Raw genomic sequence first — 55,244 nt, 5'->3', positions numbered from 1 at the left:
CCACCGCAGGCGCCAGAACCATATCCATTAGCCCACGAAGATCCGGCCGGCGGCGTCGTGCAATAGCAGAAGCGTCGTCATGGACGTGGCCATCAAGACAGGTTCTCATAAAAGGGGGCTTTGCCGACTACGCCGCCCCTGTGTGGCAGTGAGTGCAGCGGCGCCGCCACGCGCTGAGGCAGCCCGCCATTGGCGCGGCTTTCAGCAGCGCATGCCGGTCAATGCCCTTCCTCGATATTGAGAATTTTCCCCAGGCCCAGGAAATAGTTCGCAAAGGCAAGCACGCTAGCCGTCACGGCTATATAGACAACTGACAGCGCGGCCAGCGTCGGATCGGCAAACTCCCGCACATAGTTGTACATGGAAACGGGCAGCGTCTGCGTGTCTTGCGTGGTGACGAAAAGCGATGCGGTGAATTCACTGAACGACATGATTGCCGCAAACAACCAGCCGCCAAACAGCCCCGGCGCGAGCAGCGGAATCGTAATCGTGAAAAGCACCTTCAGCGGCGACGCACCGAGGCTTGCTGCCGCCTGTTCCAGCCTTGCGTCCAGGTTTTCCATGGAAACATAGACGCTCTTCAGCACGAACGGCAGCACCAGCATCACGTGACACAGGATGACGACGCCATATGAGCGGTGTATGGAGGCCTGTGATACCAGGATGAGCAGGCCCAGCCCCAGCGTGAAGTGCGGCACCACGAGCGGGGAATGCAGGATGGCCAGCAGCGTCTGCTTGCCGGGGAATTCCAGCCGTTTGACGGCAATCGACAGGCAGGTCCCGATCACCAGCGCAATCAACGAGGACCATCCGGTGATGACCAGGCTGGCGCGGAATCCATCTCGAAAATCCGGATAACTGAAGACGCGTGCAAACCATGTCAGCGAATAGGATTCAGGCGGGAAAGTGATGATCGCCTTTTCGTTGAAGGCGGCGATCGTCACCACCACGACCGGCAGCAGCACGAATGCAAGCAGGATGGCGACGAGCAGCGGGCCCGCGACACGCAGCGGCAAAGGCAAAGCGCTTTTGATTCTCATTTCTTAGTGTCCTCCAACGACTTTCAGTCGCTTGGTGAACAGCCCCAGGGAAAAGAGCGCTGCGGCCGTCAGCAGCAAGCCCATCACACTCAGGCTGGCCGCCAGCGGGAAGTTCATGGAAGCGAAGCCAAGCTGGTACACCAGTGTCGAAACCGTCGGCACGCGGCCTCCGCCAATCATCTGAGGCGTCGCAAAGGCGCTGAAGGTCCAGGCGAACGCAGTTGTGATGCCAGCCAGAATACCCGGCATCGAAAGCGGCAGCGTGACCGTGAGGAAGGTCCTGACCGGGCCGGCACCCAGGCTCTGGGCGGCTTTTTCGTAGTCGCGGTCGATATGCGAAATTGCCGTGGCAAGCATCAGGACCACGACGGGAATCGTCACGTGCACCAGCGCGACCAGCACGCCCAGGTGTGTGAACATGAGTTCCAGTGGCCAGTCGATCAGGCCGAGCTTTCGCAGCGCGCCATTGATGAAGCCATTGCTGCCCAGGACGGCGATCCAGGAGTAGGTCCGCACGATTTCCCCCAGAAACAGGGGCGTGATGGACACCACGAGGATGAAGGACTTGAGCGCCCGGCTCCTGACGCGCACCAGGGCATAGGCCAGCGGGTACGCAACCAGCAGCGAAAACACGGTCGTCTCCACGCTCAGCCACAAGGTGTTGGAGAACGCGTCGAGATAAATCGACTTGGTCAGGTCGCTGAAGTTGGCGAACGTGAATCCGCCGACATCCAGGGAGCCGGGCACATACGCCCGGAAGCTGAACTGCAGGACCGCAATCAACGATACTGCGATGCACAGCGCGACAAGTACTGCCGGGGAGACCAACCAGGCTCGTGAATCGGGGCGCATTCTTAAACCTTATTCCAGATGCTCAATCGGCGAGGGAGGATCGGCGCGGTGCATGGCCGCGGCGACCCTCCCTCCACACTCTTGCTAGCGGGCTCAGTTCATGACGTTTTCAGTGAACCACTTGCGCCATTCCGCAGTCTTCTCGGCGCGCAGCTTGTGGTCCACGAGGATGGCCTTGTCCCACTGCTCCTTCGTCGTGAACACGCCGGGCAGCTTGGCGTCTTCAGGCGAAACCCTGGCGTCGTCGACGACGGGGCTGGCCTTCTTCAAGGCCACGATCTTCGACTGGACTTCCGGGGACAAGGCGATGTTCATGAACTTGTAAGCCAGATCGGCCTTGGTGGAGCCCTTCGTGATGGCCATGGTATCGATGCCGAGCACAGCGCCTTCCCTGGGCGTGACCAACTTGACGGGAACACCCTGGCTGATCATGTGATAGGCGTTGATCGACAGGATGACCTGCACGGGCGTTTCGCCGGTGGCGATCAGCTGCTGCGCATTGGCGTCATTGGTATAGAACGCCTTGAAGTTGGGCTTGAGCGCCTTGAGCTTGTCCTGCCCCTTTTCCCAGCTTTGCGCATCGCCACCCGACAGCATGGCGGAAACCGCGACCACATGGCTCGGATCGAAGTCAGGCACGCCAATCTTGCCTTTCAGGGCCGGGCTCCACAGGTCGTTCCAGCTCTCGAACTTGACGCTGGGCGGCACCAGGTCGGCGCGATAACCGATGGTATAGACATAGGCCCAGCTGCCGATGTGATACGGGCTGATCCTGGCGCGCTCGACAAGATGCTTGTAATTCGGAATCTTGCTCGTATCCAGCTTTTCAAAGAGATTGCCGTTGGCGTAGAGCCAGCCGACGTGGGAAGTCGTGAAGGTAACGTCGCTCTCGGGCTTGGAGGCAAGCTTCGCCTTGTTCAGGCGGTCGATGGTGCCGCCCGTGATGTACTTGACCGGTACGCCGGTTTGCCGCGTGAATTCCTTGCCGATGCTTTCATCGATGAGGTCGCGGAAACTGCCGCCCCAGGTGCTCACCACCAAGGCTTCCTGGGCCCATGCCGCCGTACTGCCAAGCGTGGCGGAGAGCGCGCAAAGTGCCAAAAGCTTGCGAATCGTCATTTACTAACCCCCAATCGAAAAGATAAACATCTGATAGAACTGGAAATACGCTTGAACGTGCCACCGGGAAATGCAATCACAAGCAGCGACGCGTTGCTGACGCAACGACGTTGACGCAATGACTTCGAATTACGGAGCCTATGATGTGAAAGTCGTACCAGGCGGCCAAGTCGGCTTTTTCGTAGGGGTGCCTCACATTTCCCGATGGGGTTGTGGATGGTTCCGCCGTCTGGAGCAGGTTAGCGGTCGTGTGAGGTTCGGTGGTATTCGGAAATTCCTAAACGGCCGGCAGGAAAATACAAATGGCGCCGCCAGCGGCTGCACATGACCATGCAGTCGGGTGCATCGCCCCCAATCTCCCGCCACCTGCCGAATCGATCCGAATCGACCATGAAGCATACCCGCATCCGCACCTTCAACACCAAAGTCACCTACCCGGAACAGAATCTGGACAACGACCTTTGCCAGGCCGTTGTCGCGCGAGGCCGTACCGTTTTTCTGCGAGGGCAGATCGGCCAGAACCTCGACACCTCGGAGAGCGTGTGCATCGGGGACGTCGCCGGACAGGCGGAGCAGGCCATGGCCAATATCGCGATGCTGCTCAAGGAAGCCGGCGGCGAGCTCGAGGACATCTGCAAGATCACGATCTACATCATCGACCCTCGCTACCGCGAGGCGGTGTATCGCGTCGTGGGCCGCTGGCTGAAGGGTGTCTTCCCGGTCTCGACCGGCATCGTCGTATCGGCCCTGGCCCGCCCCGAGTGGCTGGTAGAGATCGACGCCACCGCTGTCATCCCCGACTGAGCTGCCATGACCTTTTCCATCATTGCACGGTGCCCGGCCACCGGCCAGTTCGGCGCCGCCGTGGCGTCCTCGTCACCGGCGGTTGCCTCGCGCTGCATCCGCGGCCGCAAAGGGGTCGGCGCAGCCGCGAGCCAGAACATTACCGACCCGGATCTGGGGCCCCTCGCCCTGGACCTGATGGCCAGCGGCCTGACGCCGGAACGCGCCCTCGCGGAACTGCAGAAGCGCCCCCATATCGAGTATCGCCAGCTCATGGCCATCGACGCGCACAACCCGCCAGTGGTTTTCACGGGTGCCAAGGCGCTCGGCACCCTGGCAAGCGTGGTCGGCACCCATGCCGCATGCGCGGGCAACATGCTGGCGACGCGTGAAGTGCCCCAGGCCATGCTGTCGGCCTTCGAGCAGACCGAAGGCGCGCTCGCGGAACGGCTGATGCAGGCCATGCTCGCCGGCCAGGCCGCCGGCGGCGAGGAAGGTCCGGTGCACTCGGCAGGCCTGCTGGTGTACGATGCGCAAAACTGGCCTGTCGTGGATCTGCGCCTGGACTGGGTAGAAAACGACCCGGTCGAGGCCCTCCATGCCGCCTGGCAGGTTTACGCGCCGCAACTGAATGACTATGTCAAGCGAGCGCTCGATCCCCGCGCGGCGCCCAGCTTTGGCGTTCCCGGAAACCTGTGACCAGTCCGACGCATCGAATGAAGCGTGACAGCGCCGGTCAGGCAGCCGGCACTCGAAAGGGCAAACCTTCTCCAGTACACTGGATCGTTCCCCTTTTCCTGATCTCGACATGCTCAATCGCATTTCCCTGCGCCAGATGGAGTATTTCGTCGCAACGGCGAAGCATGGCAGCATCGCTGCTGCGTCGACGCAAATCCATATCTCCTCTCCCTCGATCTCCGCAGCGATCGCCCATATCGAGGCCGAACTGGGCGTGCAGCTGTTCGTGCGCCATTCTTCCAAGGGCATTGGCCTGACCACCATCGGCAAGCTGGTCCTGCATCACTGCGAAGATATGCTCGGACGGTCGTCCCGACTCTATGAAATCGCCTCCGATTCGAGCGACGTCATCCAGGGCACCTTGCGGGTGGGAAGCTTCCAGTCGCTCACGGCAATGATTGCGCCCGAGGTCATCTTCGGCTTTTCGCGCGCGTTCAAGAAAATCGAGCTGCAGATGGTCGAAGGCGATCAGGAAGTCTTGATGAACAAGCTCCATGCGCTTGAGATCGACGTGGCGATCACCTACGACCTGCACCTTGAGGACGACATCCAGTTCGAGAGCCTGGCGACGATGCCGCCCTATGTCCTGGTGAGCGAGGTCCATCCGCTGGCGCAGCAGAAAGTCGTCTCCTTCGAAGAGCTGGCGCCCGAACCCTACGTCCTGCTCGATATGCCGATGAGCCGGGACTATTTCACCTCCCTGTTTGAAAAGGCCGGCGTGACGCCGAACATCGCGGCGCGTTCGCAGTCCACGGAAGTGGTCCGGTCCATGGTCGCCAACGGCATTGGCTACGCACTCTTCAATGTGCGCCCCAAATCCGATCAGTCGCTCGACGGAAAGCGCATGGTGCGGGTCCGCCTTGCCGGTACCCATCGGCCCATGCTGCTCGGCCTGGCGACTTACAAGCCGATGAAACAGTCAAGATTGACGAGAATCTTCATGGAACGCTGCCGCGCTTATATCTCCGACCAATACATCCCCGGAATGAGCGCTCCAAGTTTCTTCGATCCCCATATAGCAGCGCCGCTGAAATCGGCGTCCTGAAGCGCCAGCCGCATCGGTCATGCCGTGTTTTGGCAATGCCCCCTCAAGAAGGGCCAGAGATGGAAAATCAAGCCTCCTCCGCAAGCGTCTCTCTCCTGGAAACGCTCATTTCTTTCGCATCGGTTTCCCTGACGCCAAACATCGCGCTCATCCACAAGGTCCAGGACATCCTGGCGGAAGCCGGCATCGAATCGATGCTCGCGCCCGACCCGCAAGACCCCAGCCGCTCCAATCTGTTTGCGACGGTCGGTCCGGTGGGCGTTCCGGGCGTCCTGCTCTCCGGCCATACCGATGTGGTGCCGGTGGAAGGCCAGCCCTGGACTTCACCCCCGTTTGAGGCAACGCACCGGGATGGCCGCATCTACGGACGCGGCACAGCCGACATGAAAGGCTTCGTGGCCTGCGCCGTCACCGCCATGGTGGCGGCCGCCCGGCAGCCGCTCCGGCGCCCCTTGCAGCTGGCGCTGTCCTTCGATGAGGAAATCGGCTGCGTTGGCGTGCGCCACCTGCTGCGCCGCCTGGAGCACAGCCTCCCCGCACCCTACCTGTGCATTGTCGGCGAGCCGACCCTGATGCGGATCGGCACCGGTCACAAGGGCAAGGCTGCCTACCGGGCGGTCTGCTGCGGCCAGGCCGGCCACTCAGGCCTGGCGCCCAGGTTCTTCAACGCCATCCACATGGCCAGCGACCTCGTCGCATCCCTGCGAGACGTGCAGCGTGAACTGGCGCAAAGCGGCCCGCGCGAGGAGGGCTACGGCGTGCCCTACAGCACGGTCCACGCCGGCGTCATCCACGGCGGCCGTGCCTTGAACATCGTGCCCAGCGAATGCGAAGTCAGCTTCGAGATTCGCAACGTCTCGGAAGATAAACCCGAGCAGATCCTGAAGCGCGTCCTGGAACGCCTGGCCGAGCGCGTCAAAAAAGAGGCGCTGGATCCTGCGGCGCCGTTGCCAGACATCCAGATGACGAACAGCTATCCCAGCCTGAACACCCGCGAGGATTCGCCTGCTGTCGGCCTGCTCGCCTCGCTGCTCCCCGCGGGCACCCCATGCGCCAGGGTGGACTATGGCAGCGAGGGTGGATTGTTCCAGCAGAGCTGGAATCAAACGCCAGTGCTGATCTGCGGGCCCGGGAGCATTGAAGTCGCACATAAGGCCGACGAGTATGTGGAGCTGGCGCAGATCGAAGCCTGCGACCGCATGCTGGCCGGCCTCGTCGAATTTCTCTGTCGATAAGCCTGGCATCCTGGCCAGCTTTGGCCCGGACGCCTCACGGACGCTGTCAAAATGAAGTCAGCAGGATGCTGCGATCGACCGACTGGATATCCGTCTTGCCGCAAAACGCCATGGAGAGATCGAGCTCGTTCTGAATGATGCTCAAGGCCGCGGTCACGCCTTGCTCGCCGAGGGCGCCCAGGCCATACATCATGGCGCGGCCGATATACGTGCCACGCGCCCCGAGCGCGATGGCCTTGAGCACATCCTGGCCCGAGCGGATGCCGCCATCCATATGGACTTCCACCCGATCCCCGACCGCTTCCACGATGCGCGGCAATGTGGAGATCGATGACGCGGCGCCGTCCAGCTGGCGCCCGCCATGGTTCGACACAATGATGGCATCGGCGCCGCTTGCCAGCGCCAGCCGTGCATCCTCGGGGTCCTGGATGCCCTTGACGATCAGCTTCCCATCCCACCGCTTCTTGATCCATTCAATATCATGCCAGGACAGACGCGGATCGAACTGCTCCTGAGTCCACTCCACCAGCGCCCCGATATTGTCGACGCCCCTGGCATGCCCGACGATATTGCCGAACTGACGGTGTCTGGTACCCAGCATGCCCATGCACCAGCGCGGCTTGCTCGCCATGTTCACAAGGTTGCGCAGGGTCGGCTTGGGCGGCGTGGACAGACCGTTCTTCTTGTCCTTGTGCCGCTGGCCGAAGACCTGCAGGTCCATCGTGACCACCAGCGCCGAACAATTGGCATTCCTGGCACGGTCGATCAGGCTTTCGACAAAGGTCCGGTCGCGCAGCACGTACAGCTGGAACCAGAACGGATGGCGCCCGGTCGCTTCCGCCACCGCCTCGATCGGGCAGATGCTCATGGTGGACAAGGTGAACGGGATGCCGTGCCGCTTCGCCGCGCGCGCGGCCAGGATTTCTCCATCGGCGTGCTGCATGCCGGTCAACCCGGTGGGCGCGATCGCCACCGGCATGCTGACCGGCTGGCCCACCATGGTGCTGGTGGTGCTGCGCTCGGTAATGTCCACCGCCACCCGCTGGCGGAATTCGATACGCTGAAAATCCGCCTCGTTGGCACGGTAGGTATATTCGGTCCACGAACCGCCGTCGACATAGTCATAGAACATGCGCGGCACGCGCTTTTTCGCCAGGCTGCGCAGGTCTTCAATGCACGTCATCTCGGCCATGGGGACTCCCTTGAAAAAAACAAAAAGCTGCCGGATCGCCCGATCCGGCAGCTCGTGCGTGCAACCTCGTTACCAATGACAGGTCACCGTGCAGCCTCAGGAACAGGCTCAAGACCGCTCATACGTCATATATCCGTTCTGGAGCACGATATGGTCAGCGATGTATTTCGCATCGTGCCAGACGCCATAGATGAAGGACGACGCCCGGTTGACCAGATTCGGCAGGCCCAGGAAATAGATGCCGCTTTCCGCGGAGATGCCGCGCTTGTGGAACGGATCGCCCTTCTCGTCGAAGGCATTCTTCACGTTCAGCCAGTTGAAATCAAACTTGAAACCGGTCGCCCAGAGGATCGTGGTGATGCCGGCTTCAGCCAGGTCGAGGTTGAGGATCGGGTGCTTGAGGCACTCCGGGTCCGGCAGCAGCTCCCAGGCGTCAGGTTCCGGCGGAAACGGCAGGCCATTCTCTTCGATATAGGCATCCGCTTCGCGCAGCACGTCGAAGTAGGCGCGGTCGCCTTCGGCGATGTTCTCGGGCAGGCCTGGCTCGAATGTCATGACGCCATCCTTGTAGGATTGGGTCAGGCCGACCAGGTTGATGCCCGCGTGCGCCAGGCGCCGGAAATCGACGGTCTTGCCGCCTTCATAGCCGCTCACGGCGAAAGCGACGTGCGCCTTCTTGGGCCGGATCCTCACTTCATCCCACAGGCCGAGGGCGCCCAGCCACCAGCAGTAGTCACGGCCACGGTACGCGCGCGGCGGGCGGTAATGCTCGCCGACCGAGAGATAAACCGTCTTGCCGGCCTGGCGCAGCTCTTCGGCAATCTGTGAGCCGGAAGCGCCCGCGCCCACCACGAGCACCCCGCCTTCCGCCAACTGGCCCGGATTCTTGTAGGCCGAGGAGTGCAGCTGCCGGATTTTTTCGCTCTCAGGCACGATCTTCGGATAGGCTGGCTTCTGGAACGGGCCGGTTGCGGCAACCACGTTGTCTGCCTCGATGATGCCGTCGGAAGTCGTCACCCTGAATCCGGGACGCCCTTGATGCCGTTCCACCTGCCTGACTTCCACGCCGGTACGGACCGGCGCCTTCAGCATGGCGGCATAGCTCTCGAAATACTGCGCCATGCGCTCTTTCGACGGAAAGGTCTCCGGCGAGATGCCCTCGAATTTCATCCCGGGAAAACGGTCATGCCAGGCCGGTCCATTCGCGACCAGAGAATCCCAACGTTCCGAGCGCCAGCGTTCTGCGATTCGGCTGCGTTCCAGCACGACATGCTGCACACCCATGTGCGCGAGATGCTCGCTCATCGCGATGCCCGCCTGGCCAGCACCGACCACCACGGTGTTGATTTTTTCCACTGACATTTGAATTTCCTAAGAATGATCGCCCCGGTCAGTCGCCCCGGCACGGAAGCTTCGACGGCAAGGCGTACTGGCGCCCTGGAGACATCGCTCATCGACGTTGGCCAGTTTGATGAAGCCGACCTCGTTTGAAAATCACGTTTTTCAAACTCAGCACTTAGGAAAAAGTAAAGCGCGGGCCGAAGGGCTCGGCACTGCCCCCCGCACCCGCGCACCACAAGGCGTTCCCGGCCATCGCATCCGCGCCGCCTGCGCCTGAAAACGGGCATTTCGTTTTTTCCGAGGGACCGCATCAGTTTCGGCAAAGTCCCGATACTGGCTGTTTGACTTATCCTGCTTGCCAGAACCAGCTCGGCCTCGATGTCATTGGGCCCAAGCCTGGAGCACGGCATACTCCTCAATCTCTGTACACCTATGAACGTAGCCAACTCCGAGCCTGCCGCACAGCAACCCCACGCACAGCCCGATACCGCAGTCAGCCTGGAACGGGTGGTCAAGAAGTATCACGACCACACCGTGCTGCACGAGCTCTCGCTGAAGATACGACGCGGGGAATTCCTCACCCTGCTGGGCCCGTCCGGCTGCGGCAAGACGACGCTCCTCAACCTCATCGCCGGCTTTGCGGAAGCCGACACCGGCGAGATTTTCATCGATGGCCAGCCGGTGACCTGCGAGCCGCCGCACAAGCGGCAGATCGGCATCGTCTTCCAGAACTACGCGCTCTTTCCCCACATGACCGTCGAGCGCAATATCGGCTATGGCCTGCGCATGCGGGGCGTGGGCAAGGACGAAATCGCACAGCGCGTGAAGCAGGTGATGGACCTGGTGAAGCTGGACGGCCTCGGGCACCGCAAGCCGCGCGAACTCTCGGGCGGCCAGCAGCAGCGCGTGGCGCTGGCGCGGGCGCTGGTGATCCAGCCCAAGGTACTGCTGCTGGACGAGCCCTTCTCGGCCCTGGACAAGAACCTGCGCGGCTCCATGCAGGTAGAGATCCGGGAAATCCAGCGCCGCTTGCGCCTGACCACAGTATTCGTCACCCACGACCAGGGCGAGGCGCTGGCCATGTCCGACCGGATCGCGGTGATGTCGAACGGCACCATTCGGCAGATCGCATCGCCGGCCGATCTGTATCAGAACCCGCAAGACCCGTTCGTGGCGTCCTTCCTGGGCGACGTGAACATACTGCCGGCGCATTATCACGGCCAGACGGCAACGGATGTGCAACTGCGCCTGGGCTCGGGGCTCATCAGCTTCCCGCATGCCCGCCTGGCCGACGCATCGCACGACGGGGAAAGGCTGGACGTGTACGTGCGCCCGGAGCACATCAAGCTTGAGCATCTGCATGCCGAATCGGTGTTGAGTGGCACGGTGATCAATCACGTCTACCAGGGCGATCACATCAATACGTTCATCGACGTGGACATTCCGATGACGGCCCGTCAGGTCGTCACGGTGCGCAGTGCAGGCCTGGGCGCCATGCAGCAATGGCCCATCGGCTCGGTCGCGGGACTTGCGCTGCCCGATGAGGGCGTCAGCATTTTCAGTCCGCAGAAGCGGACGTAAGAACAGATGCTAGCTCGCATCGCGAAGGCATGACACAACGCGTCAGACAACGCCGCCTGAGAGAACACACACATGACCAGTCTTCCCCGCTCCATGCAAGCCATCATCGCCCGTGAACCCGGCGACGCCGGTGTGCTAACGCTGGCCGAGCGCCCCATGCCCGAGCCCGGTGCTGGCGAAGTCCTGCTGCGCGTGCTTGCCGCCGGCGTCAACCGGCCCGACATCATGCAGCGTCAAGGTATCGCGAAGCCCGCGCCCGGAATCACCGACGTGCTCGGCCTGGAAGTCTGCGGCGAAGTGGTCGCCTGCGGTCCCGGTGTGGACAGTCAGCTGATGGGTCAGCGGCTGATGAGCCTGGTACCCGGCGGCGGCTATGCGCCGTGGTGTACGGCGCCGATCGATCAGTCCTTCATCGTTCCCGGCACGCTTTCCGATGTTGAGGCGGCCGCCTTGCCCGAGGGGCTGTTCACCGTGTGGCACAACCTGTTCGAGCTGGGCCGCCTGACCATGGGTGAAACCGTCCTGATCCACGGCGCAGCCGGCGGTATCGGCACGCTCGCGATCCGGATGGCGCATGCCGCCGGCGCAACCGTCATCGCCACGGACAACGACGAAAGCCGTTTTCCGGAACTGCGCGCCATGGGCGCCGATGCGACGATCTGCTGGCCTACCACCGATTTCACCAAGGCCTGCCTGGAGTACACCGATGGGCGCGGGGTCGACGTGGTCATCGACATCGTCGGCGGCGACTATGTCCGCCGCAATCTTGCCGCCATGGCCTTCGGCGGCCGCCATGTCAGCCTGTCCTTCATGCAAGGCTCGGCGGTCAATGTCGAACTGCTGACGCTGATGCAGCGCCAGGTGAGCCTGCACTCGTCCACCATGCGCCCCCAGAGCCATTACGAAAAGACCCGGATGGCCCAGAGCCTTGCCCGCCATGTCATCCCGCTGCTGAAAAACGGACGGGTCAAGCCGCGCATCCACGCCACCTTCCCGCTCGCGGAGGCGGTCGCGTCCCACCAGATGCTGGAAAGCGGCAAGGTCTTCGGCAAGCTGGTCCTGATCCCCTAGAGCCTGTCATCCAATCAAGCATGCTGAAACTTCTTTTCGCTCCGACCTCGCCATTCGTGCGCAAGGTCATGGTCTGCGCACACCTGACGGGGCAGGCCGGATCCATCGAGCTGTTGGACAGCGCCGCCCATCCGGTGCGGCGCGACCCGCGCATCGCGGCCCACAACCCCCTCGCCAAAGTCCCGACGCTGCTCCTCGAAAATGGCCAGGCCGTCTATGACAGCCGGGTGATTTGCGAGTACCTGGCCAGCCGGGCAGACGCCGCGGACATCTTTCCCGCCTCCGGCCCCGCGCGGTGGACGGCCCTGACCCGCCAGGCGCTCGGCGATGGCCTGCTCGACGCCGCGCTGCTCGCGCGCTACGAACGGACCGCGCGCCCCGAGGAAGTCCAGTGGCCCACGTGGCGCGAAGCGCTGCTGACGAAAGTCAGCGCCTGCCTCGAGTCAATCGACGCCATCGCACCGGACCTGGTGGAAGAACAGCCCACCATCGGTGAAATCACCATTGGCTGCGCGCTGGGATATCTGGACTTCCGCTTTCCCGAACTCGATTGGCGCGCCCGATACGGCAACGCGGCACGCTGGAATGAGGCTTTCCAAAGCCTGCCCGCCATGCTGGCCACGCGCCCCCACGAAGGTTGAGATAACAGAGGTCAGAACATGAGCGAGAAGATCACCATCTGGTTCCTGAACGGCCCCAACGCCAATCTTTATGGCCTGGACGCCAACAAGACCTACGGCAGCGACAGCTTTCCGGTGCTTCAGTCACGATGCGAGCAAAAGGCCGCGTCGCTGAATGCCGACCTGCGCTTTTTGCAGTCGAACTACGAGGGACAGCTGGTCGACTGGATCCAGGAAGCGCGCGGCGTGGCGGACGGCATCATCATCAATGCGGCCGGCCTGACCTACTCGTCGATTCCGATCCTCGATGCCTTGCTGTCTTTCCCCGGCAAGATCATCGAAACCCATATGAGCAACATCTGGAAGCGCGAGCCGTTCCGCCACCACTCCTACATCTCAAAGGTGGCGGATGGCGTGATCGCCGGGCTGGGCGGCGACGGCTACGAATTCGCCATCGAGGCCGTCACGCGGCTGGTGCAGAAGGGCAGAGCAGCGGTCTGATTTCCATGCGCACCCGGAACGGCAGCAGGATGTACTCTCGCTGCCGTCCTTGCCATTATTCTCAAGGCAGTTGCCAAGATGCCAATTTCTGAAGACACCCCCTCGGGCGCGCTGGCTTTCTACAGCGCCTTCGACGATTTCGACACGTGGAAGCGCGCGCTCCAGGCCCAGCTCCCGAACCTGAAAGTCATTCACTCCAGCGAAATCACCCGGCCAGCCGACATTCACTACGCGCTCGCCTGGAAACCGCCGGAGAATTTCTTTGCCGAAATGACGAACCTGCGCCTGATCGTCAATCTGGGAGCGGGGGTTGATTCACTGGTCCAGCGGCAGGATCTTCCCCAAGGCATTCCCATCACGCGGCTCACGGACCCGCAGATGGCGCGCATGATGGCGGGATACGTGCTGTTCTCCGTGCTGCGGCACGCCCGGGACATCCCGTACTTCGAGCAGGCGCAGCGGCGGGGTGAGTGGGCCTACCGTCATCCCCGTTCTCCGGAAGACATCCGCGTGGCGGTTCTGGGGCTCGGTCAACTGGGCGCAAAAGCGGCCCACGAACTGCAGCGCCAGGGGCTCAAGGTGATCGGCTGGTCGCGCAGCCCGGCGCAGATCGAAGGCGTGGAATGCTTTGCCGGACTGGAAACGCTCGACACCGTGCTCGGACAGGCGGACATCGTCGTCGTGATGCTGCCGCTCACGCCGCAGACAGCTGGCATCCTGGATCGCGCGCGACTCCAGCGGCTGCCGCGAGGCGCGGCCTTCATCAACGTTGCGCGGGGCGCACTGGTCGATCAGGCGGCGCTTACGGACCTGCTCCAAAGCGGCCACATCGGCGGGGCAACCCTGGACGTTTTCGAGCGCGAACCTTTGCCTGCCGGGGATCCGCTGTGGAGCATGCCCAATGTACTGATCACACCCCACCTGGCTTCGGTGGCGATTCCGTCGTCTGCGGCGAGGCAGATTGCGGAGAATATTGTTCGGGTTTCTGCCGGCGAATCGCCGGAGAACATCATTGATCCAGCACGCGGATATTGAGGTATAGGCTACGTCCGGTGCAATGCGCCGGACGCGTGGAAGGGATGAGAGACGCGATCAAAATGGAGCGAAGCGGTTCTGGCTAAGCGGCGAAGCAGGGAACTCGGATCGCGAGCCGAATTGTTCCAATGCGGCATGCCGCTGTGCCAGGGTGGCCGCAGACAGTAAAGGTAGTACGGCAAGGCCACGCAACGATGCCAGAATCACAGGTCGACGGAGAACGCCTCCGCGGCACCGGTCGCCAGGAAATGGCTGTGCGCGTCGACGAAGCCGGGAATCAGGGTTTTTCCTTTGAGATCGACCACCCTTGTGCCCGGCCCGGCCCGGCCCGGCCAGTGCCTTGATGCCCCTCCTGTGTCCTACCGCCTGGATGCGGCCGTTGCGTACGGCTACCGCTTGGTGCGGTTGTTGGCGTCCACCGTCAGTACCTTGCCGTTGAGATAAATCGCGTCTGCGTTCGCGGCCACATTCTCCACGGCTGCGCAGATCGACGTCCCTGCGAGCCTGCCCGCGGCAAGTGTCAGTGTCCGGGCGCAACTGATGGATCGCATCATTGTTGTTGCTCTCATATTCCGGGGTCTCATCCCTTATATTTGTGCTTGTCCTTGGTTCCGCCTGCGGTGCCCTCCCGGGAAGCAGGGGGGGCAGGCTAGCCTAGCTTAAGAGCAGGAAGCGCTGATAGATCCAGAAGACGATTCTATGGTGGCACGGTTCTCAATTTGCTCGATGCGACGGATGCTTCCGAGGCCACGACCAGACGTGCGACGTACGTCTTCAGAAGGGGAGGCAGAAGGCAATTGGCTCTGTGCGATTGACAATTCATACGGGACTGACCTTCTTGGGGTGGAATTGCTGTCGATGACCTGAATCGAAAGACGACCATCTGGCGGCTGATCGTCGGTTGCTGGCTAGCAGATGACCTCTGTCAGTCGCGAGCCGGTCGTCGCTTTTCGACTGCGGATTCAACCGGTCGATGCAACGGTTTGATGGAAGCGTTCAGCCGGGGTATCGAAGTTTAGAGTCTTGCGCGGACGTTCATTGAGCCGCCTCGCTACGGCTTTGAGCTTGGCTTGCGAATAGACCGAGAGATCGGTTCCCTTTGGGAAGTATTGTCTCAAGAGACCATTCGTGTTCTCGGAGTGGCCGGCGACTACCGCGCGCGAAATCTCCTCTCGTTCGGCAAGCGTCAACGCCAATCGGGAGCGGTGGCGCTGTACGGGCTGGATACCACCGGTCTCCGCCAGGATCCTCTGAATCGAAGAGTGACTCCGATCGAACAATTGTGCGATCTGATGGAGCGTTTCACCTTTGCGCCACCGTTCCCACATCAACGCCTTCTGGCTTTCCGTATAGTAGATCCGCCGTCTTTGTTTCATTTGCAACACTCCCGCTGCTTACGCAGTCTTCAGTGTGTTGCATCGATCGGTTGAATCCGCAACCCAAAGCAGACCTTTGCAGATTCCAAGACCGGTCTTCGCGTTTGTTGATTTGCTGAAGAGGGGCCTATCAGAGATTGGAACAGGGCCGTCGCGTAGAAACATCCGCCGCAAGAAGTGCGAAGAGTCAAGTGTAGAATGTCTTACATTAGATGCCGCGTGTCGGTTAAGCGGACCTGTTCTCCACTGAGCCATAGACATATGAAGATGCGACGCCGCCGGACGAGTTCAAATAAGTCTGTCATCGGGAGTCAACCGGTTATTACGCTCTATCGTCAGCGCATCCCAAAAGAGAAGTTCGACTCGTTGTCAGAGGTGGATCGCTATTGTTTCCTCTTACTTGGCCATGTACACGACGAGATTTCATGGCTCCAGCGGATGGCGTTGATTGCTTCCCAGTCTGGCCTTAGCGACGACGCAGCGCAGCAGTCCGGGGACATGATGCAGATGACTTTCCTGGCAAGGCTTTTATTGGGGAAATTATTCGAATTCAAGCGCGTACTGTCCACCGACAGCTCTCCGCTCCCCCAATTCATAGCGTCCAGTTTCGATCCTGAGGATGAAAAAGTAGGCCGATCAAGAGTGGACGAGATCCTTGCCTATTACAGGAAGGAAAAATGGATTAGAGTGGCTCGCAACAAGCACTTCCTCCACTATCCCGACTTTACCGACGTCATAGACACAATCAAAGATCCTGAGATCGACTGGCAGGTGGATATCTATCATGGGAAAAAATCTGCAAACACACTGTTTCCCACATCGGATGTAATGGCGAACTATGCCTGGTTTAGGCTTGCCAATCCAAAATCGCCTATGGAAGGCTTCACGGAAGCGCTCGATACCATTCGTGAACTTGCAAAACTTACACTGGGAACGCTGGAATATACGCTAGCTAACTTCGTTGATCGGAGGCTATTAGACCTGAGTGACAACGAGGAAATAAAACTGACAGTCCGAGATAATCTAAAGGACTTACGTTTGAGTTACTTCATCTGCGTTGGCAACGCATAGGGCCGCTTGAGTTGAGAAGGCCGGGTCCGCTAATGGCAGAATGGAAAGTAACCAAAGTAAAGCCGCTAGCCCGTTTAAATGTCCGATCGGAAGTAGGCGGTCTTCGGGATCGCAAGAATCGGCCGTTCAGCAGGTCAGTCTATTGGCCCGCGCCATAAAAAATCCACGATCGAACGACGCCTTGCCTGCAACCAATCGATACGCTTCAGCGCTCACCTTAGCGATCCTGGCGATCGAGGAAGCAGGGTAGATTCCAATCCTGCGACGGATTCACGTCGGCGAGACTCAAGTCGGCAGTGGTATATGCTTGCGCATCTTTTCATGTGCAACAATTGAGCATGGTTACTAAGCTATCACCCAGGCTGGCAAAGAAAATAGAACGGAGCGGGATGCTACGGGTCGTCCGACGTGTCCTATTCACTGGCATCAATCAGTCGACGAATGCTGGCTCATTCGACTTTACTCACTTCTATCAGTTTGGTTCCGGAGTTGTACTTATAAACTGCGGCACGGTCTATGTACTTACGCCAAGCCACGTCGTCCGAAACGCAACGAAGAACCGATACGACAACGATTCCCCATTTTGGGTTACGGCTAGTCACAGGCAGCCGACGGATCTTCAAGACTTCCTAATGCCCATGCGCTACTTCGACTGCTCGCCCGAGGGTGAACTGCCGTTGGACGTGGGCCTGCTCGAGATGAATCCGGTGATTTTTGGGCTTAGCGATTACCTGAACTGGAATCAGGAGGAACTATTTGTACAAGACCCGCTTGCCGCGCATGGCGCCACGGCCGTAGTGGCAGGCTATCCTGAAGAGATGAACGCCTATGACTTTCTCGACACTGAGGATGGAGTTCAGCAGGTGGCGAGGGTTAAGCAAGAACAATTTCGCGGCATCATCACGGCCGATGAGCACAGCCTGTGGTTCGAGAATCCCAGCCACACGCCGGGCTACGCGTATGCAGGGCTCAGCGGGGGTATAGTGGTGTGCGCTATTGATGAAAAGCTCATGTATCTTGGGATTGCAATCAGTAACGGGGGCGACGGAGCGCGGTTTAAGGTACAGTCCTTCGCGGAAATTCGAGCCAACTTAGGGAAGTTTTCCAGCCTCGCCTGGGAGGTTCTGGATGAAGCTTACTTCCTTTCCAGCATGACGCACGAGAGAATGAACTACGGCAGCTTTAGTCGTGCGTTCAAAATGGGAGAGGACCTCGTACCTAATCGGACCAACGAATATCTGGAGCAGCTTGAAAGGAGCAGGAACCACGGTAAGAAAGGCCATTGGAAAATTGACCTGGATCTAGCCCTTCGCGAGATGCAAATGAGACTTCGGGATGAATTCATTTGCGTCATCAAGAAGGTCGAGCAGCGCAGGAAGTTGGGAATCTGATTGCCTAGAAGACAGTGTCTGCGCAGCACCTATTGCTACGTAAACAAGGAAGCTGGTTCGCGGGAAGGGATGGGTAGCCGCGGCGGCGGATGGAAGCACGGGCATTCAATGAATGCTGTAAAGAGAGACGGAATGCGTAAACGCGCTTACCCCGACACATCGCTACGTGGGGCGATTGCCTAGGATGGCAGCTTTGATGGGGTCGATGGCTTCGACTCGTCCGATTTAGGTGTCCTTATTGGACCCAATACGGGCGCCATGGTGAGCTTGCGCGAGTAGAAGGGCGATTGCCGGTCAACGCCGACGCTCGGGTGTGTGCGCCAACCGGCAATCCTCTACCGGAACGCATACTTCTGCGCGATATACTTTGCGGAGTTTTCGATGTAGGGGAAAACGGTGCTCTCGTTAATGTTGAGCTGATCCAGTTGCGCGAGCACCTCAATCTTTGCGGTAACCTCGATTCGCTGGACTTCAATGTCGGGAGTGCCCGCCTCGTCCAGAATGGCGTCTTGCCCAAAAAGGAGAAACGCTCCCGATTGAAATGCGATTCGGTCGTTGGTGTGCTTGCCCTTGACGCAAATCACGCGTCGAAGGTCCTTTGGATCAATCTGCGGCTCGAAGAACGGCTTTTCCTCTTTCACGAAATGCAGAAGACGTTTGACCGAAAGTTGTTCATTGAACTGGTCGATGTTATCGATGCCGAAATTAATACTTTCCTTGTCGACCTTGGGAAGTCGCGCCAGGTTAGCCAAACAGCTTGCAGTATCCGAATCAAAATATTTGATCTGCTTGCTGTCCATGGCGAACACAATCACCTCGCCGGAATCCTCGGGATTACTCTTGCAGGCGAAGTAAAGCGCGATGAGGGGATTAGACGTGATGTCCAGCAGGCGTGTAGGCAATGAGTAGTGCTGCATGCGTACGAGGCGGTCGAGTGTGTAGATGTCGCCCTCAAAGTCGCCGGAATTCGAGACTAGGAGCTCCCGGTACATACGGTCTTCGGCATCGGTATACCTCGGGTTGCCCTTGTCGTCTTTCCGAAACAGTGATGGCTCTAGTCGATACCGGGTTCGGTGCGAGTGTCCGCGATAGAACGTTTCCTTATTGCCGTGGCGCAGGCCTAGAACCGTTTCGACAAACTGTGCAACTGATGCCACTGACAACGGTGCGGCCGGAGTTGGTGGCAGCCCTCCCTCCGGCGCGGGAGTCGCCCGCTCCCCCAACCCCACGCGGCGCAAGGCGCCAAGTAGATCCTCGTCCTTGATGGCCCAGTGCGTCCGATGCATCTCCCAAGAGCGGATGTCCAGCAGGGGGTGAATTGGCTCTATCTGTGCGAACGAGATCGGCCCAGTCACGCGGTCGATCTCAAACTCGATGAGCAACTGGCTCTCCCGGACGCGAACCGACAAAAGTTTTCCCAAAAAGAATGGGCTGTCCGTTCCTTCGTACGTGAAGAGGCAGGGAAATTTGAGAAGTGCCTGAAGCTGCGGGCTCTGCAGGTCCCGAAACCGCGCCGCAACCTCGTCGCTGGTGTATTCGAGGAAGCGACTGCGAGGCAGCTCGTAAAATGTTCGATCCCAAGCGCCATCCAGGGCGGTGACCAACAGATTGTACATAGCTTCTAGGACCCGAGAATGGCGCGCTGATCTCGTGCGCCGAGGAAATCTGCATAGCTGTATTGGAACTGCAGTACCGGCGTCAAGACGGTCGGCGGCTTCAGGGCAGAGCAAGCCCGATAACGCTTGGCAGCGGCTGTCGTTACGCAATGACAATAATACCTTGAAAGCGATTGCCAAAACGCTACCAGATGGCTCGTTGTTCAGGTGCACGAACTCGCACTCTTCTCGGCGCAAAGTAGGAGCCGCCATGCTGGCGTAGGGACTCAATGGTCAGGGGGGCTGTTCGCAGTGGGCGAAACTTCGACCTCAGGAAGCTATCACTTGCTACCGACCGCTCTTGTCCGACATGTGTCATGCCACCTGCAGGCCAGCCAGCCTCGTACTGTCCCCCAAAAAAATAACCGCAGCCGAAGCTGCGGTTATCCCATCCCGCCGGAGCAACACCCCCGGCCACATCAGCATCCCCACTCACTCCACCGGACAAATCTCCCCCGCCGTCCGGTCAAACTTCGCCTTAATCATCGCCACCAGACACCGGATACCAAAGCAAGCATCCGAACATTCGCTTTCCACTTCCAACAGCACTAGTACCCTGTCCAATCCAGCGCTGATGCAATTCAGCGATTCGCGACAATCTTCCGGATTGGCGATCAAGACGGTTTGTTGTTTCGATGCGGTTTGCTCTTCCATTGCGAGCTCCTATCAAAGTTGGAAGACCCGCCTGATGGATGAAAATGAAGGGTGGCGGGCCAGACAGCGGGGGTACCAAACCGGTCGTCAACGGAGTAATCCGGCCAGCCTTGCGGCTGCCCCGCCCGGCCCGCCATAAACTGAGGAGACGTGGACGCGCGAACTTGGCCGCATGACACGGCCGTCCGTAACACGATCCGGGTTGGTACGCCCGATCACCGTTGTCTCGGTGATGGCTCCAGTGTTCCCATCTCTGTCGTCTGTGGCGATCAGACGATTCGCAATCTTCCGGCGCTTCGCTGTCAGGCAGTTGCCTAGCGAATCCTGTCGAACCCACCAGCAGCCCAACGCTCTGCGCTGTCCCGCGTCAGCCGAAAGTCGGGCCGCACCTTCACAGTCGCCAGCACATCGCCGAAGGAATCCTCAGCCGTGAGCGTGCCAAAGGGCTCGAATTCATCCGGCGTAATGACGAGCTTCACAATCACAGTGCCGGATTCAGACTCGATACTGACCTGCTTGTTGAGCTGCGCATGCAATTGCTGCTCATGCCGCCGGATAACCTCTGAAGCCGTCTTGACCAGCGTCTGGTGCGCAGTGGCATCCAGCGGCTTGGGATCGACCTTGTTTCGCCCCATGGTCCAGGGACCGACCAGCGCGGGCTCGGCGCTGCCGTCGCGGATCATTTCGACTGCCCAGCCGTCGCCGTCCTCGTTCTTGATGACGCGGGCGGTCCAGCCCTTGTCGCGCCAGAGGCGGGGCTCGTGGATGGCGGTGGATTCGTGCTCGGGAAGGGCGTCGTCGGTGTGATGCATCAATCTCGTCGTACGGGTCGGGGAACCCGCGAGGATACTATAGGGGCCGACAGGCAGCATTCGGCCGCGCGTGTTGGCGCCTGGCAGGTTGCTGAAAGGCCGGCAGGCGGCGGGGTTGCTCCCTTCTTAAATGAGTTCCTTCATCAAGCGCTCGACGGTCATCGGTCGATTGGAATTCAGGAGCAATGCTCGCTTTGCGGACGCACCTTCAGGAACATGCCGGAAGGTCATGCTATCCCTGATCCTTCTCAGACAGCGCGCTTTCCAGTAGCTCACGTGCCTCCCTTCCATGAAGCCAAATGCAACGCTTCCATTCTTCGGTGGCTCCGTGCCTTCCTAAATATGCCTCGCGCTCTTCGGCGGTTAAGGATTCCCAGAATGGAGACCAATAGTTATCCCACCAATATTCAATGTCGCCTTGCAGGAATCCCAGCTTAAGCGGTTCGCTAATCTCCGGGAAGGCGACCCACGGAGGCGGTGGACTTGAGTCGGCTACTACTATGCGATCGAATACGGAAGTATCGTTGGTCATCATTGATACTATTGATCCAGAAAACTCATTACTGAACGCAATGGAGGTGAAAAAATCTCCAGCCTCATTGCCGCTGCGTCTTATATACAAGTGCTCATCAATTTTATCGAATCCGTTTTTAATGCCTTCGATAAACTCATGTACCTTATTCGACTCCAGTTGAAAGTGAGCGTAAAAAGCATTTATGCGCGCTCCGGGTAATAAGCTGGAAATCTCAGGGTACTTAGAAGGCCGCTTTTCAGTCGCTGCTATTTGCACCATATCTAGCGGGCGAACAAATAAACTTTGCAAATTCTTCCAGCGAGCGGCCGAAGCGTGCTCGGAGGGCTCGATTCCGCTTCTCGGCGATACGCCTGTGAGTCAACATGTCGCGCAATTTCTTGAGCACTTATCTCACTCCATTTGATCGACCACCCAGTCCGCGCCCCAATAACCTAGGCTTCCGCCGATGATGCCATGGCTAGCGCCGCGCCGGCAGTAGCCGGGGCGCTTGCGCTGTCGATCACGGGACAGCCCAGCAGGGTGCCGCTCGCGGCCAGCGTCGGAGACGCATATAGGTCTTGCGCCGAGCGACAGCCTGCTAGTTCCGGCTGAACATCGACTTCCTGATAATCGCATGCACACCCCAGTTGCCATTCACCACCTGCGTGATACCAAAATCCACCGCAACAGAGATCAGCGCGACCGCCTCGTCCTCACTCAGCCCCTTGACCGACATGAGGAAGCGGCGTGTCTTGCGGAAGGCGTCGCGCATGGCGTCGTCCAGGGTGGACTTCAGGTAGATGTGGCTCTGCGCCATCTGGCCCAGTTCAGCCAGGTGGTTGGGTGAGCTGAAGCCATGCAGGATCCATTCGTCGGCGGTTTCCACCAGCGGGTAGCTCAGGTCGGCGAAGGGAGCGTCGCGATCGATCATGGTGCTCTTGTGCAGGATGAGCTGGAAGTCACCGGTCAGCGAGCATTCGATGGCCGTGCCGCACAGCTCGGAGTCTCCCTGCGAGGCATGGGGATCGCCAATCGACAGCAGGGCGCCCGGCACGGCTACCCTGAGGTAGACGCTGGCGCCCCGGGTGACGCGCCAGTTGTCCAGGTTGCCGGCGAAGCTTGAGGGCGGGATGGAGTCGATGAGGCCGTCCTGCGCCGGCGCCACGGCGATGACGCCGAAGTGGGGGCGGACCGGTATCTCGATATCGCGCAGCACGTCGTGGTTCTTGACGATGGTGTCGTGGTCGACCGGCACGCCGGGATAGTCGATGGTCGGGTGCAGCACGCCGAACGGATCGCGCTGCGGCGTCCAGCGGAAGTTGTAGACCGCGCGCGCACGGCTGTCGGCGCGTTCGCAATCGATCTCGAAGACGGTGACCACTTCGCGCTCGCGCGGCTCGGTCAGCATGTCGCGGTAATGAAAGCCCCACCAGGTCGCGGCGTTGCTGCCGAAGGCCCTGCCGGCAAAGCGCGGGTTGCAGCACGGGCGCGGGCGCACGTCCAGGATGCGCACCTCCAGCACATCGCCGGGCATGGCGCCGCGCACCGCGACCGGGCCGGTGCAGATATGCACGCCAAAGCCTTCGCCGGCGCCGCGGCCGTAGACCGACGCATCGATGGGGCCCGCGCCGCGCCGGTTGACGTTCTTCTGCTCCGCGGTCCAGTGAAAGACGCTTTCGGCGCCGGCGTCGCCGTCGATCATGCGTTCCCGGTCGTCAGAGGCGTGCTGCGTCAGGGTTTCGATGGTGACGGTGTCGCCGGGCATGACCTCAAGCACGGGCGGCAGGTCGTGGCTGAGATAGCCCCAGTGCACGGTCTTGTCCGTGGCCTGCAGCCAGTGGTGCCGGCCTTCCGGGCGGGCGGCGTGCGAGCGCGCCTGGGTGATGGGGACGATGGTGGGCGCCGCTTGCAGGCGCGCAGCAGGGCCATCGTTCGCGGGCGCGCCATGGCTAGCGGGAGCCCGCTTCGCATTGGCCGGAAGCCCGCGGGAGACATTCTGCGGTGGGCGATGCTCGGGCGTGTTCGCGGTCTGCTCACGGTAGGCGCGGGGCGAGATCCCGAACTGTTCGCGAAACGCGTGGCTGAAGTGCGAAGGGTCGTTGAAGCCCCAGCGATAGCAGATGTCGGAGACCGAGAGCTTGTCGTACTGGTGGTTCGCCAGGTCGGCCCGGCATCGCTCGAGCCGGCTGGTGCGCAGGTAGGCGGAAAAGCTGCTGCCGGATTTCTCGAAGAGCTTCTGCAGGTAGCGGGCCGACATGCGCTCGTCCGCGGCAATGGCGGCGAGGCTGAGTTCCGGCTCGGCAAGGCGTGCGTCGATGCGGCTGCAGACGCGCGCAAAGACGGCCGCGCGCGAGGGCGTCATGTCCGGCGGTGCGCTGGGCTGGCTGTCGGCCAGCGCGGCGTCAAGGCAGGCGGTGATGGTGTTGTCGAAGGGCTGGATGGCCTTGGCGTTTGCGGACACGATGGTGTCGAAGCTGGCCGCCATGGACTGGAGCAGGCGGGCAAACAGTTCCGCGGCGTCGCCGCTCAGCACCAGCGCGGAGCGAGGCAAAGGGGCCGTGATGCGTGCGCTCAGCAATGCCTGGCCGATATGCACGATCAGCATGCGGAAGCTGGTGGCCAGGGCCAGCCTGCGGGCGGCGTGTTCCGGCACGCAGACCACCTGCCCCGGCCGCAGCGGTTCACGCAGTTCCGGCGCAGCGAGGTGCGCTTCGCCTTCGGTCAGCATCAGCAGCATCAGGCCGCGGCCGTCGCCGCTGGTGATGGCCAGCGTCTGGGGGACCGATGCAATGCAGGTCAGCTCGATGCCCGCGGGGGTGGTCCGCGACTCGATTGTGCCGTGCAGGGTGTGATCGGCGCACAGGCTTTCGCAATGCAGGCGTGCGGCGCGGAGTTCGTCACGCCAGGCTGCGCCGCGCCGGTTGTGTGGATAGGCTTCGGTGGAAAAACGCAAAAGGTGCAATTGAACCTCCCTGGCATCACGCTGCAACAGCGAAAACGGGCGGACATTGCTGTCCGCCGCGCATCCAAAGCATTTCCTGCGAAGGCCAGGCCCTCCGCTAGCCGAACAGCAACTGCCCCCGCATCGCGGCCACCAGTACGAATCCCGCAAACGTGCCAAAGATGGCGAAGATCCCGCCGAGCACGTTCGGGGCCGGTATCGGCGCACGTACCGCAGTGTAGATAACGCCAGTCACCAAGCCAACGGCTGCGGCCTGCAGCTCGGTGCTGCCCAATGCAATTTCCACCATGTCATTCCCCAATCTCATGAGTTGCGCGTGATTCAGCGGCTTTCCGGCGGCCGCCCGAAGGCGATGGTCCTGCGCCATGCGTGCACGATCAGATAGCCGATGTAGGTGAAGAGGATGGCGCAGATCCCGCCGGTGACGTTTGGCGCGGGGATCGGCAGGTTCAGCCAGGAATACAGCGTGCCGGTGACCAGGCCGACAATCAGTGCAACCAGCTCGTTGCGTCCTATGTAGACGTATTGCATGTGGCGCTCTCCCTTTGTATTGAGTCGACGGCTCAGCCCTTGTCCTTGGGCGGGAAGATCGAGCGCGGCATGGTGCAATGGATGCCCTGGGTGCCATCGACGACCTGCGTCACGCCGAAGTCGGCCGAGACGCTCATGAGCGAATAGGCATCGTCGCGCGAGAGTCCCTGTTGCTCGGTCAGCAGGTGGATCATGTCGCGGGCCGCGTTCTTGCCGGCTTCGTCCAGGTCCTCGTGGAAGCCATGGACGACCCAGCAATCCGGCGTTTCCAGCAGCGGCGACGGAAAGTGGAAGTCCTTGCGCAGGACCACCTGGAACAGGACGTTCAATGAGGCCTCGATGGCGGTGCCGCTGATCTCGCCGTCGCCTTGCGAGATATGCGGGTCGCCGATCGAGAACAGCGCGCCGTCGACCTGGACCGGGTAGTACATGGTGGCGCCCGCGCCGATGCGCCAGTTGTCGATATTGCCGCCATGCAGGCCGGGCTCGACGGTGGTGACGCGGCCGCGCGCGTCGGGGGCGACGCCAGCGGTGCCCAGGTGCGGGCGCACGGGAACGCGCACACCGGCCAGCGCGGGCTGCCGGCAGCATTCCCGCTCATCCACGAGCTTGCCGGGGATGGTCATCTTGCCGGGGTAGTCGAAGGCGTACAGGGCATGCGCGGTGTTGGAGCGCTGGTCCAGCTCATAGATGGTGACCCGCTCCTTCTCGAACTCTTTGTACAGCTGGCCCCAGTGCGCCGCGGCATTCGCCCCGAAACGGAAGCGCGGAATCATCTGCAGGTAGCGCACCTCCAGCACGTCGCCGGGCTTGGCGTCTTCGACATAGATAGGGCCGGTCATGATGTGCACGCCGGGGTTGCGGTCGTCGTGGGGAATCGCCCGGAAGATCTCGCGAATGGCGTCGTCCATCATCAGGTCGGGGGCATCGCCGGCATGGTGGGTCACCGCTTCGGCGCGGATGAGGTCGCCGCTTTTCACGGTCAGGGCGGGCGCCTTGGCGGCATCGAAGTAGCCCCAGTGGACGGTCTCGGGGCGGGCGGGCAGGTCGTGCAGCATGTTGTCTCCTATGTTTTCTTGCAGCCGTGTCCGCAGCCGTTCACCCGGTGAGCGGCTGGATTCGATGAGGTAATCAGGGACACTGGCTATGCGTGGCAGGCGGGGTATGCCTGGTACCGCGCGGCAGTCCTGCAGGCGCCGCGCGGTGAGTCAATACTAGGGACAGGGCGTTGCGGGGCAGTAGGGCGATTCACCCCAAACTCTTGTGTTGCTGCGTACTAAGGTAAACCCGCTGCACGATGCCGGGTCGCGGCGGGCTGTTAATTCCTGGTTGACATCGTGTCAACGATCTATGGAATTGTCGACAACGCCTTGACAGTGCGGAAGCCCGGCAGAGCCAGGGGCTGATGCTGAGGATGGCAGGGGCCCTGGGCATGGATGCCGCGCAGGTTGCGGGGCTGAAGGCCGCCGGGGGTGGTGTAAGTCGCTGTGCGGCGCCGGCGCAATGCCAGCGCCTGCTATTGCTATTGCGATGGCGCCTCGGGCCATTTCCCCTTGCGGGGAAAGCGCATATCGAACTCGGTGAACACGTGCTCCTCGGAGCGGCAGCTGATGCTTGCCCCCCAACTGTTCAGCACCTTCTGGCAAAACGCCAGTCCGATGCCGGTGCCGCGATGTGCCGGGTAAGAGAAGAAGGGCTGGAACATCCGGGCCAGCACTTGCGGCGGCACGCCAGTGGCGGTGTCGCGGAACACCACATGGACGGCGTCGGGCCGGACCTCGCAGCGGATATGGATGGTGCCCTTGCCGGCCCGCTTGGTCGCTTCCAGCGCGTTCTTCAGCAAGTTGGTCGTGACCAGCCCGAACAACTGGGCGTTGCCCATCACGTAGGCGGGGCCAGGCAGGTCGACGGTGACCAGATCCAGGTCGCTGTGCTCGAACGGAAACCGGCCGACAGCGTCGCGGATCACACCGCCCAGTTCGAACAGCTCCTGCGTGGCGTTGTCCGGGTTCTTGGAGTTGGCGACCAGCAGTTCAATGCTGTTGCTGATATGGGCCAGGTCTGATTCCATCCGGGCCACGGCCTGCATCAGGCCGTCGCGCTGCGGCGTGTCCTGGTCCAGGGCTGCCGGCAGCCGCGCCTTGAGGCCCCTGGCAGTCATGGCCAGGCTGGTCAGCGGCGTGCGCAGTTCGTGCGCGACGGTGGCCAGCGCGGCGGCCATCCCGCGCCGCTTCTGTTCGGCCAGCAGCTGGCGGTCCATCTTGATCACCACCAGCACCGCGATGACAAAGCCGATCACCGGCAGCTGCAGCAGTACCGGCTCCCACGGGATTCCGCCCATGGAGTTGCCCGCCAGCACGAACAGCGCAATGGCTGCCGCGGCCCCTGAGAACAAGGCAATGGTCGCGAACGCGGTGTTGAAGTGATACAGGATCACCACCGCGATGATGACCGATTCGGCCCACACCATGGAGCCGCCATTCTCCAGGTAGAAGAAGATAAAGGCGAACGGCAGGCCTATGGTAATGGCAAAGAGTGCATAGGGCGGCAGCCAGCGCCGGTCCGAGAAGGCGGAGGCGAACAGCAGCGGCACGAACAGCGCGGTGCAGACCAGGCGCAGCCAGAGGTTTTCATAGGGCTGCGGGAAGATGTAGGACCAGATCACGTAGTACAGCGGGTGTCCGATCACGCCCAGCGCCCCCACCATCTGGATCCGGCGCAGCCGGATGACGCTCTCCTCGTCCAGCAGGGTGGCCCGCGCGGCGGTCTCGAACACGGTCTGCCACGCATCGCGGGCGACGCCGGCAAGTGAGGTGCGGCCGTCTTCCGCTTGCGCTACCTTTGCATCCATCTCCAGGACTACTCCTCGCGGGAGCCTGCCAGCGGCCCGCTTGTGGGATTTTGAGACTTGCGCCGGGCCCGGCGCGTCGAGGACCATTCATCCAGCCGGACTTCGTCGCGGATGCTGGCGAGCACGCCGACCAGGCGGTCGATTTCATTGGCGGCAAGTTTCGCATGCAGCGTAAGTCGCATCAATGCCCGATTCTTGGGTGTTGCCGGCGCACAGAATACCGCGCCGAAGATCCCGCGGCTCTGCAGCGCATCGCGCAGCACCTTGACTTGCGGCTCGGTTCCCGCCTCCAGGCCGATGATCTGCTCGGAGCCTTCGCTGATGTTGTAGCCCAGTTCGGCAATCGCGGCCCGGGTGTCGCGAGTGATGGCATGCAGGCGCGCACGGCGCTCATCCGCCGTGGCGACGAAATCCGTCACGGCATCGAACCACGCAACCTCATGGCGCAGCAGCCCGGAACTGAAAATGGCCGGCCGGGACTCAACCGCGAAGAAGTCCTTGAAGTCGGTCGAACAGGCAACATAGCCGGCGCGGCCGGCAAACGCCTTGGCCAGCGAGGCCGTGCGGAAGTGTACGCGCTCGGACAGCCCGAGCGCGCGCACCAGGCCGCCGCCAGACGGCCCATGGGTGCCGAGCGAGTGCGACTCGTCCACCACCAGCACGCAGCCCGATGCCTCCGCCAGGTCGACATAGTCCTCCAGCGGCGCCACGCTGCCGGTGGTGCTGTAGACCGAGTCCACCATGATCACGCCCGGGCCGAAGCGCTCAAGCTGGCGGCGCACGTGCTCGCAATCGTTGTGGCGCACCGGCACGGCCTGCGCGCCCGCGGCGATGATGCCCTCCCACAGGGAGGCATGCCCGTTCATGTCGATATAGACCGGAATGCCGGGGCCGGCAATGCACTGCACCAGGCCGACGTTGGCGGCCCAGCCGGACTGGGCGATCAGCCCGTCCTCGGCCTGCATCAGGTCTGCGATCTTGCGCTCGACGCGCCGCTGCGGGGTGTCGCCGTGCTGGAACACGGACGACATCAGCAACTCCGGCTCTTCATTGAGGAAGGCCCGCGCCTGCGCCTGTACCAGAGAGGTCTCGCCGAGCAGGCAGAGATAGTCGTTGCTGCTCAGGTGCAGTGCATCGGGCCCGGGAGTGCGTCCGTGAAGCAGATGATCGCCGCCCCAGAGCTTGCCCATCCGCTCGTCGAAATGTTGTGCCATCCGCGCCGTGATCCATGGCGGCAGAGTGGGGGCTTTGGCGCGAGAGGCGTGGCGCATCGAGTGCGGAGGCTCGGCTTCGGAGAACATCGGCTTTCCTTCTACAGGTCGGGTAATCAGTGAGATCGGTGGCAAGGCTCTGCATGGCGGTTGCGGCAAAAAGCTGCCGTCCGCGCGCGACGCGGCCGCACCCAGCCCTTCCGGCGAGGTGCCATTGCTGACAAGTCGGGGGAGTCCTGTTGACGTAGCGACCACTGTGCCAGCCTTAATCAGCGATTGTGACCGGACTTCCACCAATCCAACGTCCGTTTGGAGTGGGGGGTGCCGGGTTGAGACAGCCGCGTCGTGGCCGCACCTTCGCCGGCCGATAGGCCGATTTCTCACTGTAAAATGCCTTTAGCATCACTTATGTGATGCTTGCGCTACCTGTTGCGCCGGTCCGTGAAGCCCGGACCGGGCGTGGCTCGCGCTTGGCGGGACCTTGTCAGGCCCGGGACTGCCGAATGCTCATCATCAGTTTTGGTGAAGAATGCCCTTTTTGCACGCCCTGTTTACAGGCGGGCGGCTGCGGCAGCGCGCCATAGCCAGGAAGCGGGCCAACATCGGACTTGGCACCAAGGGCGGGAGACAAGGGGACTGCCAGGTACGCAGGTTGCGGCCGGCGGCAATTGCCGCCAGCGTGACCTGGCTGGCGGCGTGTGGGGGAGGGGGGCTTCGGAGAGAGGGCGCTGCCCATGGCGCTTCCAGGCTGGTGCCTTTGGCGCAGGGGTACAGGGCAGCAGCGTGCTGCGACGCTTGTGTCGGGGGCGCCTTACGCCTGGCCTGCCTCGTCGATCAGCGCGGAAACGTCGACGATATACATCTGCCGCTCGGAGTCGTGGATCGAATCGATGCACACGTGCCGCCCGTCGCGGCTCCAGCGTGGATGCAGGTCGCAGCGGTTTTCCTTCTTCAGGACCGGGCTGGTGTAGTAACTGCCCAGGTCATGGCGCACGCCCTGCGCCATGTCGAAGAGAAACAGCACGCGCTCGTTGGTGTGCGCGTCGGGATAGGTGTCGCTGAGCAGCCAGCGCTTGTTGGTGGGCGAGAAGGTCATGTGACCGTTCTCGGTCAGGATGCCGTCGCCGATGACTTCAACCTTGCCGCCGGGGCTGTCGTGGTAGAGGTGGTAGTGGATGCTGCCCGCGTGCGGTCCCCACACGATGATATTGCTATCGTCTTGCCAGAGCGGATGGGAGATCTGGTACTCGGACTTCTCATAGTCGAAGGTGCCGACCGCGTTCGGATCGAAATCTTCGGCAAGCTGCGGCAGCGGATGGTCGGAGCATTCGAGCAAGCGCATGTCGCTGCCGTCCGGATTGACCGTGATCAGCCGGTGCAGGAAGCAGGTTTCGTCCTCGACCCGTTCGGTCCAGCGGTGCAGCAGCAGCACGCGCGATGAGGACGGGTTAATTTCGATGTGGCTGACCCAGTGGATGGCCTTGTCCATCGAGGCGCGCGGATTGAAGTTGCGCAGGTCAGCGTAGCTCACGACCAGGCGCGTCTGGCCGGTGCGCAGGTCCATGTAGTGGATGCCGTCGTCGGCGGGCGCATTGTCCAGCGCGGGCTGGGTGCCGTGGTCGCTGTAGCCGATGGTCTGGTGCGTGACGTAGAGGCGGCGGTAGTCCACGCACAGTGCATAGCGGCTGTCCGGCGCGACCACATAGACCGGCATCGGCAACTGGCGCGCTTCACCGGTGTCGAGGTTGAAGATGGTGGCGCCCAGGTTGGGATAGAAGGCCTTCGCGTCCTGGGTGCGGCAGTTGTAGACAAGCTGGCGCTGTGCTTCCCCATCCAGCCATTGCAGCTGCGAGCCCATCTGCCAGTTCCAGGCGGTAGTTACCCCCACGCGATGGAAGCGGTCGTTGTCCTGCAGGTCGAAGTAGCCGATCTCGGCAACCAGGTCGGGGGTCAGGTCGGCATCGGCCATCGGCACGCGCTGCGCCAGCAGGTAGCGGCCGCTGCGGTCCCAGTTGGTCTTGTTGTAGTAGCCGAAGAAGTGATGATGCTCGCCCGCGCCGACGCGGCGGCAGGGCAGCGGCTTGGCAATGATGCGTTCCGTTGACATGAAGCGTGTGTGTCCGTGTTGAAGCTGAAGTCTGGAAGGGGCAATGGCTGGCCGCGCGGCCAGCCATGAAGGGGGAGTGTCCGTGCGCGGATGGAAGCCGCTTATTCGGCGGTGATCCTGCCCTTCAGGATCACCTGGTCCCAGCGCACTTTCTCCGCGGCGACGAACTTCTGCGCGGCATCGCGCGTATTGGCCACCGGGGTCATGCCCTGCTCTTGCAGTCCCTGCCGGAACTCCGGCGTGGCCACGATCTGGCGGATATCGGCGTTGAGCTTGTCCGCGATCGCATCGGGCACCCTGGCGCCAACCGCAACCGTGGTCCAGGAAGTCGCCACGAACGACGGGTAGCCGGCTTCGCTGGCAGTGGGCACATCGGGCAGCGCGGCCGAGCGGGTCTTGCCGGTCACCGCCAGCGCCTTGAGCTTGCCGGAGCGGATATAGGCCAGCGTGGTGGGCGGATTCTCGAACATCATGTCGATCTGGCCGCCGAGAAGATCCGTCATGGCCGCGGAGCTGCCCTTGTATGGCACGTGCGTGATCGGGGCATTGGCATTAAGGCGGAACAGCTCACCCATCATGTGCACCGAGGAACCGACGCCGGCCGAGCCGAAGGTCCGCGTGTCTGGCTGCTGGCGCGCCAGGCTGGCCAGTTGCTGCAGGTTGTTCACCGCCAGCTTCGGGTTGACCACCACCACGTGCGGCATCTCGGCCAGCACCGTCACGACCTTGAGGTCGGTGGCGGGGTTGTAGTTCAGCTTCTTGAAGGTGGCATAGGTGGCGTGCAGGCCCAGCGAGCCCAGCAGCAGCGTGTAGCCGTCGGGCGCCGCATCGACCACGGCCTTGCCCCCGATATGGCCGCCGGCGCCGGGCCGGTTCTCGACCACCACCGATTGCTTGTAGAGCTTGCCCAGCCGGTCGGCCAGCATGCGTGCCTGCAGGTCCGAGCTGCCCCCGGCGCTGAACGGCACGATGATCCGGATCGTGTGGTCCGGATAGCCCGGCTGGGCGAGCGCGCTGCCCGTGCCGGCGATGGCCAGCACGGCCGCAACGATCGCGCGTTTCCAAACATTCCGGGGTGAATGCCGCTTCATCAACTTTCTCCTTGGGTTCTGGTCCTGCCGTCTTGGAAGCGGCAATGCGAAGCGAGTGTAGAGGAGGGGTTGGCATTCTGAATAATTCTTTGTTCAATGCACCCTATGCAGATTTGATATACATTGCCCGACGCGCCCGTCCCTTGCCGATGCCATGTCCCGTCCCCTGAATTTCCGCCAGATCGAGGCGTTCCGCGCGGTCATGCTGACCGGAACTACGACCGCGGCCGCTGCCATGCTGCATACGACCCAGCCGTCGGTGAGCCGATTGCTGGCCCAGATGCAGGCGGCGACTGAACTGAAGCTGTTCGATATCCAGAAGGGCCGGCTGCGGCCGACGCAGGAAGCGCGGCGCCTGTTCGACACGGTGCAGAACCACTTCCAGGGGCTGGCGCGGATCGAACAGGACGTGGCGGTGCTGCGCAAGTCCGGCACCGGCGTGCTGCGTATCGGTTGCACGCCTTCACTCGGGCTGGGGGTGATGCCCAAGGTGATCCGGCCGTTCACCGAGCGCCACCCGGACGTGCATATCAGCCTGCAAACGGTCGGCGGGCACCAGTTGCGCGAAGGGTTGCTGCATGGCCTCTACGACCTGGTGCTGACCACCAGCGAGATCGATCATCCGCACCTGGATGTCAACGTGGTGCATCAGTCGGGGGCGGTGTGCGTCATGCACCCGGAACACGCGCTGGCGGCGCGCGACACCCTTCGCGTGCGCGACTTGCGCGGGCAGTTCCTGATCCTGCTGAACGCAGACGATGCGTTGCACCTGGCGGTGCAGCGGCTCATGCAAAAAGCCGGCGCCGAGCCGTCGGCGACCATCGAGACCACTTACTCAGGCACGATCTGCACGATGGCGGCCGAAGGGGCGGGCATAGGGATCGTCAATCCCTATGTCGCGGCTGTATTCGGACACGGCTTGCGGGTGGTGCCGCTCGCACCGCGCTGCCCGGTGGAGGTGCGCATGGCGTTCTCCGGGCATTCCGCGCCATCGGAGATCGCGGAGGAATTCGCGGCGCTGCTGGCGGCGCATTTTCGCGTGCGCTCGCCGCTGGCGGAGAAGGCGGGGCGGGGGCGGGGCTGAAGGCCCCGGGCAGTCGCTCAGTCCAGCGACACGCCGAGCTTGCGGATCAGTTCGCCCCAGCGCGTACGCCCCGCGGCCAGCCATTGCGCTGCCGCCGCGCCGTTGCTCGTCTGCGGCCGCACGCCCTGTGCCAGCAGCTTCTTCTGGAAATCCGCGTCCGCGAAGACGGTCTTGAGCTGCTGCTCCCAGCGCGCACGGATGGCCGCGGGCGTGCCTGAGGGCAGGAACATGACGAAGGCGAACTCGGCATCGAAGTTGGCGATGCCGGTCTCTGCCACCGTCGGCACGTCCGGGAGCAAGGGGTCGCGCTTGAGGCCGGACACCGCAAGCGCGACCAGCTTGCCGCCCTTGATGTATTGCACGGCGGTCGGCGTGGCCAGGAATCCTGCCGGTACCTGACCCGCGAGCACGTCGCTCAGCGCTGGCGCATTGCCCTTGTATGGGACATGGGTGCCCCGGATCTGCGTGCGTGCCTTCAGCATCTCGAACACAATATGGCCCGGCGATGCTACGCCAGCAGATGCATAGGACAGGTCTTTGTCCTTGCCGGCAGCCAGGAACTGCTTCAGGTCGCGGATTTTCAGGCCGGGATGCGTGACCAGCACCTGATTGAAGGTGCCGGCCAGGCCAACCGGCTCCAGGTCGCGGACCGGGTCGAACGACATCTTGCGATAGGCGAACGGATTGACGGTGACAACGGTGTCAGTCGACATCAGCAACGTGTAGCCGTCCGGCGTCGCATGCGCGACGGCTTCGGCACCGATGTTGCCGCCGGCGCCGGAGCGGTTCTCCACCACGACCGGCTGCTTCAGGTCGCGCCCGGCACGCTCGGCAATGAGCCGTGCCACGGTGTCGAGCGGGCCACCTGCAGGAAAGTTGACGATCAGGCGGACCGGCTTGGCCGGGTAGGCATCCTGCGCGCAGGCGGGGACCGCGGCCGCCAGCATGGCTGCGGCGATCAGTATTCTGAAGGGACGGCGTGTCATGGTTGTCTCCGTGGATATTGTTGTCATGGGGTGCTGCCGCTGGTGGCGCGGGCGGACCCGATTCAGGCAAGCGCGGTCGGATTGGGGCTGGCGTCGCTGTGCGAGATCATCGTGACCAGCAGCTGGTGCAGCAGCGCCTGGCGCGTGCTTGCCAGCGCTGGCGCATCCCACAGGTTGTGCGATTCGGTTGGGTCGGTTTCAAGGTCGTAGAGTTCGCCCCACGGCGCGCCTTCGTACACACTGAGCCGATAGCGCGCGGTTTGCAGCGTCCGCATGCGCGTGCGCATGGGGAAGCCGAACATGGTGCGCTGGTTCTCTTCCTCGATCAGCAGGGCTTCCCGCGGCAATGCCTCGCCGGCGATGGCGGGCAGCAGCGACAGGCCTTGCATGCCGTTGTAGGGCGCGCAGCCCGCGCGCGCGAGGATCGACGGCGCGATATCGATGCTCGAGCACAGTGCCTGGCTGCGCGCGGCGCGGGCATCGGTGCCCGTGCGCGCTGCGGGTTCCGACCAGATCAGCGGCGTGCGGATCAGGCCCTGGTAGTGCAGCGGCCCTTTCCAGAGCAACTGGTGATCGCCGAAGAAGTCGCCATGGTCGCTGGTGAACAGGACCACAGTGTTGCGATCCAGGCCGAGCGCGGCCAGGTGCGCCATCACGCGGCCGATGGTGTCGTCGATATGCGCGATCGAGCCATAGTTCAGCGCCAGCGCTTCGCGGGCCTCGCGCGCCGTGCAGGCGAACATCGCCGGCGTATGCTTGACGGCGCGGCCGGCGTCGCGCTGCGCGTGCATCCAGCGCAGGTGCGGCGGCGCCAGCGCCGGATCGGCGTCGAACGAGGGCGGCAGGGTCATGTCCTCGGGCCGGTACATGTCCCAGAAGCGGCCGGGTGGCGTGAACGGGTGATGGGGATCCGGAAACGAACACTGGATCATGAAGGGGGCGTCTTCCTGCGCGTATTGCCCGAGCAGGTCAATGGTGCGATCGCCGATCCATGCCGTGGTCGACAGCGTTTCCGGTACGCGCGTGCGCCAGGCCTGCCGCGCTTCGGCCAACACATAGCCAGGCGTCGGGATGGCATGCTCCTGGCCGCAGGCACGCGCTACTTCGGGATGGCGCTGCTCCAGCCAGCGCCGGTAATGCCCGCCGGCCGTGTCGCCATGGTCGGTCACCAGCTGCACGTCGGCAAAGCCGTAATACGGCAGGGACATGGCGAAGTCAGGATCGTCGCGCCAGGCCGGTCCCCATTCCTGGTCGAAGCGCCCGCTTTCAGGCCGGCGCGCTTCGCCCTCCGTGCGCGGATCGCCGGGACGTGGCCAGACGGGCGCAAGGCCGGTCATGTTCTGCAGATGCGATTTGCCGACCAGCCCCGTGCGATAGCCGGCATCGCGCAACCGCTCGACAAACGTCGTCTGTGACAGCGGCAAGGGAATGCCATTGTGGCGCGCGCCGTGTACCGACGGCATGCGCCCGGTCATCAGCGATGCGCGGTTCGGCATGCAGATCGGCGAGGCCACATAGCAGCGCTCTGCCACCCAGCCGTGGCTGCCGAGCCGGTCGATATTGGGCGTCTGCACCACGGCGTTGCCATAGATGCCGAGATGGTCGGCGCGATGCTGGTCGGTGATGAACAGCAGGAAATTGGGGCGGGCGCTGGCGGGAATGCTGGACGGGGGCATGGCAATGGCGGCTTGCGGGGGATGGAAAAATTATTGCATCGTCCGCGATTCCATTGAAATGATTAATATGACCTCTGCTATAACCTGAAACTCATACCATGGACTGGACCCAACGGATGCGTATCCGCCAGCTGCATGTGCTGGTGGCGCTACATGAAACCCGCAATGTCAGCCGTACCGCTGCGCGCCTGAACATGACCCAGCCAGCCCTGTCGCGCTGGCTGGCCGAGCTGGAGAGTGAACTGGGGGTGGCGCTGTTCGAGCGGCATTCGCGCGGCCTGGTGCCGACCCGCTTCTGCGAAGCGCTGGTCGTACATGCCCGCACCATCCTCAATGAGATCGAACGCACCCAGGCCACCATTCGCGTGATGGCAGAAGGCGCGGCTGGGCAACTGGCGATCGGCGCGACGCCAACCGTATCGGTCGACCTGCTGCCGTCGGCGATCAGCCGGTTCCGCGAGCGCTTTCCCGATGCCCACCTGACGCTGGCAGAGGGCACCGTCGAAGACATGCTGCCGGCCCTGCGCGAAGGACGGCTGGACTTCGTCATGGGGCGTACCGAAGTGCAGGGCATCGACGGCGAGCTGCGCTGCGACCTGCTATATCCGGAGACCATCCGCGTGATCGCCGGCCCCACGCATCCGCTTGCGCGCAAGCGCAAGGTCGGGTGGGCGGATACGCGCGCCTATACCTGGGTGGGGCCGCCCGTGACCAGCCAGATCCGGCGCGAGCTGGACTACGAACTGGCACTGGCCGGCGAACCCGCCCCATGTGTGCGGATCGAGAGCGCGACGTTGCTTGCCAACGTGTCGCTGCTGCAGCAGGGAGAACTGCTGGCCGTGATGTCAGGCCGGATGGCAGCGTTCTTCAGTCGCCTGGGGCAGGTGGCGATATTGCGGCTGCCATACCGGCGCGAGGGCATGGTCGGCGTGCTCCGGCGCCGGGACACCGAGCAGACGCCGCTGCGGCAGGCGTTCATGGACGCGCTGGCTGCCAGCGCGCACGGATAGTCAGATAGTCAGCAAGGACGCAATCCGGCTACTGCGCCGGTTGCCTCGCATCTGGCTCAGGCCCACTCCCCTCCAGCGCCGCCCCACGCGCCTCCATCGTCCTGCGCGCAATATTGAGCTGGTGGATCTGCGTCGTGCCTTCATACAGCCGGAACAACCGCACATCGCGATAGAAGCGCTCGGCCACGGTGCGTGCCATATACCCGCTGCCGCCGAACACCTGCACCGCGCGGTCGGCCACGCGGCCGGACATTTCGGAGGCGAACAGCTTGCACATCGACGCCTCCATGGTCACGTCCTCGCCGGCGTCGCGCTTGCGCGCGGTGTCGAGCACCAGTGCGCGGGCGGCGTGCAGTTCCGTATTGCTGTCGGCGATCATCTGCTGCACCAGCTGGTAGTCCGCGATCGGCTTGCCGAACTGCCGGCGCTGCGCCGCGTAGCGGACCATCTCGTCGACCAGCCGGATGGCGGGCCCCACGCACAGGCCGGCCAGGTTGATGCGCTGCTTGTTGAGCGCCTTCATCGCCGTCTTGAAGCCGACATTGGGTTTGCCGCCGACGATGGCGCTGGCCGGCACGCGGCAGTCCTTCAGGTAGACATCGCCCACCGGCGAGCCGTGCTGTCCCATCTTGCGTTCCGGTTCGCTGGTGCTGAGGCCCGGGGTGCCGCGCTCGATCAGGAAGGCGCTGATGCCATGGGCTCCCGGTGTATCGGGATTGGTGCGGGCGAACACGGTGAACAGGTCGGCGATCGGCGCATTGGTGATAAAGCACTTGCTGCCGTTCAGCACGTAGTGATCGCCGTCTTGCTTTGCGGTGGTTTGCAGCGATGTCGCATCGGAGCCGGCTTCCGGTTCGGTCAGCGCAAAGCAGCCGGTCACCTTGCCGGAGGCCAGTTGCGGCAGGTAGCGCTGCCGCTGCGCTTCGGTGCCGTCGGCCACCAGCGATTCGGAGGCGATCCCGGTATTACCGCCGAAGCGGGCACGGAACACGGTGGCGGCCTGCGAGACCTCGATGTTCACCAACGCCAGCTCCTCGGTGGTCAGCCCTGCGCCACCGTACGCTTCGGGGATGCTGTGTCCGAACAGGCCGAGGCGGCGCATCTGTTCGACCACGGGCTCGGGGATGACATCGGTGCGGTCGATCTCCGCCTCTAGCGGGATGCAGGTTTCGAGCACGAAGCGGCGGATATCGGCAAGCAGCGCTTGCTGGCGGGCGGAGTCGCGGATCATGGAATGTTTCCGGTAGGTTGGATGAGCGTGTGCGGCTACTGTGCCGTGATGCCGGCGGTCTTCAGCACGCCGGTCCATTTCTTGGTTTCCGTGTCCAGGAAGCGGTCGAATGCGGCGGTGGATTGCGGTGCCAGGTCCATGCCGAGTTCGGCCAGGCGGCGTGCCGTGGCGGGGTCCGCGGTGGCCTGCGCGGCGGCCTCGGCCAGCTTGCGCACCACCGCGTCCGGCGTGCCCTGCGGCGCGACCAGGCCGAACCACCCGCCCACTTCATAGCCGGGCAGGCGCGCGGCCTCGGCCACGGTGGGCACGTCGGGCATCACGGCTGAGCGTTTTGCCGAAGTCACCGCCAGCGCGCGCAGCTTGCCGCTTTGCACCTGCTGGCGGGCAATGGCCGAGGTCAGCGCCATCATCGAGACGCGCGCGCCCAGCAGGTCGCTCATGGCCTCGGGCTGGCCCTTGTAGGGCACGTGGGTGAGCTTCACTTGCGTCATCTGCGCCAGCAGTTCGGCCGACAGATGGTTCGAGGTGCCGACGCCCGCGCTGGCGTAGGTCAGCGTGCCGGGCTTGCTGCGCGCGGCGTCGAGCAGTTCAGGCAGTGTGCGCAGCGGCGACGAAGCCGGCACCACGATCACGTTGGGTACGGCACCAATGCCCGCCACCGCGCGGAAGTCCTTGCCGCTCTTGCCCTGGATCGACGGGTTCAGCATCGGCCCGACCACATAGCTGGGGCTGACCGCCAGCAGCGTATAGCCGTCGGCGGGTGACCGGGCGACGAAGTCCGCGCCGATGGCGCCGCCGGCGCCGGTCTTGTTCTCGACGATGACGGGCTGCTTCAGTACCTTGGCCATGTTCTCCGCGGTGATGCGGGTGACGGAGTCGACCACACCGCCCGCCGAGAACGGCACGATGATCCGTATCGGGTGGTCCGGGAAGCGCGCCGCATTGTCAGGGGCGGCCAGCACTGGCAGCGGCATCAGCGCGGCGCAGGCCAGCATGCCGGCAGCGAGCCGGCGCAACGGTTGGATGGCATCCATCTTGTCTCCTTGGGTTGCCTGCGCCGGGGGATTTCCCGCGGCGCGGTTTCATGCGGGCCTCTGGCGGGCCGCTTGTCATGCCGGCGACATCGCCGGCAGAGTGCATTGCTGCGTCCTGCCGGCTAGCGCGCGCAGCTCAGTTCGATCTGCCGCACTGCCTCGCGCAGCCTTGGCGCCACCTCGCGCTCCAGCATGTTGTCGCGGTTGCGCGATGCGGCGATGGTGCAGTTCAGCGCAAACGGGTCTTCGTGCAGCGACTGGCGCACGGGTGCCGCGATCGCGTGGATCTCTGGCCGCCACTCGCCGCGGCTCAGGCAGTAGCCGTGGGTGCGGAAATGCTTCTGGTCGTCCGCCCACATCTGGCGCTCAACGTTGAAGCGCTCCGGATCGTCCACGCGCAGCCGGTTCAGCAGCGCCGTGCGCTCGTCTGCGCTGCAGGCCAGCAAGATCGCGCGGCCGATCGCGCTGGCCAGCAGCGGCCGGGTGCTGCCGATGTCCGGCTGGTAGAGGTTGCCGGGATCCAGCCGGCAACTGTCCACGTACACCACCGACAGCCGCTCGCGCATGCCCAGGTTCACCGTGCAGCCGGTTTCCCGTGCAATGGCCTCCATATAAGGCCGCGCCACCTGGCGGATCGCCAGCCCGGCCAGCATCGGGTAGGCCAGCGCCAGCACGCCGGCGCCCAGCCGGTACTTCTGGTTGCCGGGCACGCGGCTCAGGAAGCCAAGCAGCCCCAGCGTGTAGGTCAGCCGCGACACCGTCGCCTTGGGCAGCCCCGTGCGCGCCACGATGTCCTGGTTGCCCAGCACCGGGCTGGACGGCGTGAAGGCACGCAGCACCTCCAGCCCGCGCGCCAGGTTGGTGGCGAACTGGCGGTCGGTGGCCAGTGCATCCTCGCTGGCCAGGCCTGGCAGGGGCAGGTGTTCCGGGTTGCGGTCCATGCTGTGCGGTGGTTGCTTGGGTTCCATGCTGGGATCCGGAGATGGGGGCGTCAATGTTGTAGCACGACAGTTCCGCACAGCGAAACCGTGCTTGCATCCGGGCAAGCCGCCTGCCACCTTGCAGCAGACGCCAATGCCGCCGGAGGCCCGCCATGCAAGACCAGGACACACACGCTGTATCGCCAGACGCACACTGCACAGGCCCGCTGGCCGGACTGCGCATCCTGGACATGGCCACCGTGGTGGCCGGCCCGTTTTCCGCCACGCTGTGTGCCGACATGGGCGCCGATGTGGTCAAGCTGGAGCTGCCCGACGGCAGCGATCCGCTGCGCGGGCTTGAACCGGTTACCGAGGACCACGCCCTGTACTGGAAGGTGACCAACCGCGGCAAGCGCGGCATCTCGCTCGACGTGCGCACGCCGCGCGGCCGCGAGATCTTCCTGCGCTTGCTGCCCCAGTTCGATGTGCTGGTCGAGAACTTCCGCACCGGCACGCTCACGCGCTGGGGGCTGGATCTCGACACCCTGCACGCGGCCAACCCGAAGCTGATCGTGCTGCGGCTGACCGGCTTCGGCCAGACCGGGCCCGATGCGGCGCGGCCCGGCTTTGCCCGCATCTTTGAAGCCAGGAGCGGCTTCACCAACCTGGCGGGCACCGCGCAGAGCGGACCGATGCATATGAACTACCCGGTGGGGGACATGATCGCCGGGCTGTTCGGCGCGTTTGCGATTGCCACTGCGGTGGCAGAGCAGCGCGCCAGGCCCGGCCAGCGCGGCCGCGAGATCGACCTGGCCGCCACCGAGGCGTTGTTCCGCCTGCTGGATCCGCTGGCCATCGAATATGAACAGTTGGGGCATGTGCGCCAGCGCGCCGGCAACCGCACCACCTACGCGGCGCCGTCCAACATGTACCGCACCGCGGACGAGATCTGGGTCACGGTAGTGGCCTCCTCCGACGCCACCTTCCGCCGGCTGGCCGAGGCCATGGGCGCACCGCAACTGGCGCAGGCGCCGGAATACGCCACCAACGCCGGGCGCGTGCGCAATATCGAAGCGCTGGACGGCAGCATTGCCGAGTGGTTTGCCGCGCAGCCCTATGCCGCCGTGGCGGCCCGGCTGGAGCAGTGCCAGGTGCCATTCAGCAAGGTATTCAGCATCGCCGATATCGTCGACGACCCGCAGATGGCGGCGCGCCAGGCCATCGTGCGGCTGCCCGATCCGGACCTGGGCTCGGTGCCGGCGCCATGCGTGGTGCCGCGCTTCTCGGGCTATGCACCGCCGTCACCGCGTACCGGGCCGGATGTGGGCGAACACAATGCCGAGGTCTATGGGCGGCTTGGTATCGGGGATGAGGAGCTGGTCCGGCTGCGGGCGGAGGGCGTGGTCTGACACACCGGGCGCGAAGGCTCACTCCCCAGTCATCAGCGCCGAGAAGTCCCCCACGATCTGCCGCAACAGCCGTGCCGCCGGCGGCGACAACACCCGGCCCTGGCGCGACACGGTCTGGATTTCCCCCTGGTAAAGCAGGGGGTTTTTCATTGGCAGCGACACCACGGGCGCCTCGTTAAGCTGGTTCCACAAGGCCAGGCGCGTACACAGGACGTAGCCAAGCCCCGCCGCCGCGAAGTGCCCCAGCGCATTGAATGACGAGGTGGTCAGCAGCGACTGCAGGCGCACGCCCTCGCTGATCTCTGCGGCCTCGATGTGCTGGCGCACGCCGAAGGTCCGGTGCAGGGTGGCGCCAGGGTAGGGCAGCAGGTCCTGCAGGTCCAGCGGCCGGCCCAGCTGCGCCAGCGGGTGCGAGGCCAGCACCTGGGTCTGGATCGGCATCGGATGGGCGTGGTGGCAGCGCAGCCGCGCGTCCTTGGGGGGCTGGAACACCAGCCCGATATGGGCGCTGCCATCGACAATGCGCTGCACGATCTCGTCGGTGCTGCCCACCGACAGGTCCACCGTAATGCCCGGGTGGGCCAGCATGAAGGTGCGCAGGCTATGGCGCATCAGCCATTCGACGAAACCTTCGCCCGCCACGATGTCGATATGGCCGCGCGCCACCTTCTGGATGCTGTCGAGTTCGGCCAGCAACTGCTGCTTCTGGTTGTTCTGGTTGCGCACGTAGGCGGCCAGCAGATCGCCCGCCTCGGTGGCAACCACGCCGCGGCCGTGCCGCTCCAGCAGGCGCGTGCCGCAGTCCTTCTCCAGCACGGCGATGGCCCGGCTGACGGCTGAGGGGTCCATGTCGAGGACTTCGGCGGCGCCGCGGACCGAGCCGCTGTCGAGCACCTGCATGAAGTAGCGCACGCGCCGCGTGTCCAGTTTGTCGTCCATCGAAAGCACGTGTCACTCCGCTGAGCGTTGCATTGAATGCAACGAGTTTCCCATATCACGATCATTGATGAAACGCTTAGGGGCCGGAATACTAGCCCGATCCTCTCGGTAAGCGGTCAACATCGAACCGGAATGCCGAAGAAAGCACTTTTGTGCAGCATAAGCAGCCTTCCCGCGGAGACACGTGATGACCAACCCCATTGCCCAGCCGGCGCTTGCGCCCGCTTCCCCGATTGCCGCCGTCACCGGCAGTGGCAAGGTACGACTGGCCGTTGTCATGCTGGTCGTGGTGGCGATTGCCGAAACCATTGGCGCGGTGCAGTTCAAGCTGGGGCCCGGCAAGGTCGTGCTGATGCCGATGCTGTGGGCGCTGCTGATGGCCGCGGCGTGGGGCATCGCCGCCAGGAACGTGCCGCGCGCCGTGCGCATCGACGCGCCGCTGCAATCGCTGGCGACCGGGCTGCTCAATGCCGGGCTGCTGCTGTTCGTGGTGAAGCTTGGGCTGACCGTGGGCGGCGCTCTGCCGCAGCTCAAGGGCGCGGGCTGGGCGCTGCTGTTCCAGGAGTTCGGGCACGCGCTCGGGACACTGGCGCTGGGCCTGCCGCTGGCCTTGCTGCTGGGCATCAAGCGCGAGGCCGTCGGCGCGACCTTCTCGGTCGGGCGCGAGGGCAATATCGTCATCATCGGCGAGAAATACGGCATGGCGTCGCCGGAAGGCCGCGGCGTGCTGGCCGAGTACATCACCGGCACCGTGCTGGGCGCGCTCTTCATCGCGGTGCTGTCGGGGTTTGTCAGCAGCCTGGGCATCTTCGATCCGCGTTCGCTGGCCATGGGTGCCGGCGTGGGCTCGGGCAGCCTGATGGCGGCGGCCGTCGGCGCCATCGTCGCGCAGCACCCCGGGCAGGCTTCCGAGATCATGGCGATTGCCGCGGCGTCGAACCTGCTGACCTCGGTGGCCGGCTTCTACTTCACGCTGTTCCTGTCGCTGCCGCTGTGCTCATGGCTGTACGGCAAGCTGGAGCCGGTACTGGGCCGCTTCTCGCGCCGTGACGCCATGCGCGAGGTGCGGGACGTCAAGCTCGATGGCGCGCTGGCGCACGGCACCTCGGCGCGGGATGCCGCCCTGGGCTGGTTCCTGGTTGGTGCCGGCGTGCTGATCGGCAACAAGCTGTCATACAACGTGCCGGTGTCGGTATCGCTCAAGGGCATCCTGGTAGCCATTGCCATCGTGGTGGCCTGCGACCTGCTCAAGCGCGTGTTCCCGCGCGTGCCGCTGCTGCTGACGATGTCGGTGGTGGTCACGCTGATCGGCGTGCCGGGGATGTTCCCGTTCTCCGACGCCGTCATCGCCATGACGGAAAAACTCAACTTCATGACCTTCACCACGCCGGTGCTGGCGCTGGCGGGCTTCTCGGTGGCCAAGGACCTGCCGGTGTTCCGGCTGCTCGGCTGGCGCATCGTGGTGGTGTCGCTGACGGCCACGGCCGGCACCTTCCTCGGCGCCACGCTGATTGCCGAGTTCTTCCACTGAATCCCACCCGTAGCAGAGATTACCCATGTACCGCGACCCCGATATTGCCGACGACATCCGCCAGGACATGCTGGCCTGGCGCCGCGACATCCACGCTGTTCCGGAAACCGCATTCGAAGAACACCGCACCGCTGGCATCGTGGCGCAGGCGCTGGGTTTGATGGACATCGAAGTGCAGCGGGGACTGGCGACGACGGGCGTGGTCGGCACGCTGCGCAACGGCGATGGCCCCAGCATCGCGCTGCGCGCGGACCTGGATGCGCTGAACATGCAGGAGCTGGGCAAGGCCGCCCACGCTTCCACCTGCGCGGGCAAGATGCACGCCTGTGGCCACGACGGCCATACCGCCATGCTGCTGGGTGCGGCCGCGCACCTGTCGCGCAACCGCGATGCCTTCCGCGGCACGGTGCATTTCGTGTTCCAGCCTGCCGAAGAGAATGAAGGCGGCGGCCGCGTGATGGTGGAAGATGGCCTGTTCGACCAGTTCCCGGCCGATGCCGTCTATGGCATGCACAACTTCCCCCAGTTGCCACGCGGCAAGTTCGCCATCCGCGCCGGCACCATGACCGCGTTCCTGGACAACTTCGAGATCGTCATCACCGGCAAGGGCGCGCATGGCGCCCAGCCGCACCACGGCATCGATTCCGTGGTCGTGTCCGCGCACCTGATCACCGCGCTGCAGACCATTGCCAGCCGCCGCACCGATCCCACCGATTCGGTCGTGGTCAGCATCACGCAGATCCACGGCGGCGATACCTGGAACGTGCTGCCTGAGTCGGTGGTGCTGCGCGGCACCATCCGCACGCTGAACCCCGCCGTGCGGGATCGCACGCAGACGGCGATGCGGCAGATCTGCGAGGGCGTGGGCACGACCCACGAGGCGCGGATCGCGATTGACTACCGCCCCGGCTACCCCGGCGTGGTCAACACCCCCGCCGAGACCGACGCCGCCATTGCCGCCGCCGCGCAACTGGTGGGCGCCGACAACGTGAAGACCGATATCAAGCCGGCAATGGGATCGGAGGACTTCGCCTTCATGCTGGAAAAGCGCCCCGGCGCTTATATCGGCATCGGCGCCGGCGAGAGCGCGGAAGACCCGCCCCTGCACAATCCCTACTATGACTTCAACGACAGGATCCTGCCGCTGGGCGCGGCGTATTGGGTGGCGCTGGTCGCGCAGCAATTGCCGGCCAGATGATCCGCGCCCGTCAGGACCTGCGGGCTGCTTGCGCGAACACGTTCAGGAAGCCCGGCGCGGGCTGCGCGCCGGTGTGCGCTTCGATGGCGGCAGCCAGCACCGGCGCCGGCAGCCAGGGATAGGGCAGCGCCGCCTGCAGGGCCGCCAGCGTGACCGCGCCGGGATCGGCGATCGTGTCCATCCGTTCGATATGGATATGCAGGCTGGCGATACGGTACGTGCCGTCATCGCCGGCGGCAAAGCCCCAGCGGTAATGGCCCTTGCCGACGCGCAAGGCGCTGGCCGCGGTTTCCCGCATCACCACCAGCCAGGGGATCGTCATGGCGTTGCCGTCCAGCGCGGCCGCAACGTCGCCGATGTAGTAGGTCCGGCAGCGGTCGAACGTCTTCGCAAACTCGCTGACCAGCGTAGAGGCAATGGCATCCGCGCCTTCGGCCTTGGGCGGAAAGCTGATGGAGTCGGTATCGATCGAGAAGGTCAGCGACGCATCCGGAGCGAAGGCTTCGTGGATCAGCGCCGGACGATTGTTGTCCTTGGCCTCGACGTATTGGGCCAGCCGGGCTTTGGCGGTGGCGAGCGGGATTGTGTTCATGCTGGACTCGGGGGTATGGGTTGAAAGGCGGGGCGGCCAGGGTGTTGCGGCGAGTTTGTTAGAATTTGGCACAAAGCTTGTATCAAAAGCTAAGTGGACATACCGCCGATGGCAACGACTCCTGCAAATAAGAACCTGACCGTAACGCATCCGGCGTGCCTGGTCGACGGCTCGGACCGTGAATTCCGGCACCTGGTGAATGGCCTGCTGCCGTTTGCCGCGCGCCTGCTGTCCGTGCGCGACGGCTTTGGCAGCCTGATCGGCCTGACGGGGGTCCAGTATTCGCTGATCCGCTCGATCCTGCACCTGTCGCAGCAAGGCGAGGTGACGGTCAACCAGCTCGCCGACCATCTGCACCTGAGCGGCCCGTTCATCACCATCGAGACCGGCAAGCTCAAGAAGCTGGGGCTGATCGACAAGAAGGCCCATCCCGAAGACAAGCGCAAGATGCGTCTGACCATCACCGCCGCCGGGACCCGTCTGCTCAATGAACTGCTGCCGGTGCAGCAGCAGATCAACGACGTATTGTTCGACGGCGTTTCCCGCACCGAATTCAAGGTGCTGTGTTCGGTGGTCGACCGGCTGGTCGCCAACGGCGATCGCGCCGCGCTGGATCTCGAACACCTGCAGGCGCGCCGGCAGAAAGGCTAGTGCGCGGCCCACTGCACCGTGCCGACATCGATGCCCTCCTGGTGCATCTCCCATAGCGGGCTCAGTTCACGCAGGCGGGTAACGGTCTCGCTGACCTGCCGGATGACCTCGTCCACCTCTGCCTCGGTGGTGTAGCGCCCAAGCGTAAAGCGGATCGAGCTATGTGCCAGCTCGTCGCTGCGGCCCAGCGCCCGCAGCACGAACGAGGGCTCCAGTGAAGCCGAGGTGCAGGCCGAGCCCGACGACACCGCCACGTCCTTGATGCCCATGATCAGGGACTCGCCTTCGACATAGTTGAAGCTGATGTTCAGGTTGTGCGGGATACGGTGCGCCAGGCTGCCGTTGACGTAGACCTCGTCCAGCCGCGACAGCCCCGCCAGCAACCGGTCGCGCAACGCGCCCACGCGGCGCGCTTCCTCCGCAAGTTCCAGCTTTGCCAGCCTGAAGGCTTCGCCCATGCCCACGATCTGGTGCGTTGGCAGGGTGCCTGAGCGCATGCCGCGCTCATGCCCGCCGCCGTGGATCTGCGCCTCGATGCGGATGCGCGGCTTGCGCCGCACGTAGAGCGCGCCGATGCCTTTCGGGCCATAGACCTTGTGCGCCGTCACGGTGAGCAGGTCGATCTTCAGGGTATCCAGGTCGATGGCGATCTTGCCGGCGGCCTGCACCGCATCGCAATGGAACACCACCCCCGTCGCGCGGCATAGCTCGCCGATCTGCGCAACTGGCTGGATCACGCCGATCTCATTGTTGACCATCATCACCGAAACCAGGATGGTGTCCGGCCGCATGGCCGCGCGCAGCGCGTCAAGGTCGACCAGGCCGTCGGTGCCGACGTCGAGATAGGTCACCTCAAAGCCCTGCCGCTCCAGTTCGCGGCAGGTATCGAGCACCGCCTTGTGCTCGGTCTTGACCGTGATGATGTGGTTGCCCTTGCCGCGATAGAAATGCGCCGCGCCCTTGATCGCCAGGTTGTTGCCCTCGGTCGCGCCGGAGGTCCAGATGATCTCGCGCGGGTCCGCATTCAGCAGCGCCGCCACATGCGCGCGTGCGGTCTCGACCGCCTCTTCCGCCTGCCAGCCGTAGTAGTGGCTGCGCGATGCGGGGTTGCCGAACTGCTGGTGCAGGTAGGGAACCATCTTCTCGACGACCCGGGTGTCGACCGGTGTCGTCGCGCTGTAGTCCATGTAGATCGGAAGGGTGTTCGGCTCGGATTGCATGGCGCTCATTCCTGGAGGCGGATGTGGGGACGACCGTGGGCAAAGCGTACCCGCTGGTCAAGGAAAGTGGGGCCGAGTCTAGCACCGGGTAGCGGCCGTTCGCGGCAGCGCCATGCTGCCGGTAGGGTTGCTTGACGCGCGGACAGCTGCAGTTCAGGCCGCGTGGCGCCACCTGTCCGCTAGCCGGAAAAACTTGTCTAGCAACGGTTTCCGGATTTCATTGAGTCGCCTCGGGAGCTGTCCGGCTCCGCACTCTAGGGTTTCCACCAGCTTGAATGCCGTTGTTTTATAGCATTCAATAAAACCTAAGTTACAAAGGTAAATAAACAAAATAACAGGTTTGGTGACAACACTTGCGTAGGAGTCGTGATGGCTGAGTCATCTGTCGGTCAGGGCGTCAATGTGGACGCCGAAGCGCAGCGCCGCTTCAGAAATGCGTTGGCGATGTTTGCAACAGGCGTCGCCGTGATTACCGCGCCGCGCGAAGAAGGGCTGCCGGTCGGCATCACGGTGGCGTCGTTCAACTCGGTATCGCTGGATCCGCCGCTGGTGCTGTTCTCGGTGGACCGCCGCTGCCTGAGCCTTGGCGACCTGCGCAGCGCGCGGCGCTATGCCGTCAACGTGCTGGGCGAGGCGCAGCAGGATATCTCGAACCGCTTCGCCAGGGCCAATTCCGGCAAGTGGGAAGGCATCGGTTTCAGCAAGCGCAACGAGGACAGCCACGTGCTGCTGCCGGACGCGCTGGCCACCTTCGAGTGCGAGCCCTATGCCATGCACGACGGCGGCGACCACGTGATCTTTATCGGGCGGGTGGTCCGTCACCAGGCCCGCCAGGACGGCCGGCCCCTCATCTTCTTTGGCGGCAAGTACCGGGCACTGGAAGACAGCCCGGCCGCCGCCTGAATCCACAAGAACAGACAGTCAGCACAGGAGAACGACATGATCAAGACCGGTAACCAGCACATCGCCATGCTGCGCGATGGCCGCGAGGTGTACCTGGACGGCAAGCGGGTGACAGATGTCACCAGCCACCCGGCCTTCCGCAATTCGATCCGCAGCTACGCCAACCTCTACGACTTCCAGGCGCAGCCGGGCAATATCGACAAGATGACCTTCCAGCCGGCGGGCACCGACCGGCGCGTCAGCCGGATCTGGGAGCTGCCGGCCAGCTACAACGAACTGGTCGAACGCCGCCAGATGCTGGAAGCCTGGACCGAACTGCACTACGGCTTCATGGGCCGCTCGCCCGACCACGTGGCTTCCTGCATCTCGGGCATGTACATGGGCATCGATGTCTTCGAGCAGGCCGATCCGGCACGTGCCGGCGCGCTGCGCGACTACTACCGCTATGCCCGCGACAACGACCTGTTCCTCACCTATGTGATCGTCAACCCGCAGGCCAACCAGTCCAAGTCCGCGCACGAGCAGGAAGACAAGTACCTGGCGGTGGGCATCGTCGACCAGGACGCGGAGGGCATCACCGTGCGCGGCGCCAAGATGCTGGCGACCAGCGGCATCATGGCCAACGAGGTCTTCTGCAGCTGCATCCAGCCGCTGCGCGAGGGCGACGAGATGTATGCGCTGTCCTTCGCGGTGCCGATGAACACCAAGGGCCTGAAGGTGATGTCGCGCAAGTCGTATGAAGCCAATGCCACCTCGGTGTTCGACAACCCGCTGGCCAGCCGCTTTGACGAGAACGACGCGGTGCTCTATTTCGACGACGTCAAGGTGCCGTGGGAGCGCATCTTCGTCGCGGGCGACGTGGGCTTGTGCGCCAGGCAATTCCACGCCACGCCGGCGCACGTCTACCAGAACTACCAGTGCCAGGTGCGGCTGATGGTGAAGCTGCGTTTCCTGGTGGGCCTGGCGCACCGCATCACCGAGATCAACGGCACCAACAGCTTCCCGCAGGTCAGGGAAATGCTGGGCCAGCTCGCCGCCGAAGCAGGCATGGTCGAGGCCTGGGTCTACGGCATGGAGGCCAAGGGCCAGGTCGGCAAGCATGGCTACTTCGTGCCGGACCGCAGCATGCTGTACGGCTCGCAGGTGGTGACCCAGCAGCTCTACGGCAAGGTGCTGGCCACGCTGCGCGAGCTGGCCGGCGGCGGCATGATCATGCTGCCGTCGAGCATCGAGGATTTCGCCAATCCGTCGCTCGCCGGGATCATCGCCAAGACGCAGAAGTCGCCGGTGTGCAGCCCGGAAGAGCGCGTCAAGTTCTTCAAGCTCGCCTGGGACGCGGTCGGCTCCGAGTTTGCGTCGCGCCACAACCAGTACGAGATGTTCTATGCCGGCGCCACCTTTGTCACCAAGGGGCATGCCTATCGCACCTACGACTGGCAGAACGCATCCGGCCTGGTCGACAACATGCTCGGCAGCTATTCCCTTGAAAGCGAACTGGCCAAGCTGCCGCAGGCCGCCTGACTTTCCGCACCTTTCCCAATTCCCGCATCGAACACTGAGATCGACATGGCAATCACCAAACTTCACGACGAGTTCCACACCCTGGACCTGGAGTCCGGCTGGGAGGTCCCCCACGGCTATCCGTCGGGTATCCAGCAGAAGATCCTGTCCGGCTCGCTGGACGAGAACGGCCGCAGCGGCAGCCGTACGCGCCTGCTGCGTTTCCAGCCCGGCGTGTTCACCACCTCGCCCTTCGTGCATGAGTACTGGGAAGAGGTCTACCTGCTCAGCGGCGACCTGACCGTCGGCAACGACGCCAATGGCAAGGGCGGCGAGGCCTTCGTCCCCAACACCTACGCCTGCCGCCCGCCCGGCGCCTTCCATGGCCCGTTCAAGTCAGACGGCGGCTGCATGCTGCTGGAGATCCACTACTACGACCCGGCCTGATCATGGAAGCGACTATCGTAACCGCGCAGCGCCAGCTTGCCGCGGGCAGCGCCAACGCGCTGTCCCTGCTGGCGTCATGCGTCGAACGTATCTGCAATCCAGGCGGCGAGGGCGCGCGCGTATTCCCGCATGGCGTGAGCATGGCGGCGCGCAAGCAGGCCCAGGCCAGCGACATGCTGCGCGAGCAGGGCGTGGCCGGCCCGCTGGCGGGCGTGCCGGTGTCCGTGAAGGACCTGTTCGACGTGCAGGGCGACGTGACTCGCGCCGGCGCACGTGTGCTGCCGGAGCGTGCGGCCAGTGCCGACGCGCCGGTCATTGCGCGCTTGCGTGCGGCGGGGGCGGTGTTTGTCGGGCGTACCAATATGACCGAGTTCGCCTACTCGGGCGTCGGCATCAATCCGCACTACGGCACGCCACGCAATCCCTACGACCGGCAGGCGGGCCGCATTCCCGGTGGCTCGTCGTCGGGGGCTGCGGTGTCGGTGACCGACGGCATGGCCCTGGCCGCGATCGGCTCCGACACCGGCGGTTCGTGCCGGATCCCGGCCGCGTTGTGCGGCATCGCCGGCTTCAAGCCCACGGCGCGGCGCGTGCCGCTGCAGGGCACGGTGCCGTTGTCGCCCAGCTATGACTCGGTGGGCTGCCTGGCCAACACTGTGGCGTGCTGCGCCGCAGTTGATGCCGTGATGGCGGGCGAGGTGCCGCCCGCGGGGCCGGCGCCGCTGGCAGGGCTGCGCCTGGCGGTGCCCACCGGCCTGGTGCTGGAAGGCATGTCGGACGAGGTGGCCGAGGTCTTCAGCCGCACGCTGCGCCGGCTGTCCGCGGCGGGCGCGCTGCTGCAGGACGTGAGCTTCGACAGCTGGGACCAGCTGGCCGGCATCGGCGCGAACGGCGGCCTGGTCGCAGCGGAAGCCAGTGCCTGGCACGGCAGCCTGCTGGCTGAGCAGGCCGATCGCTATGACCCGCGCGTGCTGTCGCGCATCCGGCTGGCTGACGGGCAGCGTGCCGCCGACTACCTGCGCATGCTGCAGCGCCGGGGCGAGCTGTGCCGGCAGGCCGATGCCGAGCTGGCGGGATTCGATGCCGTGGTCCTGCCCACCGTGCCGGTCGTGGCGCCGCGCCTCGCGGACCTGGACGACGACGAAGCCTTCTTCAGCACCAACCGGCTGCTGCTGCGCAACCCGGCCATCGCCAACATGCTCGACCTGTGCGCGCTGTCGGTCCCGTGCCATCGCCCGGGCGACGCACCGGTGGGGCTGATGCTGTTCGGGCGCCACCTGTCCGACCGCAGGCTGCTGGCCATCGGCATGGGCATCGAGGGGGCATTGCGGCACGAGCGGGGTTGAGCCCCCGCAGCAGTACAGAAGTACCCATAACTACAGTGGAGACAACAATGCCTGATATCCGTACCGGCGCCGCCGTACTGGCCTGCGCCACCCTGTTCGCGGCGACTGCTTCCGCAGCCGACCCGGCCCCCATCAGCGACGGCGTGGTCAAGATCGGTGTGCTGACCGACATGTCGTCGATCTTTTCCGATATCGGCGGCAAGGGCTCGGTGGTGGCCGCGCAGATGGCCGTGGACGATTTCGGCGGCAAGGTGCTGGGCGCCCCCATCCAGGTGGTCAGCGCCGACCACCAGAACAAGACCGACGTCGCCGCCACGCTGGCGCGCGGCTGGTTCGACAACCAGAAGGTCGACGTGATCCAGGACGCCCTGCCGTCCTCGGTCGCGCTGGCGGTATCCAACCTGGGCAAGCTCAAGCACAAGATCGTCATCGCCAGCGGTGCCGGCACCACGCGCCTGAGCAATGAAGACTGCTCGCCCTACACCATCCAGTATTCGTACGACACCTACGCCTTTGCCGCCAACACGGTCAAGGCGCTGGCCCGGCGCGGCGACCACAGCTGGTACTTCCTGACGGTCGACTACGCCCTGGGCGCGTCGCTGGAGAAGGACGGCACCGAGGCGCTGTCCAGTGTCGGCGGTACCCTGAAGGGCAAGGCCAGGCATCCGATCAACTCCGCCGACCTGTCGTCCTACCTGCTGCAGGGACAGTCCTCGGGTGCGAAGGTGATCGGTTTGGCCAACGCTGGCGCCGACACGGTCAATGCGATCAAGACCGCCGCGGATTTCGGCATCAACACCGCGGGCAAGCAGAAGCTGGCCGGGCTGCACATGTTTATCAGCGATATCCACAGCCTGGGGCTGCAAGCCGCGCAGGGCATGACGCTGACCACATCGTTCTACTGGGATCGCGACGACGCCACGCGCGCCTGGTCGCAACGCTTCTTCGACAAGACCGGGCGCATGCCGACCCTGGTGCATGCCGGCGTGTATTCGTCGACCACGCATTACCTGAAGGCGATCCAGGCCGCGCGAACCGACGACAGCGATGCCGTGCTGGCCCGCATGCGCGAGACCCCGGTCAATGACTTCTTTGCGAAGAACGGCACGATCCGTGCCGACGGCCTGATGGTGCACGACATGTACCTGGTCGAAGTGAAGCGGCCGCAGGAGTCCAAGCGCCCTTGGGACTACTACAAGATCAAGAGCGTGATTCCCGCGAGCGAAGCGTTCCGCCCGCTCAGCGCAAGCACTTGCCCGCTGGTCAGGAAGTAAGCCCACATCCCTCATCGAGGCCGGCATTCCAGCCAGCACTCCACCCCATTGCAGAGAGCAACCGATCATGCAGACCCTTACCTTTGAACTCGACAGCTGCCAGGGCAAGTCGCAGCGCACCGTCACCATCCATCAGCTCATCGTGGCGGGATGGACCGGGCGCGACGTCGAAGCCATGGAAGCCCATATCCGCGAACTGGAGGAGTTGGGCGTGAAGCGCCCGCCCTATACGCCGGTGTTCTATCGCGTCGCTGCGCAACGCCTGGGGCCGGCCCCGGAGATCCAGGTCAGTGGCGAGGCCAGCAGCGGGGAAGCCGAGTTCCTGCTGGTCCGGGACGGCGATGAAATCCTGGTGGGCATTGCCTCGGACCATACCGACCGCGAAGCCGAGACCTACGGCATCACCGTGTCCAAGCAGATGTGCGAGAAGCCCTGCGCCCCGGCCTTGTGGCGCCTTGCCGAGGTGGAAGGCCACTGGGACCGGCTGATGCTGCGCTCCTACGCCACCATCGACGGCGAGCGCGTGCTGTACCAGGAAGGTCCGGTGACCGCCATGCGCTCTCCTGCGGACCTGCTGCAGCGCTTCAGCGGCCATGGCGGCGACTTTGGCGAAGGCTCGGCCATGCTGTGCGGCACGCTGCCCGCGATCGGCGGCATCCGCCCGGCCGAGCGCTTCGAGATCGAGCTGGAAGACCCGGTGCTGGGGCGCATGCTGCGCCACGCCTACGCGGTCGCGGCGCTGCCCGTGGCGGGCTAAGCATGCCGCGCGATTCCAACCGAAACGGCAGCGCCACGGAGTCAAGGCCATGCACCACGACCTGATACTAGAGACCCGCAACCTCGGCAAGGCCTTCCGCGGCTTTACCGCGGTGAGCGATGTCAACCTGCAAGTCCGCCGCGGGTCGATCCATGCATTGATCGGCCCCAACGGCGCAGGCAAGACGACTTGCTTCAACCTGCTCACCAAGTTCCTGGAGCCGACCACCGGCACCATTCTTTTCAACGGCATCGACATCACCCGCGAAAAACCCGCGCAAATCGCGCGGCGGGGCATGATCCGCTCGTTCCAGATCTCGGCGGTGTTCCCGCACCTGACGGTGATGGAGAACGTGCGCATCGGGCTGCAGCGGCAGCTGGGCACGGCCTACCAGTTCTGGCGCAGCGAGCGCTCGCTCGATGTGCTCAACGACCGCGCCATGGAGCTGCTCGAGCAGGTCGGTCTGACCGAGTTCGCGCAAACGCTGACGGTGAACCTGCCGTACGGGCGCAAGCGCGCGCTGGAGATCGCCACCACGCTGGCGATGGAGCCCGAGCTGATGCTGCTCGATGAACCCACCCAGGGCATGGGCCACGAGGACGTGGACCGCGTCACGCAGCTGATCAAGAAGGTCTCGGCGGGCCGCACCATCCTGATGGTGGAGCACAACATGAGCGTGGTCTCGTCGATCGCGGACAAGATCACGGTGCTGCAGCGTGGCGCGATCCTGGCCGAAGGCCCGTATGCGGAAGTGTCCAGGGACCCGCGCGTGATGGAGGCCTACATGGGCACCGCCGACGCGGAACTGCAGGGCGCGCACTGAGCCGGGAGACCAACGAGATGACCTCATTGAACACACGCGCCAATACACCCGCGCTCGAGCTCAAGGACCTGCACGCCTGGTACGGCGAATCGCACATCCTGCACGGCGTTGACCTGACCGTGAACCGCGGCGAAGTGGTCACGCTGCTGGGCCGCAACGGCGCCGGACGCACCACCACGCTGCGCGCGATCATGGGCCTGACCGGGGCGCGCAAGGGCTCGATCAAGGTCGACGGCCACGAGACCATCAGCCTGCCGACGCACAAGATCGCGCACTACGGCATTGGCTATTGCCCCGAAGAGCGGGCGATCTTCTCCAGCCTCTCATGCGAAGA

Annotated in this window: 53 protein-coding genes and 2 pseudogenes (1 of these 55 running past the window's edge); 26 read left to right on the top strand and 29 right to left on the bottom strand. The window is 63.8% G+C overall.

Annotated features, from left to right (window positions below; genetic code table 11):
• Positions 1-66, top strand: the end of a protein-coding gene (locus tag AC3WQZ_RS22765; protein ID WP_439672413.1) for a winged helix-turn-helix transcriptional regulator. It extends 318 nt beyond the left edge of the window; the window shows 66 of its 384 coding nt (coding positions 319-384); its start codon lies beyond the left edge, outside the window; it ends in the stop codon at positions 64-66.
• Between the two features lie 152 nt (positions 67-218).
• Here AC3WQZ_RS22765 and AC3WQZ_RS22760 read toward each other — a convergent pair whose 3' ends face one another.
• The 3 genes from AC3WQZ_RS22760 to AC3WQZ_RS22750 form a co-directional block, all read right to left on the bottom strand.
• Positions 219-1,040: an ABC transporter permease gene (locus AC3WQZ_RS22760; protein ID WP_011616606.1), complete on the bottom strand. Its 822-nt coding sequence runs from the start codon at positions 1,038-1,040 to the stop codon at positions 219-221.
• Between the two features lie 3 nt (positions 1,041-1,043).
• Positions 1,044-1,892, bottom strand: coding sequence for an ABC transporter permease (locus AC3WQZ_RS22755; RefSeq protein WP_011616607.1), 849 nt, complete (start codon positions 1,890-1,892; stop codon positions 1,044-1,046).
• A 93-nt stretch (positions 1,893-1,985) separates the two neighbouring features.
• Positions 1,986-3,011 carry an ABC transporter substrate-binding protein gene (locus AC3WQZ_RS22750; RefSeq protein WP_037025618.1) on the bottom strand — a complete coding sequence of 342 codons (1,026 nt, stop codon included), beginning with the start codon at positions 3,009-3,011 and terminating at the stop codon, positions 1,986-1,988.
• Between the two features lie 390 nt (positions 3,012-3,401).
• Between AC3WQZ_RS22750 and AC3WQZ_RS22745 the strand changes: the two genes are divergently transcribed.
• The 4 genes from AC3WQZ_RS22745 (at position 3,402) to argE (ending at position 6,812) form a co-directional block, all read left to right on the top strand.
• The gene (locus AC3WQZ_RS22745) at positions 3,402-3,815 is read left to right on the top strand and encodes a RidA family protein (protein WP_010812548.1); all 414 of its coding nucleotides are present in this window, start codon (positions 3,402-3,404) and stop codon (positions 3,813-3,815) included.
• A 6-nt stretch (positions 3,816-3,821) separates the two neighbouring features.
• The gene (locus AC3WQZ_RS22740; protein WP_492301311.1) at positions 3,822-4,493 is read left to right on the top strand and encodes a DUF1028 domain-containing protein; all 672 of its coding nucleotides are present in this window, start codon (positions 3,822-3,824) and stop codon (positions 4,491-4,493) included.
• A 109-nt stretch (positions 4,494-4,602) separates the two neighbouring features.
• Positions 4,603-5,577, top strand: a complete 975-nt coding sequence (locus AC3WQZ_RS22735) for a LysR family transcriptional regulator (RefSeq protein ID WP_010812546.1) — start codon at positions 4,603-4,605, stop codon at positions 5,575-5,577.
• A gap of 59 nt (positions 5,578-5,636) precedes the next feature.
• A complete protein-coding gene (argE, locus tag AC3WQZ_RS22730) occupies positions 5,637-6,812 on the top strand; it encodes an acetylornithine deacetylase (protein ID WP_439672415.1) in 1,176 nt (391 codons plus the stop codon).
• Between the two features lie 46 nt (positions 6,813-6,858).
• Here argE and AC3WQZ_RS22725 read toward each other — a convergent pair whose 3' ends face one another.
• Both AC3WQZ_RS22725 and AC3WQZ_RS22720 read right to left on the bottom strand, forming a co-directional pair.
• Positions 6,859-8,004: an alpha-hydroxy acid oxidase gene (locus AC3WQZ_RS22725; RefSeq protein WP_492301309.1), complete on the bottom strand. Its 1,146-nt coding sequence runs from the start codon at positions 8,002-8,004 to the stop codon at positions 6,859-6,861.
• Positions 8,005-8,112: 108 nt separating this feature from the next.
• A complete protein-coding gene (locus tag AC3WQZ_RS22720; RefSeq protein ID WP_439669669.1) occupies positions 8,113-9,366 on the bottom strand; it encodes a flavin-containing monooxygenase in 1,254 nt (417 codons plus the stop codon).
• A gap of 411 nt (positions 9,367-9,777) precedes the next feature.
• Here AC3WQZ_RS22720 and AC3WQZ_RS22715 point away from each other — a divergent pair, with 411 nt between their 5' ends.
• The 5 genes from AC3WQZ_RS22715 (at position 9,778) to AC3WQZ_RS22695 (ending at position 14,153) form a co-directional block, all read left to right on the top strand.
• Complete coding sequence (locus AC3WQZ_RS22715; protein ID WP_492293988.1) at positions 9,778-10,926, top strand: ABC transporter ATP-binding protein; 1,149 nt, start codon at positions 9,778-9,780, stop codon at positions 10,924-10,926.
• Between the two features lie 72 nt (positions 10,927-10,998).
• Positions 10,999-11,997 (top strand): NAD(P)H-quinone oxidoreductase, encoded by a 999-nt coding sequence (locus tag AC3WQZ_RS22710; protein ID WP_492301308.1) that lies wholly within the window; start codon positions 10,999-11,001, stop codon positions 11,995-11,997.
• A gap of 20 nt (positions 11,998-12,017) precedes the next feature.
• Complete coding sequence (locus AC3WQZ_RS22705; protein ID WP_492301307.1) at positions 12,018-12,638, top strand: glutathione S-transferase; 621 nt, start codon at positions 12,018-12,020, stop codon at positions 12,636-12,638.
• Positions 12,639-12,656: 18 nt separating this feature from the next.
• The gene (locus AC3WQZ_RS22700) at positions 12,657-13,118 is read left to right on the top strand and encodes a type II 3-dehydroquinate dehydratase (RefSeq protein ID WP_010812539.1); all 462 of its coding nucleotides are present in this window, start codon (positions 12,657-12,659) and stop codon (positions 13,116-13,118) included.
• A gap of 78 nt (positions 13,119-13,196) precedes the next feature.
• A complete protein-coding gene (locus AC3WQZ_RS22695) occupies positions 13,197-14,153 on the top strand; it encodes a 2-hydroxyacid dehydrogenase (RefSeq protein WP_492301306.1) in 957 nt (318 codons plus the stop codon).
• 203 nt (positions 14,154-14,356) lie between these two features.
• Here AC3WQZ_RS22695 and AC3WQZ_RS22690 read toward each other — a convergent pair whose 3' ends face one another.
• The 4 genes and pseudogenes from AC3WQZ_RS22690 to AC3WQZ_RS22675 form a co-directional block, all read right to left on the bottom strand.
• Entirely contained in the window at positions 14,357-14,458 is a 102-nt protein-coding gene (locus AC3WQZ_RS22690) for an amidohydrolase family protein (protein WP_492301304.1), read from the bottom strand.
• Between the two features lie 84 nt (positions 14,459-14,542).
• Complete coding sequence (locus tag AC3WQZ_RS22685) at positions 14,543-14,707, bottom strand: hypothetical protein (protein ID WP_492301303.1); 165 nt, start codon at positions 14,705-14,707, stop codon at positions 14,543-14,545.
• Between the two features lie 408 nt (positions 14,708-15,115).
• A pseudogene (locus tag AC3WQZ_RS22680) lies at positions 15,116-15,298 on the bottom strand (transposase); the annotation flags it as partial.
• Positions 15,290-15,529: pseudogene (locus tag AC3WQZ_RS22675) on the bottom strand (IS30 family transposase); the annotation flags it as partial. The pseudogenes AC3WQZ_RS22675 and AC3WQZ_RS22680, both read right to left, overlap by 9 nt.
• A gap of 261 nt (positions 15,530-15,790) precedes the next feature.
• Between AC3WQZ_RS22675 and AC3WQZ_RS22670 the strand changes: the two are divergent.
• Both AC3WQZ_RS22670 and AC3WQZ_RS22665 read left to right on the top strand, forming a co-directional pair.
• On the top strand, positions 15,791-16,600 hold the full coding sequence (locus tag AC3WQZ_RS22670; RefSeq protein ID WP_492301302.1) for a hypothetical protein: 810 nt from the start codon (positions 15,791-15,793) through the stop codon (positions 16,598-16,600).
• Between the two features lie 638 nt (positions 16,601-17,238).
• Positions 17,239-17,991: a hypothetical protein gene (locus tag AC3WQZ_RS22665; protein WP_492301301.1), complete on the top strand. Its 753-nt coding sequence runs from the start codon at positions 17,239-17,241 to the stop codon at positions 17,989-17,991.
• 335 nt (positions 17,992-18,326) lie between these two features.
• Here the strand turns inward: AC3WQZ_RS22665 and AC3WQZ_RS22660 are convergent, their stop codons facing one another.
• From AC3WQZ_RS22660 to AC3WQZ_RS22605, 12 genes are all read right to left on the bottom strand, one after another.
• Positions 18,327-19,607 (bottom strand): FRG domain-containing protein, encoded by a 1,281-nt coding sequence (locus tag AC3WQZ_RS22660; RefSeq protein ID WP_492301300.1) that lies wholly within the window; start codon positions 19,605-19,607, stop codon positions 18,327-18,329.
• Between the two features lie 471 nt (positions 19,608-20,078).
• Positions 20,079-20,300 carry a DUF1484 family protein gene (locus AC3WQZ_RS22655; RefSeq protein ID WP_041687977.1) on the bottom strand — a complete coding sequence of 74 codons (222 nt, stop codon included), beginning with the start codon at positions 20,298-20,300 and terminating at the stop codon, positions 20,079-20,081.
• 314 nt (positions 20,301-20,614) lie between these two features.
• Complete coding sequence (locus tag AC3WQZ_RS22650; protein WP_436224108.1) at positions 20,615-21,112, bottom strand: hypothetical protein; 498 nt, start codon at positions 21,110-21,112, stop codon at positions 20,615-20,617.
• 232 nt (positions 21,113-21,344) lie between these two features.
• A complete protein-coding gene (locus tag AC3WQZ_RS22645; RefSeq protein WP_492301298.1) occupies positions 21,345-21,935 on the bottom strand; it encodes a hypothetical protein in 591 nt (196 codons plus the stop codon).
• Between the two features lie 289 nt (positions 21,936-22,224).
• On the bottom strand, positions 22,225-24,588 hold the full coding sequence (locus AC3WQZ_RS22640; protein ID WP_492301296.1) for an acetamidase/formamidase family protein: 2,364 nt from the start codon (positions 24,586-24,588) through the stop codon (positions 22,225-22,227).
• Between the two features lie 97 nt (positions 24,589-24,685).
• Positions 24,686-24,877, bottom strand: coding sequence for a DUF1427 family protein (locus AC3WQZ_RS22635; protein ID WP_010812533.1), 192 nt, complete (start codon positions 24,875-24,877; stop codon positions 24,686-24,688).
• 32 nt (positions 24,878-24,909) lie between these two features.
• On the bottom strand, positions 24,910-25,119 hold the full coding sequence (locus tag AC3WQZ_RS22630; protein ID WP_010812532.1) for a XapX domain-containing protein: 210 nt from the start codon (positions 25,117-25,119) through the stop codon (positions 24,910-24,912).
• Between the two features lie 32 nt (positions 25,120-25,151).
• On the bottom strand, positions 25,152-26,177 hold the full coding sequence (locus AC3WQZ_RS22625; RefSeq protein WP_010812531.1) for an acetamidase/formamidase family protein: 1,026 nt from the start codon (positions 26,175-26,177) through the stop codon (positions 25,152-25,154).
• A 464-nt stretch (positions 26,178-26,641) separates the two neighbouring features.
• Positions 26,642-27,970, bottom strand: coding sequence for a sensor histidine kinase (locus AC3WQZ_RS22620; RefSeq protein WP_010812530.1), 1,329 nt, complete (start codon positions 27,968-27,970; stop codon positions 26,642-26,644).
• An 8-nt stretch (positions 27,971-27,978) separates the two neighbouring features.
• A complete protein-coding gene (gene cqsA, locus AC3WQZ_RS22615) occupies positions 27,979-29,271 on the bottom strand; it encodes an alpha-hydroxyketone-type quorum-sensing autoinducer synthase (protein ID WP_492301295.1) in 1,293 nt (430 codons plus the stop codon).
• 721 nt (positions 29,272-29,992) lie between these two features.
• Entirely contained in the window at positions 29,993-31,288 is a 1,296-nt protein-coding gene (locus tag AC3WQZ_RS22610; protein ID WP_492301293.1) for a hypothetical protein, read from the bottom strand.
• Positions 31,289-31,389: 101 nt separating this feature from the next.
• Positions 31,390-32,379 (bottom strand): Bug family tripartite tricarboxylate transporter substrate binding protein, encoded by a 990-nt coding sequence (locus AC3WQZ_RS22605; RefSeq protein ID WP_010812527.1) that lies wholly within the window; start codon positions 32,377-32,379, stop codon positions 31,390-31,392.
• Between the two features lie 154 nt (positions 32,380-32,533).
• Here AC3WQZ_RS22605 and AC3WQZ_RS22600 point away from each other — a divergent pair, with 154 nt between their 5' ends.
• A complete protein-coding gene (locus AC3WQZ_RS22600) occupies positions 32,534-33,463 on the top strand; it encodes a LysR substrate-binding domain-containing protein (protein ID WP_010812526.1) in 930 nt (309 codons plus the stop codon).
• A 17-nt stretch (positions 33,464-33,480) separates the two neighbouring features.
• On the opposite strand, the gene AC3WQZ_RS22595 is transcribed toward AC3WQZ_RS22600, so the two are convergent.
• Together AC3WQZ_RS22595 and AC3WQZ_RS22590 are read right to left on the bottom strand one after the other, a co-directional pair.
• Positions 33,481-34,449, bottom strand: coding sequence for a Bug family tripartite tricarboxylate transporter substrate binding protein (locus AC3WQZ_RS22595; RefSeq protein ID WP_052181699.1), 969 nt, complete (start codon positions 34,447-34,449; stop codon positions 33,481-33,483).
• Positions 34,450-34,511: 62 nt separating this feature from the next.
• The gene (locus AC3WQZ_RS22590; RefSeq protein ID WP_010812524.1) at positions 34,512-36,125 is read right to left on the bottom strand and encodes a sulfatase family protein; all 1,614 of its coding nucleotides are present in this window, start codon (positions 36,123-36,125) and stop codon (positions 34,512-34,514) included.
• 98 nt (positions 36,126-36,223) lie between these two features.
• Here AC3WQZ_RS22590 and AC3WQZ_RS22585 point away from each other — a divergent pair, with 98 nt between their 5' ends.
• Positions 36,224-37,135 carry a LysR family transcriptional regulator gene (locus AC3WQZ_RS22585; RefSeq protein WP_081225793.1) on the top strand — a complete coding sequence of 304 codons (912 nt, stop codon included), beginning with the start codon at positions 36,224-36,226 and terminating at the stop codon, positions 37,133-37,135.
• Between the two features lie 28 nt (positions 37,136-37,163).
• Here the strand turns inward: AC3WQZ_RS22585 and AC3WQZ_RS22580 are convergent, their stop codons facing one another.
• From AC3WQZ_RS22580 to AC3WQZ_RS22570, 3 genes are all read right to left on the bottom strand, one after another.
• Positions 37,164-38,366, bottom strand: a complete 1,203-nt coding sequence (locus AC3WQZ_RS22580) for an acyl-CoA dehydrogenase family protein (protein ID WP_058698916.1) — start codon at positions 38,364-38,366, stop codon at positions 37,164-37,166.
• Positions 38,367-38,401: 35 nt separating this feature from the next.
• On the bottom strand, positions 38,402-39,400 hold the full coding sequence (locus AC3WQZ_RS22575) for a Bug family tripartite tricarboxylate transporter substrate binding protein (protein WP_492293976.1): 999 nt from the start codon (positions 39,398-39,400) through the stop codon (positions 38,402-38,404).
• Positions 39,401-39,522: 122 nt separating this feature from the next.
• Positions 39,523-40,368: an IclR family transcriptional regulator gene (locus tag AC3WQZ_RS22570; RefSeq protein ID WP_492301289.1), complete on the bottom strand. Its 846-nt coding sequence runs from the start codon at positions 40,366-40,368 to the stop codon at positions 39,523-39,525.
• Between the two features lie 125 nt (positions 40,369-40,493).
• Between AC3WQZ_RS22570 and AC3WQZ_RS22565 the strand changes: the two genes are divergently transcribed.
• Positions 40,494-41,729: a CaiB/BaiF CoA transferase family protein gene (locus AC3WQZ_RS22565; RefSeq protein ID WP_010812519.1), complete on the top strand. Its 1,236-nt coding sequence runs from the start codon at positions 40,494-40,496 to the stop codon at positions 41,727-41,729.
• Between the two features lie 18 nt (positions 41,730-41,747).
• Here AC3WQZ_RS22565 and AC3WQZ_RS22560 read toward each other — a convergent pair whose 3' ends face one another.
• Positions 41,748-42,668: a LysR family transcriptional regulator gene (locus AC3WQZ_RS22560; RefSeq protein ID WP_010812518.1), complete on the bottom strand. Its 921-nt coding sequence runs from the start codon at positions 42,666-42,668 to the stop codon at positions 41,748-41,750.
• A 187-nt stretch (positions 42,669-42,855) separates the two neighbouring features.
• On the opposite strand from AC3WQZ_RS22560, the gene AC3WQZ_RS22555 reads away from it, so the two are divergent.
• Together AC3WQZ_RS22555 and AC3WQZ_RS22550 are read left to right on the top strand one after the other, a co-directional pair.
• Positions 42,856-44,199 carry a DUF3100 domain-containing protein gene (locus AC3WQZ_RS22555; RefSeq protein WP_454750292.1) on the top strand — a complete coding sequence of 448 codons (1,344 nt, stop codon included), beginning with the start codon at positions 42,856-42,858 and terminating at the stop codon, positions 44,197-44,199.
• 25 nt (positions 44,200-44,224) lie between these two features.
• The gene (locus AC3WQZ_RS22550) at positions 44,225-45,397 is read left to right on the top strand and encodes a M20 aminoacylase family protein (protein ID WP_454750291.1); all 1,173 of its coding nucleotides are present in this window, start codon (positions 44,225-44,227) and stop codon (positions 45,395-45,397) included.
• Positions 45,398-45,407: 10 nt separating this feature from the next.
• Here AC3WQZ_RS22550 and AC3WQZ_RS22545 read toward each other — a convergent pair whose 3' ends face one another.
• Positions 45,408-45,989 carry a hypothetical protein gene (locus AC3WQZ_RS22545; RefSeq protein ID WP_492298024.1) on the bottom strand — a complete coding sequence of 194 codons (582 nt, stop codon included), beginning with the start codon at positions 45,987-45,989 and terminating at the stop codon, positions 45,408-45,410.
• Positions 45,990-46,097: 108 nt separating this feature from the next.
• Here AC3WQZ_RS22545 and AC3WQZ_RS22540 point away from each other — a divergent pair, with 108 nt between their 5' ends.
• Positions 46,098-46,640: a MarR family winged helix-turn-helix transcriptional regulator gene (locus AC3WQZ_RS22540; RefSeq protein WP_010812514.1), complete on the top strand. Its 543-nt coding sequence runs from the start codon at positions 46,098-46,100 to the stop codon at positions 46,638-46,640.
• On the opposite strand, the gene AC3WQZ_RS22535 is transcribed toward AC3WQZ_RS22540, so the two are convergent.
• Complete coding sequence (locus AC3WQZ_RS22535; RefSeq protein WP_011616635.1) at positions 46,637-47,860, bottom strand: IscS subfamily cysteine desulfurase; 1,224 nt, start codon at positions 47,858-47,860, stop codon at positions 46,637-46,639. The genes AC3WQZ_RS22540 and AC3WQZ_RS22535 overlap by 4 nt on opposite strands.
• Positions 47,861-48,229: 369 nt before the next feature.
• On the opposite strand from AC3WQZ_RS22535, the gene AC3WQZ_RS22530 reads away from it, so the two are divergent.
• From AC3WQZ_RS22530 to AC3WQZ_RS22495, 8 genes are all read left to right on the top strand, one after another.
• Complete coding sequence (locus AC3WQZ_RS22530) at positions 48,230-48,763, top strand: flavin reductase family protein (protein ID WP_011616636.1); 534 nt, start codon at positions 48,230-48,232, stop codon at positions 48,761-48,763.
• A 36-nt stretch (positions 48,764-48,799) separates the two neighbouring features.
• On the top strand, positions 48,800-50,284 hold the full coding sequence (locus AC3WQZ_RS22525) for a 4-hydroxyphenylacetate 3-hydroxylase family protein (RefSeq protein WP_010812511.1): 1,485 nt from the start codon (positions 48,800-48,802) through the stop codon (positions 50,282-50,284).
• Positions 50,285-50,329: 45 nt separating this feature from the next.
• The gene (locus AC3WQZ_RS22520; protein ID WP_010812510.1) at positions 50,330-50,710 is read left to right on the top strand and encodes a cupin domain-containing protein; all 381 of its coding nucleotides are present in this window, start codon (positions 50,330-50,332) and stop codon (positions 50,708-50,710) included.
• Positions 50,711-50,712: 2 nt separating this feature from the next.
• A complete protein-coding gene (locus AC3WQZ_RS22515; protein WP_492301286.1) occupies positions 50,713-52,056 on the top strand; it encodes an amidase in 1,344 nt (447 codons plus the stop codon).
• Between the two features lie 47 nt (positions 52,057-52,103).
• The gene (locus AC3WQZ_RS22510) at positions 52,104-53,330 is read left to right on the top strand and encodes an ABC transporter substrate-binding protein (protein ID WP_011616637.1); all 1,227 of its coding nucleotides are present in this window, start codon (positions 52,104-52,106) and stop codon (positions 53,328-53,330) included.
• Positions 53,331-53,397: 67 nt separating this feature from the next.
• The gene (locus AC3WQZ_RS22505) at positions 53,398-54,087 is read left to right on the top strand and encodes a DUF2848 domain-containing protein (protein ID WP_492298017.1); all 690 of its coding nucleotides are present in this window, start codon (positions 53,398-53,400) and stop codon (positions 54,085-54,087) included.
• A gap of 49 nt (positions 54,088-54,136) precedes the next feature.
• On the top strand, positions 54,137-54,910 hold the full coding sequence (locus AC3WQZ_RS22500) for an ABC transporter ATP-binding protein (protein ID WP_439672436.1): 774 nt from the start codon (positions 54,137-54,139) through the stop codon (positions 54,908-54,910).
• 17 nt (positions 54,911-54,927) lie between these two features.
• A partial coding sequence (locus AC3WQZ_RS22495) for an ATP-binding cassette domain-containing protein (RefSeq protein ID WP_492301284.1) occupies positions 54,928-55,244 on the top strand: 317 nt, incomplete at its 3' end.

The sequence above is a fragment of the Cupriavidus sp. FW305-26 genome, from assembly GCF_058787975.1.
Note: the sequence above shows the minus strand (reverse complement) of the source record. Positions and strands in the feature narration are given on the sequence as shown.

Excerpts from the sequence above, each read along its gene's own strand:
- AC3WQZ_RS22760 (WP_011616606.1), bottom strand. The coding sequence starts at position 1,040 with ATGAGAATCAAAAGCGCTTTGCCTTTGCCGCTGCGTGTCGCGGGCCCG.
- AC3WQZ_RS22755 (WP_011616607.1), bottom strand. The coding sequence starts at position 1,892 with ATGCGCCCCGATTCACGAGCCTGGTTGGTCTCCCCGGCAGTACTTGTC.
- AC3WQZ_RS22750 (WP_037025618.1), bottom strand. The coding sequence starts at position 3,011 with ATGACGATTCGCAAGCTTTTGGCACTTTGCGCGCTCTCCGCCACGCTT.
- AC3WQZ_RS22745 (WP_010812548.1), top strand. The coding sequence starts at position 3,402 with ATGAAGCATACCCGCATCCGCACCTTCAACACCAAAGTCACCTACCCG.
- AC3WQZ_RS22740 (WP_492301311.1), top strand. The coding sequence starts at position 3,822 with ATGACCTTTTCCATCATTGCACGGTGCCCGGCCACCGGCCAGTTCGGC.
- AC3WQZ_RS22735 (WP_010812546.1), top strand. The coding sequence starts at position 4,603 with ATGCTCAATCGCATTTCCCTGCGCCAGATGGAGTATTTCGTCGCAACG.
- argE (WP_439672415.1), top strand. The coding sequence starts at position 5,637 with ATGGAAAATCAAGCCTCCTCCGCAAGCGTCTCTCTCCTGGAAACGCTC.
- AC3WQZ_RS22725 (WP_492301309.1), bottom strand. The coding sequence starts at position 8,004 with ATGGCCGAGATGACGTGCATTGAAGACCTGCGCAGCCTGGCGAAAAAG.
- AC3WQZ_RS22720 (WP_439669669.1), bottom strand. The coding sequence starts at position 9,366 with ATGTCAGTGGAAAAAATCAACACCGTGGTGGTCGGTGCTGGCCAGGCG.
- AC3WQZ_RS22715 (WP_492293988.1), top strand. The coding sequence starts at position 9,778 with ATGAACGTAGCCAACTCCGAGCCTGCCGCACAGCAACCCCACGCACAG.
- AC3WQZ_RS22710 (WP_492301308.1), top strand. The coding sequence starts at position 10,999 with ATGACCAGTCTTCCCCGCTCCATGCAAGCCATCATCGCCCGTGAACCC.
- AC3WQZ_RS22705 (WP_492301307.1), top strand. The coding sequence starts at position 12,018 with ATGCTGAAACTTCTTTTCGCTCCGACCTCGCCATTCGTGCGCAAGGTC.
- AC3WQZ_RS22700 (WP_010812539.1), top strand. The coding sequence starts at position 12,657 with ATGAGCGAGAAGATCACCATCTGGTTCCTGAACGGCCCCAACGCCAAT.
- AC3WQZ_RS22695 (WP_492301306.1), top strand. The coding sequence starts at position 13,197 with ATGCCAATTTCTGAAGACACCCCCTCGGGCGCGCTGGCTTTCTACAGC.
- AC3WQZ_RS22685 (WP_492301303.1), bottom strand. The coding sequence starts at position 14,707 with ATGATGCGATCCATCAGTTGCGCCCGGACACTGACACTTGCCGCGGGC.
- AC3WQZ_RS22670 (WP_492301302.1), top strand. The coding sequence starts at position 15,791 with ATGAAGATGCGACGCCGCCGGACGAGTTCAAATAAGTCTGTCATCGGG.
- AC3WQZ_RS22665 (WP_492301301.1), top strand. The coding sequence starts at position 17,239 with ATGCGCTACTTCGACTGCTCGCCCGAGGGTGAACTGCCGTTGGACGTG.
- AC3WQZ_RS22660 (WP_492301300.1), bottom strand. The coding sequence starts at position 19,607 with ATGTACAATCTGTTGGTCACCGCCCTGGATGGCGCTTGGGATCGAACA.
- AC3WQZ_RS22655 (WP_041687977.1), bottom strand. The coding sequence starts at position 20,300 with ATGGAAGAGCAAACCGCATCGAAACAACAAACCGTCTTGATCGCCAAT.
- AC3WQZ_RS22650 (WP_436224108.1), bottom strand. The coding sequence starts at position 21,112 with ATGCATCACACCGACGACGCCCTTCCCGAGCACGAATCCACCGCCATC.
- AC3WQZ_RS22635 (WP_010812533.1), bottom strand. The coding sequence starts at position 24,877 with ATGGTGGAAATTGCATTGGGCAGCACCGAGCTGCAGGCCGCAGCCGTT.
- AC3WQZ_RS22630 (WP_010812532.1), bottom strand. The coding sequence starts at position 25,119 with ATGCAATACGTCTACATAGGACGCAACGAGCTGGTTGCACTGATTGTC.
- AC3WQZ_RS22625 (WP_010812531.1), bottom strand. The coding sequence starts at position 26,177 with ATGCTGCACGACCTGCCCGCCCGCCCCGAGACCGTCCACTGGGGCTAC.
- AC3WQZ_RS22620 (WP_010812530.1), bottom strand. The coding sequence starts at position 27,970 with ATGGATGCAAAGGTAGCGCAAGCGGAAGACGGCCGCACCTCACTTGCC.
- cqsA (WP_492301295.1), bottom strand. The coding sequence starts at position 29,271 with ATGTTCTCCGAAGCCGAGCCTCCGCACTCGATGCGCCACGCCTCTCGC.
- AC3WQZ_RS22610 (WP_492301293.1), bottom strand. The coding sequence starts at position 31,288 with ATGTCAACGGAACGCATCATTGCCAAGCCGCTGCCCTGCCGCCGCGTC.
- AC3WQZ_RS22605 (WP_010812527.1), bottom strand. The coding sequence starts at position 32,379 with ATGAAGCGGCATTCACCCCGGAATGTTTGGAAACGCGCGATCGTTGCG.
- AC3WQZ_RS22600 (WP_010812526.1), top strand. The coding sequence starts at position 32,534 with ATGTCCCGTCCCCTGAATTTCCGCCAGATCGAGGCGTTCCGCGCGGTC.
- AC3WQZ_RS22595 (WP_052181699.1), bottom strand. The coding sequence starts at position 34,449 with ATGACACGCCGTCCCTTCAGAATACTGATCGCCGCAGCCATGCTGGCG.
- AC3WQZ_RS22590 (WP_010812524.1), bottom strand. The coding sequence starts at position 36,125 with ATGCCCCCGTCCAGCATTCCCGCCAGCGCCCGCCCCAATTTCCTGCTG.
- AC3WQZ_RS22585 (WP_081225793.1), top strand. The coding sequence starts at position 36,224 with ATGGACTGGACCCAACGGATGCGTATCCGCCAGCTGCATGTGCTGGTG.
- AC3WQZ_RS22580 (WP_058698916.1), bottom strand. The coding sequence starts at position 38,366 with ATGATCCGCGACTCCGCCCGCCAGCAAGCGCTGCTTGCCGATATCCGC.
- AC3WQZ_RS22575 (WP_492293976.1), bottom strand. The coding sequence starts at position 39,400 with ATGGATGCCATCCAACCGTTGCGCCGGCTCGCTGCCGGCATGCTGGCC.
- AC3WQZ_RS22570 (WP_492301289.1), bottom strand. The coding sequence starts at position 40,368 with ATGGAACCCAAGCAACCACCGCACAGCATGGACCGCAACCCGGAACAC.
- AC3WQZ_RS22565 (WP_010812519.1), top strand. The coding sequence starts at position 40,494 with ATGCAAGACCAGGACACACACGCTGTATCGCCAGACGCACACTGCACA.
- AC3WQZ_RS22560 (WP_010812518.1), bottom strand. The coding sequence starts at position 42,668 with ATGGACGACAAACTGGACACGCGGCGCGTGCGCTACTTCATGCAGGTG.
- AC3WQZ_RS22555 (WP_454750292.1), top strand. The coding sequence starts at position 42,856 with ATGACCAACCCCATTGCCCAGCCGGCGCTTGCGCCCGCTTCCCCGATT.
- AC3WQZ_RS22550 (WP_454750291.1), top strand. The coding sequence starts at position 44,225 with ATGTACCGCGACCCCGATATTGCCGACGACATCCGCCAGGACATGCTG.
- AC3WQZ_RS22545 (WP_492298024.1), bottom strand. The coding sequence starts at position 45,989 with ATGAACACAATCCCGCTCGCCACCGCCAAAGCCCGGCTGGCCCAATAC.
- AC3WQZ_RS22540 (WP_010812514.1), top strand. The coding sequence starts at position 46,098 with ATGGCAACGACTCCTGCAAATAAGAACCTGACCGTAACGCATCCGGCG.
- AC3WQZ_RS22535 (WP_011616635.1), bottom strand. The coding sequence starts at position 47,860 with ATGCAATCCGAGCCGAACACCCTTCCGATCTACATGGACTACAGCGCG.
- AC3WQZ_RS22530 (WP_011616636.1), top strand. The coding sequence starts at position 48,230 with ATGGCTGAGTCATCTGTCGGTCAGGGCGTCAATGTGGACGCCGAAGCG.
- AC3WQZ_RS22525 (WP_010812511.1), top strand. The coding sequence starts at position 48,800 with ATGATCAAGACCGGTAACCAGCACATCGCCATGCTGCGCGATGGCCGC.
- AC3WQZ_RS22520 (WP_010812510.1), top strand. The coding sequence starts at position 50,330 with ATGGCAATCACCAAACTTCACGACGAGTTCCACACCCTGGACCTGGAG.
- AC3WQZ_RS22515 (WP_492301286.1), top strand. The coding sequence starts at position 50,713 with ATGGAAGCGACTATCGTAACCGCGCAGCGCCAGCTTGCCGCGGGCAGC.
- AC3WQZ_RS22510 (WP_011616637.1), top strand. The coding sequence starts at position 52,104 with ATGCCTGATATCCGTACCGGCGCCGCCGTACTGGCCTGCGCCACCCTG.
- AC3WQZ_RS22505 (WP_492298017.1), top strand. The coding sequence starts at position 53,398 with ATGCAGACCCTTACCTTTGAACTCGACAGCTGCCAGGGCAAGTCGCAG.
- AC3WQZ_RS22500 (WP_439672436.1), top strand. The coding sequence starts at position 54,137 with ATGCACCACGACCTGATACTAGAGACCCGCAACCTCGGCAAGGCCTTC.